Origin of the sequence: Sphingomonas paeninsulae, assembly GCF_003660165.1 — a bacterium.
Lineage (GTDB): Bacteria > Pseudomonadota > Alphaproteobacteria > Sphingomonadales > Sphingomonadaceae > Sphingomonas_O > Sphingomonas_O paeninsulae.
Genome location: NZ_CP032829.1, coordinates 632577 through 690247 on the forward strand (window position 1 = coordinate 632577; position 57671 = coordinate 690247).

At 58.3% G+C, this 57671-nt stretch carries 52 protein-coding genes, 1 tRNA gene and 2 pseudogenes (2 of these 55 cut by a window edge); 27 read left to right on the forward strand and 28 right to left on the reverse strand.

Annotated elements, in window-relative coordinates:
• From D3Y57_RS08450 to D3Y57_RS08465, 4 genes are all read left to right on the forward strand, one after another.
• Positions 1–1076, forward strand: partial view of a TonB-dependent receptor gene (locus tag D3Y57_RS08450; RefSeq protein WP_121152621.1) — the 3' portion only. Its footprint begins 1075 nt before the window's first position; only the last 1076 of its 2151 coding nucleotides appear in the window; the start codon falls outside the window, past its left edge; the stop codon is at positions 1074–1076.
• 247 nt (positions 1077–1323) lie between these two features.
• On the forward strand, positions 1324–2160 hold the full coding sequence (gene fghA, locus D3Y57_RS08455; protein WP_121152622.1) for an S-formylglutathione hydrolase: 837 nt from the start codon (positions 1324–1326) through the stop codon (positions 2158–2160).
• A gap of 10 nt (positions 2161–2170) precedes the next feature.
• The gene (locus D3Y57_RS08460; protein ID WP_239025993.1) at positions 2171–2785 is read left to right on the forward strand and encodes an NADPH-dependent FMN reductase; all 615 of its coding nucleotides are present in this window, start codon (positions 2171–2173) and stop codon (positions 2783–2785) included.
• Between the two features lie 106 nt (positions 2786–2891).
• Positions 2892–3695, forward strand: coding sequence for a lipase family alpha/beta hydrolase (locus D3Y57_RS08465; protein WP_239025994.1), 804 nt, complete (start codon positions 2892–2894; stop codon positions 3693–3695).
• 5 nt (positions 3696–3700) lie between these two features.
• On the opposite strand, the gene D3Y57_RS08470 is transcribed toward D3Y57_RS08465, so the two are convergent.
• Complete coding sequence (locus D3Y57_RS08470; protein ID WP_162987060.1) at positions 3701–4027, reverse strand: phasin family protein; 327 nt, start codon at positions 4025–4027, stop codon at positions 3701–3703.
• Positions 4028–4154: 127 nt separating this feature from the next.
• Between D3Y57_RS08470 and D3Y57_RS08475 the strand changes: the two genes are divergently transcribed.
• The 9 genes from D3Y57_RS08475 to rpsI all read left to right on the forward strand — a co-directional run bounded on the left by D3Y57_RS08475 (position 4155) and on the right by rpsI (position 10950).
• Positions 4155–4706, forward strand: coding sequence for a DUF4142 domain-containing protein (locus tag D3Y57_RS08475; protein WP_121152624.1), 552 nt, complete (start codon positions 4155–4157; stop codon positions 4704–4706).
• Positions 4707–4728: 22 nt separating this feature from the next.
• The gene (locus tag D3Y57_RS08480) at positions 4729–5355 is read left to right on the forward strand and encodes a hemerythrin domain-containing protein (protein WP_121155640.1); all 627 of its coding nucleotides are present in this window, start codon (positions 4729–4731) and stop codon (positions 5353–5355) included.
• Positions 5356–5407: 52 nt separating this feature from the next.
• A complete protein-coding gene (locus tag D3Y57_RS08485) occupies positions 5408–6448 on the forward strand; it encodes a COX15/CtaA family protein (protein WP_121152625.1) in 1041 nt (346 codons plus the stop codon).
• A gap of 102 nt (positions 6449–6550) precedes the next feature.
• On the forward strand, positions 6551–7660 hold the full coding sequence (locus tag D3Y57_RS08490) for a 7TM diverse intracellular signaling domain-containing protein (RefSeq protein WP_121152626.1): 1110 nt from the start codon (positions 6551–6553) through the stop codon (positions 7658–7660).
• Between the two features lie 2 nt (positions 7661–7662).
• Entirely contained in the window at positions 7663–8598 is a 936-nt protein-coding gene (locus D3Y57_RS08495; protein WP_121152627.1) for an IS1595 family transposase, read from the forward strand.
• A gap of 31 nt (positions 8599–8629) precedes the next feature.
• Entirely contained in the window at positions 8630–9325 is a 696-nt protein-coding gene (locus tag D3Y57_RS08500; protein ID WP_121152628.1) for a GGDEF domain-containing protein, read from the forward strand.
• A gap of 135 nt (positions 9326–9460) precedes the next feature.
• Positions 9461–9757, forward strand: coding sequence for a hypothetical protein (locus tag D3Y57_RS08505; protein WP_121152629.1), 297 nt, complete (start codon positions 9461–9463; stop codon positions 9755–9757).
• A 150-nt stretch (positions 9758–9907) separates the two neighbouring features.
• On the forward strand, positions 9908–10387 hold the full coding sequence (gene rplM, locus D3Y57_RS08510) for a 50S ribosomal protein L13 (RefSeq protein ID WP_121152630.1): 480 nt from the start codon (positions 9908–9910) through the stop codon (positions 10385–10387).
• Positions 10387–10950, forward strand: coding sequence for a 30S ribosomal protein S9 (rpsI, locus tag D3Y57_RS08515; protein WP_121152631.1), 564 nt, complete (start codon positions 10387–10389; stop codon positions 10948–10950). The genes rplM and rpsI overlap by 1 nt, the downstream gene beginning before the upstream one ends.
• A 73-nt stretch (positions 10951–11023) precedes the next feature.
• On the opposite strand, the gene D3Y57_RS08520 is transcribed toward rpsI, so the two are convergent.
• The 5 genes from D3Y57_RS08520 to D3Y57_RS08540 all read right to left on the reverse strand — a co-directional run bounded on the left by D3Y57_RS08520 (position 11024) and on the right by D3Y57_RS08540 (position 15619).
• Positions 11024–12592, reverse strand: coding sequence for an ArnT family glycosyltransferase (locus D3Y57_RS08520; RefSeq protein WP_121152632.1), 1569 nt, complete (start codon positions 12590–12592; stop codon positions 11024–11026).
• Positions 12585–13256 carry a class I SAM-dependent methyltransferase gene (locus D3Y57_RS08525; RefSeq protein ID WP_239025995.1) on the reverse strand — a complete coding sequence of 224 codons (672 nt, stop codon included), beginning with the start codon at positions 13254–13256 and terminating at the stop codon, positions 12585–12587. The genes D3Y57_RS08520 and D3Y57_RS08525 overlap by 8 nt, the downstream gene beginning before the upstream one ends.
• Positions 13253–14356 carry a glycosyltransferase family protein gene (locus tag D3Y57_RS08530; protein WP_239025996.1) on the reverse strand — a complete coding sequence of 368 codons (1104 nt, stop codon included), beginning with the start codon at positions 14354–14356 and terminating at the stop codon, positions 13253–13255. The genes D3Y57_RS08525 and D3Y57_RS08530 overlap by 4 nt, the downstream gene beginning before the upstream one ends.
• A 66-nt stretch (positions 14357–14422) precedes the next feature.
• Entirely contained in the window at positions 14423–14785 is a 363-nt protein-coding gene (locus D3Y57_RS08535) for a GtrA family protein (RefSeq protein ID WP_162987061.1), read from the reverse strand.
• 141 nt (positions 14786–14926) lie between these two features.
• Positions 14927–15619: a pentapeptide repeat-containing protein gene (locus tag D3Y57_RS08540; RefSeq protein ID WP_121152634.1), complete on the reverse strand. Its 693-nt coding sequence runs from the start codon at positions 15617–15619 to the stop codon at positions 14927–14929.
• Between the two features lie 82 nt (positions 15620–15701).
• On the opposite strand from D3Y57_RS08540, the gene D3Y57_RS08545 reads away from it, so the two are divergent.
• Positions 15702–15775, forward strand: a tRNA-Gly gene (locus D3Y57_RS08545).
• Positions 15776–15934: 159 nt separating this feature from the next.
• A complete protein-coding gene (locus tag D3Y57_RS08550; protein ID WP_205590106.1) occupies positions 15935–16102 on the forward strand; it encodes an Arm DNA-binding domain-containing protein in 168 nt (55 codons plus the stop codon).
• A gap of 150 nt (positions 16103–16252) precedes the next feature.
• Here the strand turns inward: D3Y57_RS08550 and D3Y57_RS08555 are convergent, their stop codons facing one another.
• From D3Y57_RS08555 to D3Y57_RS08595, 8 genes and pseudogenes are all read right to left on the reverse strand, one after another.
• The gene (locus D3Y57_RS08555; RefSeq protein WP_162987062.1) at positions 16253–18046 is read right to left on the reverse strand and encodes a pilus assembly protein TadG-related protein; all 1794 of its coding nucleotides are present in this window, start codon (positions 18044–18046) and stop codon (positions 16253–16255) included.
• Positions 18047–18144: 98 nt separating this feature from the next.
• Positions 18145–18819 (reverse strand): TadE/TadG family type IV pilus assembly protein, encoded by a 675-nt coding sequence (locus tag D3Y57_RS08560; protein WP_205590107.1) that lies wholly within the window; start codon positions 18817–18819, stop codon positions 18145–18147.
• The gene (locus D3Y57_RS08565; protein ID WP_162987064.1) at positions 18813–19394 is read right to left on the reverse strand and encodes a TadE/TadG family type IV pilus assembly protein; all 582 of its coding nucleotides are present in this window, start codon (positions 19392–19394) and stop codon (positions 18813–18815) included. Before D3Y57_RS08565 ends, D3Y57_RS08560 begins: the two co-directional genes overlap by 7 nt.
• A gap of 459 nt (positions 19395–19853) precedes the next feature.
• Complete coding sequence (locus D3Y57_RS08575; protein WP_162987065.1) at positions 19854–23405, reverse strand: autotransporter domain-containing protein; 3552 nt, start codon at positions 23403–23405, stop codon at positions 19854–19856.
• A gap of 762 nt (positions 23406–24167) precedes the next feature.
• Entirely contained in the window at positions 24168–25166 is a 999-nt protein-coding gene (locus D3Y57_RS08580; protein WP_121152639.1) for an urea transporter, read from the reverse strand.
• Between the two features lie 103 nt (positions 25167–25269).
• A complete protein-coding gene (locus D3Y57_RS08585) occupies positions 25270–26520 on the reverse strand; it encodes a hypothetical protein (RefSeq protein WP_121152640.1) in 1251 nt (416 codons plus the stop codon).
• Complete coding sequence (locus D3Y57_RS08590) at positions 26517–27236, reverse strand: CDGSH iron-sulfur domain-containing protein (protein WP_121152641.1); 720 nt, start codon at positions 27234–27236, stop codon at positions 26517–26519. The genes D3Y57_RS08585 and D3Y57_RS08590 overlap by 4 nt, the downstream gene beginning before the upstream one ends.
• A 51-nt stretch (positions 27237–27287) precedes the next feature.
• Positions 27288–29197: pseudogene (locus D3Y57_RS08595) on the reverse strand (thiamine pyrophosphate-dependent enzyme).
• Between the two features lie 303 nt (positions 29198–29500).
• Between D3Y57_RS08595 and otsB the strand changes: the two are divergent.
• The 3 genes and pseudogenes from otsB (at position 29501) to D3Y57_RS08610 (ending at position 33487) form a co-directional block, all read left to right on the forward strand.
• Positions 29501–30285: pseudogene (gene otsB, locus D3Y57_RS08600) on the forward strand (trehalose-phosphatase).
• Positions 30282–32078 carry a glycoside hydrolase family 15 protein gene (locus D3Y57_RS08605; protein ID WP_121152642.1) on the forward strand — a complete coding sequence of 599 codons (1797 nt, stop codon included), beginning with the start codon at positions 30282–30284 and terminating at the stop codon, positions 32076–32078. The pseudogene otsB and the gene D3Y57_RS08605 overlap by 4 nt, the downstream one beginning before the upstream one ends.
• A complete protein-coding gene (locus tag D3Y57_RS08610; protein WP_239025997.1) occupies positions 32075–33487 on the forward strand; it encodes an alpha,alpha-trehalose-phosphate synthase (UDP-forming) in 1413 nt (470 codons plus the stop codon). Before D3Y57_RS08605 ends, D3Y57_RS08610 begins: the two co-directional genes overlap by 4 nt.
• Before the next feature lie 172 nt (positions 33488–33659).
• On the opposite strand, the gene D3Y57_RS08615 is transcribed toward D3Y57_RS08610, so the two are convergent.
• The 5 genes from D3Y57_RS08615 to D3Y57_RS08640 all read right to left on the reverse strand — a co-directional run bounded on the left by D3Y57_RS08615 (position 33660) and on the right by D3Y57_RS08640 (position 39253).
• Complete coding sequence (locus D3Y57_RS08615) at positions 33660–34901, reverse strand: MFS transporter (RefSeq protein ID WP_121152644.1); 1242 nt, start codon at positions 34899–34901, stop codon at positions 33660–33662.
• Positions 34902–35227: 326 nt separating this feature from the next.
• Positions 35228–35791 (reverse strand): isochorismatase family protein, encoded by a 564-nt coding sequence (locus D3Y57_RS08625; protein WP_121152645.1) that lies wholly within the window; start codon positions 35789–35791, stop codon positions 35228–35230.
• 48 nt (positions 35792–35839) lie between these two features.
• Positions 35840–36265 carry a MarR family winged helix-turn-helix transcriptional regulator gene (locus D3Y57_RS08630; protein WP_239025998.1) on the reverse strand — a complete coding sequence of 142 codons (426 nt, stop codon included), beginning with the start codon at positions 36263–36265 and terminating at the stop codon, positions 35840–35842.
• A gap of 189 nt (positions 36266–36454) precedes the next feature.
• Positions 36455–37813: an FAD/NAD(P)-binding protein gene (locus D3Y57_RS08635; protein ID WP_121152647.1), complete on the reverse strand. Its 1359-nt coding sequence runs from the start codon at positions 37811–37813 to the stop codon at positions 36455–36457.
• A 213-nt stretch (positions 37814–38026) separates the two neighbouring features.
• The gene (locus D3Y57_RS08640) at positions 38027–39253 is read right to left on the reverse strand and encodes an MFS transporter (protein WP_121152648.1); all 1227 of its coding nucleotides are present in this window, start codon (positions 39251–39253) and stop codon (positions 38027–38029) included.
• Between the two features lie 99 nt (positions 39254–39352).
• Between D3Y57_RS08640 and D3Y57_RS08645 the strand changes: the two genes are divergently transcribed.
• Positions 39353–40138, forward strand: coding sequence for an AraC family transcriptional regulator (locus D3Y57_RS08645; RefSeq protein WP_121152649.1), 786 nt, complete (start codon positions 39353–39355; stop codon positions 40136–40138).
• A 38-nt stretch (positions 40139–40176) separates the two neighbouring features.
• On the opposite strand, the gene D3Y57_RS08650 is transcribed toward D3Y57_RS08645, so the two are convergent.
• The 3 genes from D3Y57_RS08650 to D3Y57_RS08660 all read right to left on the reverse strand — a co-directional run bounded on the left by D3Y57_RS08650 (position 40177) and on the right by D3Y57_RS08660 (position 42854).
• A complete protein-coding gene (locus tag D3Y57_RS08650) occupies positions 40177–40800 on the reverse strand; it encodes a YbhB/YbcL family Raf kinase inhibitor-like protein (protein WP_121152650.1) in 624 nt (207 codons plus the stop codon).
• Between the two features lie 120 nt (positions 40801–40920).
• A complete protein-coding gene (locus tag D3Y57_RS08655) occupies positions 40921–42090 on the reverse strand; it encodes a glycosyl transferase-like UDP-glucuronosyltransferase (protein ID WP_121152651.1) in 1170 nt (389 codons plus the stop codon).
• A gap of 8 nt (positions 42091–42098) precedes the next feature.
• Positions 42099–42854 carry a competence/damage-inducible protein A gene (locus D3Y57_RS08660; RefSeq protein WP_121155646.1) on the reverse strand — a complete coding sequence of 252 codons (756 nt, stop codon included), beginning with the start codon at positions 42852–42854 and terminating at the stop codon, positions 42099–42101.
• 91 nt (positions 42855–42945) lie between these two features.
• On the opposite strand from D3Y57_RS08660, the gene map reads away from it, so the two are divergent.
• The 5 genes from map (at position 42946) to D3Y57_RS08685 (ending at position 47935) form a co-directional block, all read left to right on the forward strand.
• Positions 42946–43770, forward strand: a complete 825-nt coding sequence (gene map / locus D3Y57_RS08665; RefSeq protein WP_121152652.1) for a type I methionyl aminopeptidase — start codon at positions 42946–42948, stop codon at positions 43768–43770.
• A 147-nt stretch (positions 43771–43917) separates the two neighbouring features.
• The gene (locus tag D3Y57_RS08670) at positions 43918–44256 is read left to right on the forward strand and encodes a P-II family nitrogen regulator (RefSeq protein WP_121152653.1); all 339 of its coding nucleotides are present in this window, start codon (positions 43918–43920) and stop codon (positions 44254–44256) included.
• Between the two features lie 32 nt (positions 44257–44288).
• Positions 44289–45701 carry a type I glutamate--ammonia ligase gene (gene glnA / locus D3Y57_RS08675; RefSeq protein ID WP_121152654.1) on the forward strand — a complete coding sequence of 471 codons (1413 nt, stop codon included), beginning with the start codon at positions 44289–44291 and terminating at the stop codon, positions 45699–45701.
• Between the two features lie 133 nt (positions 45702–45834).
• Complete coding sequence (locus D3Y57_RS08680) at positions 45835–47259, forward strand: aldehyde dehydrogenase family protein (protein ID WP_121152655.1); 1425 nt, start codon at positions 45835–45837, stop codon at positions 47257–47259.
• A 61-nt stretch (positions 47260–47320) separates the two neighbouring features.
• Complete coding sequence (locus D3Y57_RS08685) at positions 47321–47935, forward strand: flavodoxin family protein (protein WP_121155649.1); 615 nt, start codon at positions 47321–47323, stop codon at positions 47933–47935.
• Here D3Y57_RS08685 and D3Y57_RS08690 read toward each other — a convergent pair whose 3' ends face one another.
• The 3 genes from D3Y57_RS08690 to D3Y57_RS08700 all read right to left on the reverse strand — a co-directional run bounded on the left by D3Y57_RS08690 (position 47936) and on the right by D3Y57_RS08700 (position 54267).
• On the reverse strand, positions 47936–52057 hold the full coding sequence (locus D3Y57_RS08690; RefSeq protein WP_239025999.1) for a translocation/assembly module TamB domain-containing protein: 4122 nt from the start codon (positions 52055–52057) through the stop codon (positions 47936–47938).
• Positions 52054–53967, reverse strand: coding sequence for an autotransporter assembly complex protein TamA (locus tag D3Y57_RS08695; RefSeq protein ID WP_239026000.1), 1914 nt, complete (start codon positions 53965–53967; stop codon positions 52054–52056). The genes D3Y57_RS08690 and D3Y57_RS08695 overlap by 4 nt, the downstream gene beginning before the upstream one ends.
• A 90-nt stretch (positions 53968–54057) precedes the next feature.
• Positions 54058–54267 carry a hypothetical protein gene (locus D3Y57_RS08700; protein ID WP_121152657.1) on the reverse strand — a complete coding sequence of 70 codons (210 nt, stop codon included), beginning with the start codon at positions 54265–54267 and terminating at the stop codon, positions 54058–54060.
• A 131-nt stretch (positions 54268–54398) separates the two neighbouring features.
• Here D3Y57_RS08700 and D3Y57_RS20160 point away from each other — a divergent pair, with 131 nt between their 5' ends.
• Positions 54399–54569 (forward strand): hypothetical protein, encoded by a 171-nt coding sequence (locus D3Y57_RS20160; protein WP_162987066.1) that lies wholly within the window; start codon positions 54399–54401, stop codon positions 54567–54569.
• Here the strand turns inward: D3Y57_RS20160 and D3Y57_RS08705 are convergent, their stop codons facing one another.
• Positions 54570–55235, reverse strand: coding sequence for a S24 family peptidase (locus D3Y57_RS08705; protein WP_121152658.1), 666 nt, complete (start codon positions 55233–55235; stop codon positions 54570–54572).
• A gap of 88 nt (positions 55236–55323) precedes the next feature.
• On the opposite strand from D3Y57_RS08705, the gene D3Y57_RS20165 reads away from it, so the two are divergent.
• Complete coding sequence (locus tag D3Y57_RS20165) at positions 55324–55500, forward strand: hypothetical protein (RefSeq protein ID WP_162986982.1); 177 nt, start codon at positions 55324–55326, stop codon at positions 55498–55500.
• Positions 55497–55793, forward strand: coding sequence for a hypothetical protein (locus D3Y57_RS08710; RefSeq protein ID WP_121152659.1), 297 nt, complete (start codon positions 55497–55499; stop codon positions 55791–55793). The genes D3Y57_RS20165 and D3Y57_RS08710 overlap by 4 nt, the downstream gene beginning before the upstream one ends.
• Here D3Y57_RS08710 and D3Y57_RS08715 read toward each other — a convergent pair.
• Positions 55790–56590: a hypothetical protein gene (locus D3Y57_RS08715; RefSeq protein ID WP_121152660.1), complete on the reverse strand. Its 801-nt coding sequence runs from the start codon at positions 56588–56590 to the stop codon at positions 55790–55792. The genes D3Y57_RS08710 and D3Y57_RS08715 overlap by 4 nt on opposite strands.
• Positions 56591–56592: 2 nt before the next feature.
• A protein-coding gene (locus D3Y57_RS08720; RefSeq protein ID WP_121155653.1) for a TIGR04063 family PEP-CTERM/XrtA system glycosyltransferase crosses the window boundary here: on the reverse strand, positions 56593–57671 show its 3' portion. Its footprint extends 133 nt past the window's final position; the window shows 1079 of its 1212 coding nt (coding positions 134–1212); its start codon lies off the right edge, out of view; its stop codon occupies positions 56593–56595.

Genomic DNA, 57671 nt, shown 5'->3' on the forward strand with positions numbered 1-57671 from the left:
CGAAGGCGAGTGTGAATTCGCTGGTGTTCCCGACCATCACCACGCTCGATCCCGACGGTAACCCGGTGGTGACGCAGACGAGCAACCAGACGACCAGCATAACCGACAGCCAGAGCAAAACCGGGCAGCTTTATGGTCTCTATCTTCAGGACGAATGGTCGGTCAGCCCGACACTGACGCTGAATTTCGGCGCACGGTTCGACGTGGTCCACGCCTATACGCATGAGCAGCAGATCAGCCCGCGTGCGAATCTGGTTTATCAGCCGACTGGCCGCACCACTTTCCATATCGGCTATGCGCGCAATTTCACGCCGCCGCCGCAAGAGCTGGTCGGGACGACGACGGTCGCGCAATTCGCCAATACGACAAAGGAATCGGAAATCCCGTTCGGCGATCCGGTAAAGGCCGAGCGTGAGCATTATTTCGATGCGGGCGTGCAGCAGACCCTGCTGCCGGGCCTGACGGTCGGGCTGGACGCCTATTACAAGATCAAGCGCAACCTTCTGGACGAGGGACAGTTCGGATCGTCGCTGGTCCTGTCGCCGTTCAACTATGCCAGGGGATATGCCTGGGGTGTCGAATTGCGCGGCAATTATACGCAGGGGCCGCTGGCGCTGTATGCCAACGTCGCGCGTGGCAAGGAGAAGGGCAAGGATATCGTATCGAGCCAGTTCTTCTTTGCGCCCGAGGAATTGGCGTACATCGCCAATCACTACATCTACACCGATCATTCGCAGCAGTGGACGGCTTCGGGCGGGGGCAGCGTGACGATCAAAGACGGATTGGGAACGCTGGTTCCAACGGCTGACTTTCTTTACGGCGACGGCCTGCGCGCTGAAGATCCGGCAGGGATTGTTCCGAACGGTGGTAAACTGCCGTCATACTTCACCGCCAATTTCGGCATCGCGCAGAATTTCGATGGTCCGGGCGTGCTGAAAGGTCTTTCGATCCGGTTCGACATCACCAACGTCTTCGACAAAAGCTATCTGATCCGCGACGGATCGGGCGTCGGTGTGGGTGCGCCGCAATTCGGAGCACGGCGCGGGTTCTTCGGGGGCATTCGCAAGACCTTTTGATGTAGCCAATGGATGAGTTTTGGGGGTTAGACACGACGAAGGTGCTTGAGTAAGCACCGCCCATGTTTGGAACCGCAACCACAGTGCTTGGTTATCCCCGCGCAACGACCGCAATCATGTGGTCGGCGTTAGGAGACGAACATGGGCAAAGGTATTCTTCTGTGGCTGATCGGTATTCCGATTCCTGTAATTCTCGTGCTCTGGCTGATTTTCCGCTAGACATATCAACAGCTACGCCGGACGCGGCGTGACGCTGGAAACCGTTTCAAGCTGGCGAAGTCATGGCGGGACGCAGGGCGTCTATCGCCATGCTTCGTCGGAAACACACACCGACATGACATTTTCGGTCTTTGTGCCGGATCATCTGCCCGAAGGTAGATTGCCCATTGTCTGGTATCTGTCGGGCCTGACCTGCAATCACAGCAACGTCACCGAAAAGGGTGAATATCGGGCGGCCTGTGCTGAACTGGGGCTGATCTTTATTGCTCCCGACACGTCACCGCGCGGCGACAATGTGCCCGATGACGAAGCTTATGATTTCGGACAGGGTGCCGGGTTTTATGTCGATGCGACGCAAGATCCATGGTCGGCAAACTTTCGGATGCGCAGCTATATCGAGAAAGAACTGCCCGCGCTGATCGCGGCGAATTTTCCGGCGGATATGTCTCGGCAGGCGATCATGGGACATTCGATGGGCGGGCATGGCGCGCTGACGATTGCGCTGCGCAACCCCGACCGTTTCAAATCGGTGTCCGCATTCGCACCGATTTCCGCACCGTTGCATTGTCCCTGGGGAGAAAAAGCACTGGGCGGCTATCTGGGTCCGAACCGTGACGACTGGCGCGAATATGATGCGTGCGCGCTGATCGAGGATGGCGCGCGGGTGGCCGAAATTCTGGTCGATCAGGGCGGCGGCGACAATTTTTTGGAAACGCAATTGAAACCGCATCTGTTGTCGCGTGCGTGCGACGACGCCGGAATTGCCCTGACGCTCCGCATGGAGCCGGTTTACGACCATAGCTATTATTTCATATCGTCATTCATGGCCGACCATCTGCGCTGGCACGCCGCGCGCCTGATTTAAGGAATATCAATTGAGCAAGACACCGCCCCTCATCGTTGGCCTTGGCGGCACCATGACTGCGAACAGTTCGTCCGAACGCGTGCTTCGCCATGTATTGGACGAATGCAAGGCCGCGGGTGCGGAAACGATCCTGTTCGATGGCAATGCGCTGGACCTGCCGATGTATGGCTATGGGACGCCGCGCACCGAAAAGGCACAGGCTCTGATCGATGCCCTGCGACGGGCGGAGGGCGTCGTGATCGCGTCACCAGGCTATCACGGCACGGTATCGGGCCTGATCAAGAATGCGCTCGATTATATCGAGGACATGGCCAAGGATGATCGGCCCTATTTCGAGGGTCGCTCGGTCGGGCTAATCTCGGTAGCCGCCGGTTGGCAGGCGACGGGCACGACGCTGGCGACACTGCGCAGCATCGTCCACGCGCTGCGCGGATGGCCGACTCCGATGGCGGTTACGGTCAATTCGGTATTGCCGGTTTTTGCCGAGGACGGCACCGTCAGCGATGCTACATTGAAAACACAACTGGGCGTACTGGCGCGTCAGGTCGTAGATTTTGCACGGATGAAGGCGCTGGACGATCTGGGCCGCGCGGCCGCCGCCTCTGTGAACTCGGAACAGAATTAAGGACGCGATTAGGGTATGGGCGTCATTTAATCTAAAGGCGATTTCGTTCGGACAGCTTGGTGTTGGTTATCCATCGACCCCACGACTGAACCCGCCGGAGAAAAAGTTGACGCAGCATATTTCGATCGGGGTTGAGCAGGCCTATTTGCCGCCGCCCTCTGCCTTTCTGGTGCTGACCGAATTGCCACGCGCGCTTGCCGAACTGGGAGCATTGCCGCTTGCCTTTCCGCTGTTGATGAAGGCTGCGCGAGGCGACGGCCATCCGGTGCTGGTGCTGCCCGGTCTTTCCACGACCGATCGGTCAACGGGGCTGTTACGGCGCTATCTGTCTGCGCTCGGCTATGATGTTTATGCTTGGGAGCTTGGCCGCAATCTGGGGCCGCGGGCGATCGGGCATCAGGGTGAAAAACTGATTGCCCGGCTGGAGGAAATCCATGCGGCTACCGGACAAAAGATAACGCTGGTGGGCCATAGCCTTGGTGGGATCATTGCCCGGCAATTGTCGCGGCGTCGGCCCGATATGGTGCGACAGATCGTGACGCTGGGGTCACCCTTTGCCGGCGACCCGCGATCGACAAACGTCTGGAAAATTTACGAATATCTGTCGGGACAGCGCGTTTCGGACCCCGACACAAAGGCGCAATTGCTCGAAAGTCACGATGCGCCGCCGGTCCCATCGACCGCGATCTATACAAAGGGAGATGGCATCGTCGCGTGGCAAAGTTGCCGCGAGCCCGAAACGCCGACGACCGATAATATCGAAATTCCGGGGAGCCATTGCGGGCTATGCGTCAATCCGATCGCACTATACGCGGTTGCAGACCGGCTTGCGCAGCCGTTGGGCCAGTGGAAGCGATTTGGCCGCAGCGGACTGCGCGCATTATTCTATCGGTCGGGGCAATTTCACTAAACGCGTCAGTCTTTTTTCGGTTGAAACATCGTCATGGCATCCTTGCCGAACTGAGCGATCATCTCACCGACTTCCTTGATCTGCGTTTGCGAACGGGCGGCGGCCTCTTTCATGAAATCGCCCTGAATCTTCGCGAGTTCCTGAACCGATTTCACACTGGCGGCTGACCGTAGCGCGACGAACGCAGCGCGGGTGTTTTCCTCGGCCTGATCAATCACCTTGCTGTTGAGAGCGGCGGCATTCGCGCTCACCTTGCCCGCTGCATCCTTCATCGACTGGCCGGCCTTTTTCATCGCATCGCCAGATTTCTCAGCGAACTTTTCTTGTGCCATTGCGCCATCTCCTTTTCGAATTCCGACATCTGGCACCTGTTTTCGATCCTGCACAAGTTCGATCTCCCAAAATGGGAACTGGCGCGGCGTAACCACGTTAACTCCTCACACTCGACGGAGAGAAACTATGCGCACTGCACTTTTGATAACGGCTGCGGCACTCGCGCTGACCGCCTGTGGACATAAAGCGGACAATGCGGCCGCACCTGATGCCAATGTCGCGATGGCAGACAATATCGCTATCCCGGCAACCGCGCCCGTTGCGACGTCCGATTTCGTCAAGAATGCGGCATTGGGCGATATGTACGAGATTGCGTCGAGCAAGCTGGCGGCAACGATGGCTTCGTCTGCCGATGTAAAGAAATTCGCTGCGGCGATGATTACGGCGCACACGGCGACGACCGCTGGCCTGAAGGCGGCGATTGCCAAGGATGGCGTCAAGGATAAGCCACCGGCCGCGCTCGATGCCGACCATCAGGCTTTGATCGACGCATTGAAAGCCACGAAGGGTGCGGATTTCGATGCGCTTTACAAAACCCAGCAGACCGATGCCCACAACAACGCGCTCGCGCTGATGAAGGGCTATGCAACCACCGGCGACCAAGCCGCGTTGAAGACCTTTGCCAGCGAAACCGCTCCCAAAGTCAAAACGCATCTCGATATGCTTGGCAAAATGTAACTGAGTACCAAGGAGACTAATGATGGCTACACAGACAACCGAACGGGCCAAGGCCGCGCCAAAGCCCCGCACTACGCGGACACGGGCTAACGGCTCCAAATCCGATGGTGGCTCGACTGGCGCGCTGATTGGCGCTGCCGCTGCTGGCGTCGCGCTGGGCGTGGCGGCGATGATCGGGCGCAAGGTTGCGGTACAAGCGCCCACGGTGTTGGCAGGCGACTGGGACGATGCGCTGGCCGCCGAACATGCCGCAACGCTGAAGATCTTCGACGCGATCGAGGCGACCACGCGGGACAATACAACGAAGCGCGCGATCCTGCTCGCTCAGTTGAAGCACGCGCTCGCCAAGCACGCGTTGCAGGAAGAGAATGCGGTTTACCCGGCGTTGCGCGACGCTGGCGAGGTCGAGGCTGCGGATCACCTGAATAAGGATCACGGCTATGTGAAGCAGTATCTTTACGAGCTGACCAATTGCCCCCGCGACAGCGAGCGCTTCCTGGAAATCGTGCGCAAATTCCGCGTCGATCTGGAAAAGCATGTCGCCGAGGAAGAGAACACGCTGTTCCCGTCCCTGAAAGCCAAACTGTCCGAGGAGGCTAACAGGGCGCTGACGAAAGCAATGAACAAGGAAGGCTTCAAGCTCGCCTAAAAGGTGAGATTGGCCGTTCACACGGACCATCGGCGAGCGTAAGCGCTTGCCGATGGTCCGTTTCGATTCAAACCCACTCCGCCCCAATGCAATTGCCAACTGGCTGCTGACGGTCGCCGCTCTCGTATTCCTGATGGTTGTCGTGGGAGGCATTACCCGCCTGACGGAATCGGGGCTTTCGATCACAGAATGGAAGCCGGTTTCGGGTACTCTCCCCCCGCTGAGCCATGCGGCGTGGAGCGCGGCTTTCGATGCCTACAAACAAATCCCGCAATACGCTGCGCATAACGCGGACATGACGCTGAGCGGGTTCAAGACGATATTTTTCTGGGAATATTCGCACCGGCTGCTCGGGCGATTGCTCGGTTTTGCATTTGCGGTGCCGCTGATCTGGTTTGCGGCAAAACGCGCTATTCCCAAAGGCTATGGCTGGCGGCTTGTTGCATTGCTGGCTCTCGGCGGGTTTCAGGGCGCAATCGGCTGGTGGATGGTGGCGTCGGGACTGACCGAACGCACCGAAGTCAGCCATTTCCGGCTGGCCGTGCACCTGATCGCGGCGCTGACGATCATGAGCGGGCTGATCTGGACCGCGCTCGACCTGCGCGCGCTGAGCCGTGACCCTGCGGCGCGTCCGGCGCGATTGACCCGATTGGCCGTCGTGGCGCTGGTCGTGGTTACGATCCAGATCATGTTCGGCGCTTTCACATCCGGTCTGCGTGCGGGGGCCGTATCGAGCACATGGCCGCTGATGAACGATCATTTTTTTCCAGAGGGCGTGGCCTGGCTGAAACCAGCATGGGAAACCCTTGCCTATGACCCGTATCTGATTCACTTCACGCATCGCTGGTGGGCATGGATCGTGGTGGCAACGCTGGTTATATTGGCGCGCAACGTGAAGAAAGCCGGGGTGCGCCCGGCATCGGTTGCGATCCACGCGAGTTTTGGCACGCAAATCCTGCTCGGCATCGCGACGGTGGTCAGCGGCATCGCCCTGCCCCTTGCCGCGCTGCATCAGGCGGTTGGTGCACTGGTTGTCGCAGCGACGATCTGGGGAGCGCACATCATCGGTTCGCGGAAGACGCTCGGCCGGTAAGAAAGTTACCTCGTCGATAAGTTACAAGTTGCTTACGCAGTTTGTGTAAATAGCACGCCGCTGAAACCTTATCGAAAGCACTGTGCGCATACATAAGACTCAATGGCACAGAATGTTTTCTTATATGACAGGGTGCTGGAAGCATGGTTGCGAGGCGCGATCTGCGTGCTTTTCGCATTCGTGATCGTCATTGCGCCGGCGCACGCAAGTCAAGCAGCCCGCAATAATTCGCTTCCCGGTCATGTCATACTTCCCGAGCCATGCATCGCACTTACAGCCCAGCGCGTCGATCCACTGGCAATGTTGAACAATAGGCGTGCATTCGATTGCACAACCGATCAGATCGGCATTTCGGGTCCGGTGACCTGGGGCTTGTTTCGAAACCTCTCGGTCGTCACCGACCCTGCGAACCCATGGGAATTACGCCACACGGTTTCGCAGGCGAATGATGAGACATTGTTCGTTCATTACACCGATGGCCGAGTGGTTCGGGTCGCCGATGATCGCATGGCTGCGCGACGAACATTCGCTCCCAATCAGTTCGGATTTGTCCTGCCGAACGGTCCGGGGGTAATCGATACGATACTCGTGCGCGTCGAAGGGCTGCAAAATCAACGCGGTATTGCGCCCCGTCCCGAACTCATCACGGTTCATGCAGCACTCATCAGCGACAGCAAATATCTGGCGATCTATTGCGTACTTGCAGGCGTTGTTTTCGCCCTGCTCGTTTTCAATTTTTCGCTGTTCATGGTTCTGCGTGCGCAGTTTATCCTGATATATTGCGTGACGGCCGTGCTGACACTGATGGTCGGCGCGTCATGGTCGGGAGCGGTATTTGCGCTCCTTCCGGGATTGAACCCGACCACTCAGATATCGCTCTCCCTATTGTGCGCATCGGCGATGATGATTTCGATCACCTTTTTCATGCTGGGATTCATCGAACGCAAGGTGACCTCCGGCCCCATTGCGGCATTCACGGTCATCGCGGGACTGATCGGGCTGATGTCCTCGATCGTTCGGATCATCGACCTCCCCTTTGCATGGAAAATCATGGACGCCATCACCTATGGTTCGATGGTCGCCGTTTTGATCGGTATCACGCTAACCGCCGCGCTTGGCTGGGCGCGGGGGAGCAGATACGCACGTAATTATTGGCTCTGTTCGCGTTTTGTACGCATTGGTGATAGGAAGGCTGAAAGGCTGGAGATGTGACGATGGATCGCAAGGCATTTCAGATTTGGCTGTCGGAAATCGATGAATTGACGGAGCCCCAGAAGCTGGACGTCGCAGACGTATTGGCGGGCCGGGAGATAGGCGGCGCGGCGCGCGCTGCGATTGAGAGTTCTGTTGGGGAAGAGCGTACCTGCCCGCATTGCGCGACGCCCGGTGCGGTGAGCCGCGGCACGGCGCGAGGATTGAGGCGGTATCGGTGTAATGCTTGCGGCAAGAGCTTCAACGCATTGACGACAACGCCGTTGTCGGGTCTGTGGTACAGGGAACGTTGGCTGGATTTCGGCCGGGCTATGGCAGACGGCGACACAGTGCGGTCTGCTGCCGTGCGCTGTGGCATCGCCGTTAGCACGGCGTTTCGCTGGCGGCATCGCTGGCTGAAGGCTTGTCTGAGCGGAGCCGGAAAACTCGCCGGTATCGTCGAAGCCGATGAAACCTTCGTTCTATCCAGCCGTAAGGGCGAGCGAAACCTTGACCGCAAACCGCGCAAGCGGGGCGGAAAGGCCAGCAAACGCGGGCTGTCGCACGAGCAGGTGCCGATCCTGGTTGCTGTAGACCGCACCGGCGTGACCGTCAGCGCTGTCTTGCCATCCGTCTCGGCGGCCAACCTGCAAGCAGCCCTCGAACCGGTGCTGAGCAAGGACGTCTTGCTGGTGACCGACTGTTGCACCAGCTATCCGCCCTGCGCTGTCGCTCTTGGCGTCAGCCACCAGGCACTGAACCAAAGTGCCGGCGAGCGTGTCCGGGGCGACCTGCATATTCAGACAGCCAACAGCCGACATGAGCGGCTCAAGACGTTCCTCCGACCCCGAAGAGGCGTCGCCACCAAGTACCTCGCGAATTATCTCAACTGGTTTCACCTCGCCGGGCTCCGGAAGGCGACGCCACGCGCATGCCTCAACGCGGCCATGGCATGCTGAAGCATACAAAACGCGAACAGAGCCTAATTATTTGATCGCATGGTCGATACCCTTCCTGCTCGCCACGCTCCGCTCGTTCTGGGCGCTCGGCTTTATCGAACGGGGTGCCTTGCTCATCGAAATCAGCCCGCTGGTGGTGATGGCACTGGAAGCGTTGATGTCGGCAATCGCCGTTGGGTGGCGCATCGGCAGCGTGCGTGGCGAGCGCGACGATGCCTGGGCGTTACAGGAGCAATTCCGCCAGATTGCCGAGGTCGATGCACTGACGGGGCTGCTGACCCGGCGAGCGTTTCTTCGTCGGGTCGAGGAACGCGCCGACCGAATGAAACCTATAAAGCTGATCCTGATCGATATCGACCAGTTCAAACTGGTCAACGATCGTTACGGTCATCTGGTCGGGGACGACGTGCTGATGCTGGTGGCCGATGTCCTTCGCCAAATAACGCCAGCGGACGGACTGATCGGGAGGTTTGGTGGTGAAGAATTCGCCGTCCTGATCGAGGCCGTGCCCGTCGATGCGGTGGCCGACCGCCTTTGCAAAGCCGTCGCGGCAGCAGCGACGGCGACCGACGTATCGGTTACGATCAGCGCCGGCGTAGCCGAAGCGCGCGTGGATGACGAGGTGGAGTGGCGGTTGTTATATTACGCCGCAGACCAGGCACTTTATCGCTCGAAGAACGGCGGCAGGAATCGCGTGAGCCACGCACCACGCCCTATTGCGGCTTAAGCGGCGATTATTCCGTGGTGCACAAATCGCAATCACTGTTGCAATAACAGCGTTTGTAACGGTGCAGGCCCAGATTATGCTGCATCGCAGAACATAAGAGGCCTGATCGGCAGACCCTAACCAAAGGAATCTGCCATGACGAAGATTTATCGCACACTCGCCGGTCTCGCATTCGTTTCTGCCGCTGCACCTGCACTTGCAAGTCCAACCCAGACCCTGACACGCGACGGCGTTACTTATGTTTACTCGGTCGAGGAAACTGCAAAGGGCACCGTAATCAAGGGCCGTGAGCAAGGTGGCCGCCCATTTCTGCTCCGCGTCGCAAGCGGCCGTGTTCGCGGTTATTCGAACGATCACACTGTCTCGTTCCCGCTGAGTTCGGTGGTCCGCGCCGACTCACCGGCAACTTTGACCGAGATCAGCAGCCGCTAAAAACGTCCAGCATTTGTCAGCGGGTACTATGATACCTGTTGGCAAATGCGCGGTTTTGCTTGACTTTATACCATCCCAGCGGCATTTGACCGCCATCGACGCCGCTCCGCATCCGGGGCGGCGCGTTTGTTTTACAAGAGGTCCGGGGCCATGAAGGCACTGATGAAGACCACGAAAGCGGTAAAGCCGTTCGACGTGGAAAAGAAATGGCATCTAATCGATGCCGATGGTCTGGTTGTTGGCCGGGTCGCGACGATCGTTGCGAACATCCTGCGCGGCAAGCACAAGCCAACCTACACACCGCACGTCGACTGCGGTGACAATGTCATCATCATCAATGCCGAGAAGGTTCGCTTCACCGGCAAGAAGATGACCGACAAAATCTATTATCGCCACACGGGTCACCCCGGCGGTATCAAGGAAACGACGCCAGCCAAGATCCTCGAGGGCAAGTTCCCCGAGCGCGTTCTGGAAAAGGCCGTCGAGCGCATGATTCCGCGTGGCCCACTCGGTCGCGACCAGATGCGCGCTCTGCGTATCTTCAAGGGTGCCGAGCATCCACACACGGCTCAGGACCCGCAGATTCTCGACATCGGTTCGATGAACCGCAAGAACAAGGTTGGCGCATAATGTCTGATAACCGTCAATCGCTGGCCGATCTGGCCGCCCTTACCGGTGCCCCCGTCCCCGTCGCTCCTGAAGCAGCAGCGCCTGCTCCGGCTTCGGAAACCACCGACTATATGGCTCCTGCCATCAACGAGCCTGTTCGTGAAGCCATGCCGCTTCGCGACCAGATCATCGATGCTCAGGGTCGTGCCTATGCGACCGGCCGTCGTAAGGACGCCGTTGCACGCGTCTGGATCAAGCCCGGCAGCGGCAAGATCACGGTCAATGGCCGCGATCAGGAAATCTATTTCGCACGTCCAACGCTGCGTCTCGTCATCAGCCAGGCATTCGAAGTTTCGGATCGCGTCGGCAGCTATGACGTAATCGCAACGGTCAAGGGTGGCGGACTTTCGGGACAGGCCGGCGCTGTAAAGCACGGCATCTCGCAGGCACTGACCAAGTACGAACCAATCCTTCGTGCGCCAGTGAAGGCAGCCGGGTTCCTGACCCGCGATAGCCGTACCGTCGAGCGTAAGAAATACGGTAAGGCCAAGGCGCGTAAGAGCTTCCAGTTCTCGAAGCGCTAAGCTTTATATTTCAAAGGCTATGAACCGGCCTCCCGCTCAAACGAGCGGGGGCCGTTTTCGTATGTGGGATGCTTTAAGGCTGAGGTTTATCAGCAGGAAAATGCACAGTCAGGTCGGCGATAATACGGATTTTCGGATAAACCGCCGCAATCGCCTCAGCGACTTTCGGGTTGTAGCGGCTGTCGTATAGAGGATCGCCGCGATCTTTGTTGGTGATGAAGAAAGCGAAATCGCGATGACGAATTTTGGCAATAAACGGGCGTTCGTCCCAGACACCGTCGCTCGCCAGTTCGGCAAAGATAGCGGGTTCAAATAGGACGGATTTGCCCGACCGGAGCAACATTACCATGTCATCTGAGATGACTGGCTTGTCAGCGGTTCGAACCATGGCCGATAACCGGCGAAGTTCGACTATTCGGGCAGGTTCCATGTACCAGGTGCCCTCTGGCACGTCCGGCAATAGATAGGCTTGCACCGCAACGGCCAGCGGAAGCAAAACCGCCTGCCTGATCGGAACAGCAGTTTTAATGCCACCGAACGCAAGTAGACCTGCATCACGCATGGCCAGTCCGACAAAAACCGAAAGGACATACATCCATTCGATGAAATAGTTATAACTTGCACCCGACTTGGCAATTGTTAGCAAAACCAGCGATGCAAAGATAAAATACCCGAAAAGCATAAGATATTGAGCATCGGAAGTATTCCCGGCGAACTGATCCCTAACAGCGAAGAAACCTTTGCAATCACGATAGTCAGGGAGGCGACGCCGCATGCGATGCAGAAAACCCAGAGCTGCAACGCCGAAATATAAACCATGCTGACCAAAGGCTGGAAATATCTGGAGCAGGCGGCTCACTTCGATCCGGTTGATGTTGTACAAAACGATATGACGCAGAAACCCACCATTCGTTTGCCACACCAGGAAAGCGAGCGCGCCAAACCCTGCAACCGCACCGGTGGCAATCCCGGCAAGAGCCGTCCTCGGCCGAAGAAACAGCAAGGTTGCGAACACCGCGATGGGGGCCGCCACATTGGTTTGTTTTGTATAAACAGCAACGACGAAACACAGAGCCGCCAGATGGACAAGCTTTGGCCGGGTCAGCGCACACAAGCCAAAATAAAGCCCAGCAAAGCTGAACAGAAACCCGACCATATCGACACGCATAAACAACGACCAGTTTAACACGGGCACCATGCTCAACACGCTCAAACCACCGATCAATCCGCAAAACCATGATCCGCGGCCGCCGCCGTCGGACTGAGTTATACGAGCGATGATCAGGGCAATGACTGCCCCTGCTCCCAACGTAGATCCGGCAGACAGCAATCGCCCCGTGAAAAGGGGGTCGGAGCCTGACAGGTTGCTCAACCCAGCTGTGAGCAGGTGGTAAACCGGCGGATAGTGAAACACGAGACCGGGAAACCTGGCGATCTGGCCGTACCCATGCCCTGCCACGATGTCGCGCATCTGTTGCCAGACGATGCCCTCACCATAGTCGAGTTCGAACGGAAAAGTAACAGCCCGGTAAACGGCAATGATATAATAAACGAGACCGACGACGAGAGGGAGCACGGCGGCGATCAACGCAATCCGCGCGATCCAGAGATTGCGCGGATTGGCCGCTGAAACTTCATTCATGAATGGCAGAACCTGACTGTGGACGCGCGCGGATAAGCATCTGCTTCCCCATCGGCTTAAATGGCAGCGCCAGGTAAAGCCCTATTAAAAAGGGCCACACGGGCAAACGCGATTTAACGGTGAGAGGAAGGAAACGCGGCCTTACCTCGATCACATCATATCCGTTTGCGCGCAGGAAGTCGGCTAGGCTGATGTGCGAATAGACAGAAATATGCGTGTAATCGTCGAAATATTCGCGATACGCGTAGCGATAATTGGGCTGCAAAATGGTGAGCGTGCCACTGGGCGAAAGCTTTCGGCGAAGCGAAGCAAGAACCTGCGCAAAGTCAGACTGGGTGACGTGTTCGAACAAATTACTGGCAAATGCGTAATCGACACTGCCGTCATCAACCCCGTCGAGCGCTGTGACGCTCGATACGATCGGCTCCACGCCTTTATCGAGGTGCGCTGCCGATCCATTCCAGACGTCGAGACCAATGCGACGGCGCGCAGTGACATTGTTGATGAACTCGCCATAACCGCAGCCGAGATCGAGAACACAGTCGGTTGGTGCAATCCGTTTGCGGAAGTAATAACGCCAGAGGCTCTGCCACAACACATCACGACGTGGATCATGACTCAGTCTCGATTCATGATAACCGGGGGCCATCGCTGAACTGGTCACGAGGCGAGCCGCTTCCAACCGAATACGATGCCCCGTATCATTCGCAGCCCCACCGAAAAACCACGCATATTATTGACATTACCACCTTTGCTGACACCCACCCTCTGGTGAAAGGTCACCGGGCATTCGATGAGGACATGCCCTTCGGCAAGTGCGGTATCGAGAAAATGGGCGTTAAATTCGAGATTAACCGCTGGATCGAGCGCCGGGAGCAGTTCAAGCAAGGCATCGCGGCGACACAGCTTATAAGTTGTACCGACGTCCGTAATCGTACTGCGACCGAGATGCTTGGCTTCCAGCAGTTTACCGACAAAAATATTGCCATAGTACATGAACGAACTGAGCTGTGTGGCGAAATGCCGGAGTGGCTCGACTGTCCGCGTCCCGTTCACAAAATCACCATGCGGCGCGTAGGCGAGCAGTTTTTCGATATCGAAAGCACGAAATGTGCGATCGCCTTCGCATAACACGATCAGGTCAACATCGTCGTAAAGCGATGCCTCGGTCAGGCACCGGAATACGCAACGTCCATATCCCGGCGAAAGTTCATTGAACGTGATCGCGCCTGCAGCCGCAGCGCGTTCAAAAGTGGCGTCGTGGCTATTATTGCTGACCACGATGACGCGATTTACCAGTGGGTGCTCGACGAAGTCGCGCACCGCCTCTGTAATGCTGTCTTCATCATTGTAGGCGGTCAGCGCAACCGTGACGTTACGCCGTGCCAGAGGCTGATATCGCACAGGAACGTCTGGCTTTTTGTGACTGAAATAGATCAGCAAATCGAACATCGCGAACGCGATCCCGAATGCAATCGGAACTCCGCTGTACCAGACAATCCATTCGTTTACCGGCACCAGTGTCGCATTCATGCCCAACAAAAGGCGCGGCAAAGCGAGTAGCACGCCCATCAGAACGCCAATCAGATACATGCCGAGCCCGAAGCAAAACAACAGCATGCCATAGAGCAGAAACGGAATATGACGGCCCGGGGATCGACGTTCAACCATCACCGTGTCGGCCAGTTCTCTTGCGATGATCGCCTGTTGCGAAGCACCCGATGGGGCGGCATCGCTTGAGGGGAATTGGAAATTCTCACGCATCGACGCTGCCCTTGCTGTTAGGTTAGCGGTACGCGAAGAGGGTTAACGCATTGTTTATCGGCCTCGTCAACCAAAGGTCCAAAATCGGTTGGCAAGAAACATGAAAGCGGGCGTAACAATTGCGATTGGGAGAATTGGCAGCGCCACATCCCCTCCAAGGCGACCCACGATCATCCAGACCCAGAAACTGTTGAGCCCAAAGCCAGCGAGGTTGACCGCCACAAACCGACCGTATGCAACATGCCGCTTGGCGCGATCGCCCTGCCCGCGAAAAGTCCAGCGGGAGTGCAGCGCCCAGCCGCAGATCAGCGCGCATAAAAACCCGATCATGTTAGCGACGAGCGGGGGTGTCCTCAACGGAGCGGCCAGCATCCAATACACGACCGAATATAAAACCGTTAGAATGCCGCCGCTGACGATATAGCGCACGGCCTGAACCCTGATTTCTGTATTGGGAATGAGACGCGCTCCACAGCTAATGACCAATGCTGCTCCTTGCCATCAGCCCCCCAAGAGCCGAAACAAAATCGGCTGGGTCATCAAATCCACAAAACTCCCGATCGACAGAGCCTAAAGAACGTTCAGCCCAAGTTCGCCCAGAAGTTGCCCCGCCTGTTCCCGTGAAATTGTAGCGCCCCGGAACAACGCGGCATCGACCAGACGCAGGCCACCAATGTCGGCCCCGCGGAGATCGGCCCCCTCGAACCGGCATCCGACCATATGAGCGTCACGCAGAGAGCACCCCTCGAACGTCGTCGCACGGAAATCGCATTTGCGAAGATCGGCCTGGCTGAAGTCGAGTTTACGCAACGTTTGTTTGCGAAACGAATAACCGGGAAGTTTGGTGTCGATCAGCAGCGTCTCATCGAAAGTCACGTTCATGGCGCGCGCCTCCGACAAATCGGCCCCTGTCAGCTTGCAGCTTTTGAACGATGTCGAAACGATGGTCGACCGACGCAGGACCGCATTGTTCAAATCGCAGGACGTGAATATTGCTTCCGAAAGATCGGCGCCGACGAAACATGCGAATGGCCCCCGACAGGACTGCCATTGCGAACCCTCCAGATTCGTCCCCGACAGATCGGCGCGGCGCAGGTTGCATCGTTCGAACGTCCAGCCGGACAGGTCGAGCTTGGCAAGATTGGCCTCTTCGAGATCACAATCGACAAGGTGCATCGGCTTTCCGGCTTTAGCCAGTCGCTCAACATCCGCCCGCGTCATAGTTTGCCCGGTTAGCGGACCGTTGGAAAACAGATCATCCATCATAGCGCTGTGTATCTGCAACTCACCGATAATCCAACGTTGACCGCACAACGGTGAAGTGGCACGTGGCAAACAACACCTTGCGGGTGTAGCTCAATGGCAGAGCAGAAGCTTCCCATGCTTACGACGAGGGTTCGATTCCCTTCACCCGCTCCAAACTCCTGTTTGCCAATGGGTGCCGACAGTTGAAAAATCCTGAAATCTGTTGGTTTTAGAGCATTCGCTGGTTGTCGGTGAATGCCTCTGATTGCGTGCAGTTGGAATTTTGGGGCAGATTCGGGGCCTTTTTGAAGCCCTTCGCTACGAGACCGCCAAATGGCGCTCACCGACACTGCAATCCGCACCGCCAAGCCCAAGGACAAGCCTTATAAGGTCGGCGGTTTTCAGGGACTATACCTTTTGGCCAATTTCGGAGGGCGCAAGCTCTGGCACCCCAAATACCGAATGCACGGGGTCGAGCGAAAGCTCGCGCTCGCGACCTAGCCCGCAATCACGCTTACCGAAGCGCGTGCGGAACGCGATCCGGCCCAACTGCTGCAAGGCTCGCTGTTTTCGCCGAAGGTCTGCCACTTTTCCGCGATCAGTTCCCGCAATGTGAACAGCACTTCGTTTAGCACAATTAACTTCCCGTTATTATTGGACCAGTCGAGCAGATTGGAGGGCCGTGGAGAATAGCTGCTGGAGGGCAGTTGTAATGTCGTCATTGGCTGTCACGGTCTGCACCAGCGGCGCCCCGTTATTGCCGGGTGATGCGCAACTCTGCAGCGCGGTGAGGACCTGATCGGAACTCCCAGCGTTGCCTGGCGGATAGGGGAAGGGCGGCGGCGGCAGGAACGGAGCCACGTACGGTTGCGAAAAGTTCATATCGCCAACAAGCGACTCCGGCAGGTACTGCGTGTAAAGGATGGCGATCTTGATCCCCTTTGCCTTTATGGCGGTACATAGGGTCAGGTCGCTAGCCTGCAACGGGCCGAAATAGCGGCCGCTGCCGTTCGGTTGATCAAGCATGCCGTCTGTGATGATGAAAAGTATCTTTTGCGGCACCGCTCCGGGGGCACCCGATCCTGCAGTAGGGATGGTAGTTTTCATTACCGTGAGCATATTGGTTATTTCGGTAGACCGGTCGTTGTTGTTGGTGCCGTTGGTGGGCTGTGAATTCTTCCACCAATAGTCGTCTGCCGGGAACAAGGCGGCTGCCGAAAAGCCGCTACTGTACGAAGCCACGTTCGTCAGACTGTTCAGCGTCTTGACGGGCGAAGTTCCGTTAGGTCGCGTCCAGTCGAAAGAAAACATCTGCGCCTGATAAGTGACATGGTATTGGGCGGCCTGGCTGGAAGCGAAAGGGATCAACTGCGATGCAGCCGAAACGACTTCGTCTTTGCGCAGAACAATGCTCGATGGGCTACGGAAGATCTGCCCATAGTTATGCGTGAGCCAATAGCCGTCGGCCCAGTATCCAGTATCATATACCGTTGTGTTCGAAGTGACGGTTCCCGCAGAAGTCGTAGTATTATTCACCGTCGTCCCGTTGCTTTTATACGTTGTCGATACAATAGTCGGTGTCGCGGTCACCACCTTGTTGATATTAACCGGACCAGTGTCAAGATCATTCGTAATCGTATATTTCGTAGTTGTCACAGTCGTCGTAGTCTTAACAACGCGATTGCTTCCGCTTCCTGTATCCGACGACGAAACTGACGTTGATGAGGTTTCCATCGTGTTGCCGGAACTGTCGTAAAGCACGTTGGCGGGGGTGACGGGCGCCTTCGCCCAGCGGTAGAAAACATTCTGCTTCGCAGATCCCGAAGTATAGTATCCAGTCGACAACAAAATATGGCGGCCCGGCGGGTCTTTGATAAATATACTGTCGCTGTGGGGTACCTGAGCATGACAGGCGAACGCGCAACCGCTTGGTAGATTGGTATCGGTTGTGTTTTTGGTGGCCGCGATGATCTTGGTGACTCCATCCGAAGTCGCAGGCAGCAGCATCGAGGGCGAATTGTCCATTGCCAGGTAGAAATCGACGTTAGGCGGCTGCGCGGCGCTTGCGGTAGACGTTCCGCTCACGGTCAGGGTATTTGCACCCAGTATCCCGCCAAACACGTTGATCGACTGGACCGTATAGGTGACAGTAGCCTTGCGCAGGTAGCCCAGAGCGCCGTTGGTACCGGGAGTGCCGTCTATAACTGTGGGAGTCATCTGCAGATTTTGGTAACCAGTCACCATGGCGGCCTGCGCATTGAACATGTTCGTTGCGGCAGAGGTCGAGGCGCCGTTCGACTGAAGGATCATCGCGGGTGCGACAGCCGCCAGCGCGGCAGCGTCGGCAGCGGCGTTCAAATGAGTCTGGAGACTCATGGCGCGAGAATAGTCGACGCCAAAACCGACTAGAAAGGTCAGCGGAATGACCGAAAACCCCATGATCATCAGAACCCCGCCTCTCTGATCAGCTTTCAGACGAGCAATGAAACCGAACAGTGCGGCTGAAGATCTGAATGAGAGGAATTTTTTCATCATATAAGCACCTAGTAAAGGCGAGGAACCATGTAGATGGTGTGGGTCAAAACTGTGGTCCCGATCGGCATATAGCTGAACACTGGCGTGAAGTTGTAGTTGATATTGCCCGTATACAGCCAGCCGCCGGCCGTGCCGACCTGAGTCTTCGTGCTATTGCCCGGAGCGAGGTTTCCGCACACATTCGAGCCGTCCGGCGAAGTCGGCACCATCGGCGAGGTGATCATGTTGCTGGGAATGGCGATGACGCTGTTGGCCGATTGCGCCGCATTCGTGGGGAGCGTGCCTGCTATGTGAGTCGAGGTCGTCGGAGTAATGGTGCTGCCATCGGCACTCTGCGTCTGGGCCTGGGTCCAGACGACATAGGCATGCGTGGCGTCGCAGACTCTGAGCAGCGAAACCTGCTCTGTCGCGTTATTAAGCTTGTAGGGCGACAGGACGATCGCACTGGCGCTGAGATACGACGCCGCGTTGGTGCTTTGCGGGCTGTTGTAGACGATCGCGGGAGACGTGGTTCGAGTGACGAGGTCGACCAGCGAACGCGTCGCGATGGTAACCTTGCGATTGCAGGCGATCATATCGGACACGCAAACTCCGCCCGTGTACAAGAGCAGAAGCACCGGCAGGCAGATCGCGAATTCCACGAGTACCGATCCGCGAGTGCTACGGGCGAAATGCTTCAGCATGAGGTCTGCGACCCGCTGCATGAATAAGCCTCTGTCGTGAACACGGATGTTGCCACAATCATGCGATTATTATTGGGTTGATTAGTTAAGTTCAGACCCAGCGGCCCCGTTCCTGTTGGCCACAAATAGATCAGTTGCAGGACGATGATGCGGTTGCTACCCGCGCCGCTCGACTGATTATTGTAGCCGGTGCCGGTTGAGGTCAGTACGCCATTGCTGTCATAGGTAAATGTCGGCGAAGCGGTGCTGCTTACGTTATAGCTGGTTGCGGTATTTACGTTCACCGTGAGCCGCGAGCACGAAAGCATCGACGGCAACAGCGGGGAAACACTGACAGCCTGGCCGCTGGCGTTGGTGCCAGCATAGCCGTTGCATATGGCATCCTTGAAGTCGCTCGCGGTCATGCCGACGTGCCCATTGGTCAGCGTTGTCGTTTGAGCCGAGCCAGTCAGCAGCAGTCGCCCTGCGCCCTGCGCCGCAGTTTCCAGCATCTGTTGTGCCAGGTAAATGAACATCGTGTACAAAATCGCCAGCAGAAGCGCGATGAAGGCCGGTCCTACTATAGCGAACTCCAAAGCGGCCACGCCTTCATGGTTTTTCCGCAGGTTCGCGCCAAATCGGCGCCCCCCCTCAGTGCAGAAATGATACTACGCAAAGTTTCCACCCCGAGCCCACCTTGGATCCATTCTCCACGATCAGTGTTCAGATTTCGTAAACAGCCATTAGCGGCGGGCGGCAACCGCCTTGGCGACCCCGGTGCTTAGCAACAGCAACGCCTGCCAGCACCCGTTCGCGGGTTAGCGCCGTTCATAGTGAGCGAGCGCGCCGAAGATTGAGAATCACAGCTCACCGCGCGGTGTCGTCGTATCCATATGGTCCGTGAGCGCAAATTGACCGTCGGGCGATCGTCAGATGGCGACACTCCAAGTATCCAACGTACAGGCGCATATTCGCCACGTTGAAATGGAAAGGGCTGCCGCGCATCGCGGCGCGGCAGCCCTTCTTTTTCACGATCGGTTGCCCGACCTCTCCGGTTAGAAGCTGTAAGAGAAGCCCAGCGTCAGACCGTGATCGCTCCAACGATCGGCGATGTTCCCGACATAGGAGATGCCGAGCGAGCCGCCAGGCAGGATGTTGGCCTGCGCGCCGGCTTCCAGACCCAGCGCATTACGCGTGGCGGGAAGACCCTCGATGGAGAAGGTTTTGCCAGTGGTGAGAGTGTTGCGTCCTTCGGCAACTACGTCACCAAACCCGTGCAGCCAGGCGGCCGAGACACGTGGCGTAATTACAGCCCGATCCGAGACCGGTAGCAGCGCGCCCAGCCGCAGGCCGAGCGTGGTGTACGTCACATCGCGGGTATTACCGCTCACGCCAAGTGCGCTGAGTGCACCGCCCTGCTCTGCGAAGCCGTCGGTCTTCAGATGAACATGGTTCACCCCGGCGAACGGCTCGACCAGCGCCTTGCCCAGCGAAGCGGCATAGCTCAGCTCTGCAAACGCCGAGGCGCTCTTGCCATCATAGCTGCCGGAGACATCTTCGGAAACGCCAGGGAACACCACCTTGCGCGCGCCCTTTACGTCCAACCAGCCATAAGAGCCGCCGACCCGCGTGCGCAGGTTGCCCCACCCTCCGCCGACATAGGCAGCAAGTGCCGATCCGGTGACTGTCGCATGGCTGTCACGGCCATTCACCTGCACCTTGTCCTCGTTGTGACTGAACGCCAGGCCGATCCGCCAGTCGCCGAGCAGCGTGTCGATGCCCGTGATGAAGCCGAAGCTGCTCTGCGTAGCGCGCGCAGCATTGCCGTCGCCCTTCGCAGTGTTCGAGCTTCCCATCGCCTGTCCCCAAATCCCGGTGCGCCCGCCGCGCGTCTGCTGGGAAGCACTACCCGCGTTCGAGAGCGCATGGGTAATGATGTCCGCCTGCTCCATACGGCCTACAACCATTTCCCCAAGGCGTCGGGTACGGTCCACCATAAACGTGCCCGTGGTCGCCCACAACTCGCCGGAAAGCGCATCGAACGCCTGCGCCGCACCGGTCGTGTCTGTCTGCCCGGCAATGACTCGATAAAGGCCAGTATTCCGACCACTTGCGTCCAGCGCAAGGGCAACTGCCTGCTGATTAGAGGTGGCAGCCGCACTTGCGAAGCTGCGGTCATTACGTACCAGCGTCAGCGTTACATCATTGGCACCGTAGCTTAGGTAGGGTGCAAGGAACGGCAGGTCGACATTCATGCCTGTGAACTTCCCGCTCACCCCGCCGGCGGCAGTCAGGATCACGTAGTCGCTGGTCCAGCGATAAGTACCAGCGGCCGCCAATACTGAGACAGTGCCGCCCGCGATGGTGGCTGTACCGCTCACATTGACTTGGTCGCTGTTGCCAGCGGCATCCACTTCCACCTTGTAGACCGAGCCGGCCTGGAACTGCAGATTGCCTGCCACGTTGAGCGTGCCGATGGAGTTGCCGGGTGCCAGTGTGCCGCCATTGGACACGATCACCGAGCCTACCGTACCGTTACCGCCAAGCGTGCCGCCGTTGTTCACCGTGATATTGCCCGGCAGCGCACCATTAACCGCCAGTCGACCGTCATTGACATTTACCTGTCCGGTAAAGCTGTTTGTCCCGGTCAGGTTCAACGTTCCCGAGCCCGTCTTGATGAAGTTACCCGTGCCAGTGATGTCGCCAGCGAAGACGCTATCTTCGCCCTGCACCACAGTCAGCGCGCCCATGCCCAGCAAAAGCGAACCGCCCGTGCCGCTCAGACCGGCGACTTCCTGATCCCGGCCACCGAGATCGAACGCTCCGTTGTTTACGACAAGATCGGATTCCTTATCGAGTTGCGCGGTCAGACGAACAACGCCACCTTCGACCACAGTGGAACCGGTGTAGCCGAACTCGCCCGAGAGCAGCAGCGTACCATTGCCCTGCTTAACGAGGCGACCGTCGCCGGAAAGCGCACCCGCATAGTCATAGTCGCCGATCTGGTTGAAGATCAGCGTGCCATTGTTCACGACATCGGCAAGCAGATGGCCATCCTTTATGCCATTGCCCGTCAGCAACGTACCTGCCGTGTCGATCAGAACGTTGCCGCCGAGCGCGCCGGTGAGCAACAGCGTGCCGCCCGAGATGGTTGCATTGCCCGCAAAGGTGCTGCTGTCACCGGAGAAGGTGGTTGTTCCATCTCCCGTCTTCACCACCGAACCGGTGCCACTGAGCACGCCTTTGTAAGTGGTCGCCGTGGGACGTGCGAACACCAGCGTGGCCGCCGCTCCGATAGCAGCATTGCTGCTCAGCGTACCCTGAAACACCGCCGTACCCTGCTGTACGTTGAGCTGGCCGCCGCTCATGGAGCCGGTAAAGGTCGTTGTGTTGGCTCCAGTTTTGGTAACCGTGCCCTGACCGCTGATCTGCCCGGCATAACTCACGTCGTCCGAGCGGTTGAAGACAACAGCGCCGAAGTTGGTGAGATTTGCCGTGATCGAACCACTCGTCCCGCCGGCACCGATGTTAACGGTTGCGCCATTGCTGATGCCAAGGCCGTTCTGGAAGTCGCTCGCTCCCGTCAGAGTCAGAGCGCCACTTGCCACTCCCAGACCGCCCGTACCGGTAATCCGGCCAGCAAAGGTCTGTGAAGCGTTTTGCACGTTCAGCCCGGCATTGCCGACAATCACCGTGCCGCTGCCTCCCAGATCCTTGATCTGTGCCGAACTCGCCGCCGTGACATCGAACGTGCCGTTGACGGTCACGCCGCTGGACTGGTTAATGCGCCCCTGTCCACTCAGAGCCAGCGTCGCGCCGGATTCAATGCTGGTCGCGCCGGTGAACGTGTTCATGCCGCTCAGCGTGATGACGCCGCCCGCAACGTTCAGATTGCCGCTGCCGCTGATCACCCGGTTATGAAGTAGTGCGTCGGAACGGTCGAAGGCCAATGTTCCGTTGTTTACGATATTGCTGTTAAGCGAACCGCTGGTCCCGCCATTGCCGATCTGCAACACGCCACCGGCGTTGACCTGGGTGCTCGCAGCGCCGGTCGTCCCTGCAATAACAGCTTTGCCGCCGTCAACTGTGAAGCTGCCCGAAAACAGGCTGCTGTCTCCACTGAACACCGTCGTCCCAGACAATATGTTAACCGCGCCAATGCCAGAAAGGGGCGCGTCGAGAATATAATCGGTGTCGGTATGATTAAGGACAAGCTGACCCGCCCCATTACTGAATTTGATACCGTTAATGGCATCGATATAGCCAGCGGCTACCGCGTTTTCTCCGGTCGCAGCGCCGATATTCAGCGTGCCATTACCAATAATGACATTGTTTACAGTCAATTGGCCACCGTTTCTGATGGTCAATTTCGCTGGAACCGGTGAGCCAAGAATAAGCGTGTTGGCTGCGACTTCATTGTCATCGATCACAGGATCGTACCCTGCCGATACCACAAATACGGACGTGTCCAACGGCGAAGGCGCGACGCCCCCAGACCAGTTTGCGCCGTTGGTCCAGTCTTCGCTTATAGCGCCTCGCCACTCGGGGTCACCCGGAGCAGCGCTCGCCTGACCGCCAGACGTAAGTGCCAGAAAGGCGACCCCCAAGCTTAGCGCCATCTTCCGATGAGTGGCACTCATTTTAACATTTACGTCAGTTTTGCGAATATTCATTCTTTATTCCCCGTTTACTGTAAATAAGTTGAGAAGCGCATCACGGCCAAAGCCGTGCGGCCATCCAATAGGAGAGGAAGGTCAAGTGCCGAATTTCATGGCGGACCACATCAAATACCCTCGAAAGGACACAAGCGGCGGCATTAGCCCTTTATCTCGTCACGAGTTCTTCCAAGCCATCAAATGATTCCCTCCGCTCCCTCGCAGCTTCCCAATTTTTTGTCTTTTGCACATTAGACCACACAGTTAAAGCCTGTTGACCCCACGATCTTCTCCATGCTGGATTAAATCGTTCCTGCAGAAATTATTTCTGAATTGATAAGTTTCTTTTCTAGACTTGATGATGACGCCTCGCACAATCGCACATCCGAAACCGGTTTGGCCTTGTTGCTTGCGGGCAAAGAAGTTTAAGTCCGTTATTCATCATATAATAGAGATGGCGCTTGTAGAGATGGCGCAAGCATTCGTTTATGACTTACCGTTCCCAGATCAGCCCCTCCCTACTCCGACGACACCGTTAACTCTGGCCGCAGTGCTTCCGGTCGGCTTCATGCTTGACGCTAATCGCAGGTAATCGCCCCTCGCCCCGGTTGGCGAAAAACCAAAACCAAATAGTTCAACGCATGCGGACCGCAGTTTTACATTGGAGGATATCGTACACCTGACGGTGGCGGCTTCGCTATTATCGGACTTTGGCTAATCTATCGCCGACACAAGCCGAAGCCGGGGAAAGACCGGGCTGGCGAACAGGAAAAGCCATGTGACGAGTACGAAGGGGAGTGTCAGCGCGGGTATGCCGAGGGGTTCCAGTGCAGCGGAAACCGCGGCAAACACAAAGGCAGTCGCGATCGTGGCGAGCAGCGCATAAACGATCGACACTTTGTCTCGCACGAAGAACACGCTGCCAAATGCAATCGCGACGAGCACGCTGTTGAATCCGAACGCGCCGGAGCGGATTGCCGGTTCGGCGGCCCCCATTCCCCATGCGACGAGGAGTCCGGTCAGGGAACCTGCCAGCGCGGTCGCACAGGCCATCCTTGAACTGATGATGAGACCAACCGCAAAGAGAATGCCGGTGATTACGCTCCCCTGAAAAAAGACCTGAGCGATACCATTGAAGAGTCCTTCGATCATCGTCGATGTCGTCACTACACCCTCAATCGCCACCGCTTTGGGAAGACCCGCCGTCGGCAAAAGATGCGTGGACTGGAGCCGGCCGAAGCGCGCGGTAGCTAAAAAGAAGCATAAGGAAGTGAAGACAAACGGGGCCGTAAGTGCAGGAACCTTCCAGACGTCCAAAAGGGTGAGCATGGCGGCCATGACAATCGTCGAGCAGGCAGCAGCAAAAATGACGCAGCCCCAGGTCAGGGCGTCGGGTTGCAGGAAGTAAAGCAAGGCGATGGCGACAAGCGCACCATTGAAGCCAAACAGCCCCGCCCGCACAAGCGCACGATCGACGCCCAGCAGCATGGCAGTCGCTGTGCTCACGATGGTTCCGAGCAGAACGGCGAACCCAAAGAGCGGCGAATTATAGAAAATCCCGATCAGAAAGAGCAGTCCGGCATAGCTGTTGTTCTGCAACATCACTTGCCCGACACCACGCAGCATGCTGTCGAAGAAGCGCGGCAGGTCATGCAGAGAGTTTTCGGCATCGACGACAAGACCGGTCGAAGAAAGGCGCACGGCCGTTGTCATAAACTCCCCCTGCGGCGATGTGTCGCCTTAAGTCCTGACACGCAGGAATGGGCGTGAAGTCCGATGGCTACAACCACTGGTTGCGGGAAATGCCCGGCTTCGTTCAGATATTGTCGAACCCGCCCCCCGCCGCGACGAATCCACCACTGACCCGGAATGTTTCCACAGAGCCATGCTGCTCGATCGGCGCTACACCGGGGCCGTTGGTCCTGATGCCGCCACTGATCTCAATCTCGCGCGCCGAGCCGCCGGGCTTGATGCTGAAGCCAATGGCGGAAAGCGTGATTACGACCCCCTTGACCAGCGACGGACCGGTGCCACCAAACGTCTCGATCCCGCGCCGTACAACCAACTTGCCGATAGGCTGGCTGATCTGGATGCCGACCGAGCCGTCCCCGTGAGTCGTGACGCGATCAAATTCCGCAAGGTCAACCGTCCCTGTATAGACGTTGAAACCGCGCGCACCCTGACCGAAGGTTTCTATCGGCGCATTGACCCTCAATTCCCGCACGATCCCGAAATTCACAAAGCCGATGCCACTTGGGCCGTGAGAGGTGATCTTCGCTTCGGCGGTCCAGCGATCGACGACGCCCCAATTGTCGAGCACCATGTCGTTGACGCCATAGGTCACGACAGGCCCGCGATTACGCACAACGTCAACATGGGCACCATAGACAGTGAAGACGCCGCCGGTGATCTGGTCCGCCGTACCGGGGACGATCCCGCCGTCGCTGTAAACGGCTTCGGTCTCCAGACGCCGCACGTTGAGTCGGCCACCTGTGTCGCCCGCACCGCTCACGAAAATACCGCTGCCCCGGACCGGCGCGCCATCACGCCCAGCCGAAAGGCCGGTAAGGTCCGCGCTGATAATCACGGTCTCGTCGGATTGCATGTTCCAGAGGGTAAAGGCGCCATGGAGGACATAGACACCATAGCCATGCGGCCGCTCCATCTCGCTTCGCGCATCAGCCGCAATGATATCGAGGCCGTGCACATCGACATGACCGCCGCGCACCTTGTCCCGCGCAAGAATCTGGACGCGACCGGTGGTCGTCACACCGCGCAGCTCGATCCGGCCCAGACTGTCCACGCTTGTGTCGTTAAAGATTGCACGCTTGTCGATAGCGGCATCGAGGCGGAGGTTGTGGACGCGATTGTCGGACGAAAGCTGAAGGCCGTCGCTTCCCGCCGCAAATCCGATCCTCGCGCTTTGTCCCTCTCCGTGCAGGGACTGACCGGGAGACAGGCGAATGGATGGCGCATCGTCCAGAGCGCCCTGAACGACGATGCGCCGAATGCCGACATCCTTGCTTGCTGCAATCAACGCTTCGACCGATGTGACGATTTCGGTCATGCCGTGGGGGACTCCGTTACAGGGTAATCAGCTTTGAATTTGATCGCAGCGTGGGTGCCGTCACAGAAGGGCTTGTTCCTTGATTCCCCGCAGCGACACAGGGTCACGCGGTTGCGTACCTCATAGGTAAAGCCGTCCGAGGCGATCACGGCGATGCCGCCCTGCAAGGCGAGCGGCCCACTACACTCCTCGGCGGGGTCTTCGACCATGCCGATCGAAACTGGCAGAGAGGGCTCTACAACTGTCCCGCTTACCTTGTCCCAGGCCACCAATCGACCAGCTGGACAATTGCCCACTTGCTGCAGAAACATCGCCTTCGCCTCAGGATCGTCGCTATGCGCAACCTGGTTCCAGACTTGCCCGTGCGGATCGCAGAAACGCCCGAAAGCGCAGAGCTTTTCGGCATCCATCAGGGCCAGCACCGGGCCATCGAACACCTTCGCCTGTTCCAGATAGGATGCGCGGCTGGCAGTTTCCGTGCCATCGAAATCAATCCCGGTATGGGTGCCATCGCAAAAAGGTTTACGCGCCGACTGGCCGCATCGGCACAGCGCATATTTCGCCGGTGTCGGCAAAGCGTCGCCGCGTGTCCACGTCTCGGACTCACCTTCGGCGTCGGTGAGGATCGTCAGAGTGGCGAGCGGTACGCCGCCGGTGACCATATAGGGGCCGCCGGGCGTTACCGTCACCAGTGCGTCGGTTCGGGACATAGTCATTATAGGCTCTCCTTCTTCCGCGCCTGTGACCGGTCGTCGGGCACGGCACGTTTATCGCAGGAAGTTTGACTCAATCATGTCCACGACATCATGGGCATGGCCACCCAGCACCGCCTTTGCCCCATAAAGCATCGTCCCCATCACCATGCCGGGTTCGATATGGGGCGGCATCACAAGTTCGGTGCGGTTGACTCGCACGTCGAGCAATGCCGGCCCGGGATGTGCGAGAAGTTCGACCAGCGCCTGCTCCAGATCCTCGTTGCGGGTGATCGTCTGCCCACGAAAACCGATGACCTCGGCCAGCTTGCCGAAATCAGGATTGAGCAGATCGGTATAGGCATTGAGCAGCCCTTCGACCTTCATCTCGATTTCGACAAAGCCAAGGGTGCCGTTGTTGAACACCACGATCTTGAGCGGGATTTTCTCCTGAATCGCGGTCAGCAGATCCCCGAGCAACATGCTGAGCCCCCGTCACCGCATAATGCAATCACCTGTCGATCGGGGAACGCTTTTTTGATGCCCAGCGCCTGCGGCATGGCGTTTGCCATCGTCCCGTGGAGCAGGCTGGTGAGGGTGCGGCGACGTCCGTTGGTGCGGACATGCCGCAGCAGCCAGACCATAGCGCTACCACCATCCGCGGTGAAAATCGCATCGTCGGCTGCGTGGGTATCTAGCAGGGCCGCCACCTGTTGCGGATGGATCAGCCCATCGCGCCCCGGTTGCGCCTGTTTGTCGAGGTCAGCCCTCGCCTCGCTGTGGAGTTTGAGGCAGTCATCCAGAAAACCGCGCGTCGCCACGGGCTGCAAACGTTGCTGAAGCGCGTCGAGCGTAGCGGCAATGTCTCCGACCACGCCGATCTCGACCGGATGCCGCCGACCAAGATGAGTCGAATCGATATCAACCTGGATAATCCGGGCATTTTTCGGATAGAATTGCCGCCACGCGAAGTCACAGCCGAGCAACACCAGCGTTTCGCACTCCATGATCGCATGGAACCCGGCCTTCGATCCGAATACGCCGGTCATGCCGACATTGAAGGGATTATCCGCTTCCAGAAAATCCTTGGCGCGCGACGTGTGCACCATCGGCGCGTTCAGCGTCTCGCAAAAGCGCACGACCTGAGTGTTTGCCGTCTCGCAGCCTGCCCCGGCATAGACGGCGACACGGCCACCCTTGTTGAGCAATGCCGCGATACTGTCGAGTTCGACATCGGACGGACGAGTGACAGGTGTGGGAATATGAACGCTGTAGGCGGGGCCGTCCTCCACCTCGATTGCGGAGATATCGCCGGGCACCACAAGCACCGCGACCCCGCGCCGGGTGAGTGCCGCCTGTGCCGCTAGCGTAGCCATACGACGCGCCTCGGCCGGATTGATGATCGACTCGCAGAAAACGCTGCAATGAGCATAGATCGCGCGCAAATCGACCTCCTGCGGAAAATCGATACCCAGTTCACTGGTCGCCACTTGGCTCGCGATCAGCACTACTGGCGCGCGGTTGCGGTGCGATTCATAGATGCCGTTGATGAAATGGAGGCTGCCCGGCCCGCAACTGCCTGCGCATGCCGTCAGGTCGCCGGTCATATAGGCCTCGGCCCCAGCGGCGAAGGCACCTGCTTCTTCATGGCGGACATGCACCCAGTCCATCGGACTACGGCGAATAGCATCGGTGACATGGTTGAGCGTATCGCCAACAACGCCGTAACAGCGTTTGACGCCCGCCTTATGCAGCACGTCGATGATGATATCCGCGACTTTTTGTTTGGTCATGCGGCGGTCCTCGGGATTAGCGACAACAATGTGCCTCGTTCCCCCCGACGAAAGCGAGCAGGACGAAGATGCCCATGTTTTCTGTCGTGACGCAAGCGGTATGCGATCAGCATACCCCCTCAATTTTTGGCGATTTTTGCCCCGACTGTGGCAAGGGACAGCGTGCTTTCGAACGTTCGATGAACCGGACATTTGCGAAATACCGTTCGCTATACCCCTGTAATGCCACAGCCCGGCCAACAAAGGGTTTCATCTCCGGCTCAACATGGTCAGCCCCCTGTGTCCCATCAGGAGAAGTTACCATGAAGATCAAGATACCCATCTTGGCCATCGCCAGTACGTTGGGACTCTCGCCAGCCGATTATGCGCAAACTGCTGAACCGGCACGGTGATGCGATTTACGTTAGTGCACTGTTTTTGAACGCGGAACACCGCAGAGCGAGAATTAAACCGGCTTCCATGCCCCCGGCCACCGTATCAGAACGTTATAGTATTATGGATAATCCCGACGCATCGGCACCAGATCGAGCTTCAGGACGCGTCCTCCTGACGCCGCCGGGCCACGCGCTGCTCGTTGATGCCAGCTTGTTTCTCGATTTCGATGGCACTTTGGTCGACTTGGCACCTCGTCCCGACGATATAGTAGTCGATACGCGCCTTAAGGCACTCCTTTCCCGTCTTGCCGTCGTGCTGCACGGCAGGCTGGCTATCATCAGTGGTCGACCAATATGCCAGCTTCGTCAGTTAATTGGCAGGATTCCGCTGTCATTAAGCGGCAGTCATGGCGCTGAAATACTCTGGCCCGACGGCACTGTTTCCGGATCGACGCCGCCCGACAGCCTCGACAAAATAGCGCAGGAAATGAGCCATCTACAGGAAGTTTATTCGGGCATCGTCATCGAGCGCAAGCCATATGGAGTTGCTCTACACTATCGCGGCGCCCCCAAGCGGAAGCGCTGTGCCGCGATTTGGCGATTGCTCTCTCGCGCTTAAATGGCCTTGTTTTGCAGGCGGGGAAAATGGTTTTCGAACTTCGTGCCCCCGGCGCTGACAAAGGCAGTGCGCTCCGGCTGCTATTCAACAATCATGCCATGGCTGGCACAAAACCTATCTTCATTGGGGACGACGACACCGATGAAGCTGCTTTCATCGCCGCAGCGGAATTGGGCGGCGCGGGTATCCTTGTGGGGCCTGAGCGCCCCACAGCGGCGCACTTCAGGCTCGAAGATGTAGCGGCGACGATCGAATGGCTCGAAACAATATGCGGAAAAGCGTTATGAAAACTTCGCTCGACCTCTGGCCAATTGGAAATTGCCAGGTCAGTGCACTGATCGACACGACCGGACGGTTTATATGGGGCTGCGTCCCGCGCGTCGATGGCGACCCGATATTTTCAGCTTTGCTGGGCGGCGACGCGCAAACCGCAGAAGACTGCGCAGGGTTTTGGGCCATCGACCTGGAAGACAGCATCTCTGTCGAGCAGCATTATATCCGCAACACGCCAATCCTCGTAAGCCGGCACACCGACGGTTCGGGCAATGCGATCGATGTTATTGATTTCTGCCCCCGTTTCAGCCGCCTCGCCCGCGTTTACCGGCCCGTCGCTTTCGCGCGGATCGTTCGCCCCGTCAGCGGAAACCCGCGCATCCGGGTACGGCTTCGTCCCACGCGGGACTGGGGTAAAGGTAGCGTGCCAACGACAAGCGGCTCGAACCATATCCGCTACCTGCTGGATGAACTAACGGTACGGATGACAACTAATGCGCCCGCAGGAATGATTGAGGGAGAGCGCATATTCCGCGTGGAAAAGACACTGCATTTCTTTCTGGGGCCCGATGAACCTTTCAGTGGCAGCATCGCGGTAACAATTGAACAGATGTTGGCCGATACGACGGCGGAATGGCAACAGTGGACACGCGGGCTTGCAACGCCTCCCGAATGGCAGGATGTCGTCATTCGATCGGCGATCACCCTGAAATTATGTCAGCATGAAGAGAGTGGCGCGATTGTCGCCGCTTTGACCACATCCATCCCCGAACATGCCGGTTCAGAGCGGAACTGGGACTATCGCTACTGCTGGATACGCGATGGTTATTACACGGTTCAGGCGCTCAACCGTCTTGGTGCACTCGACGTGCTGGAAGCTTATCTCAGCTATCTGCGCAATATCGTCGACGGCGCGAAGGGCGGCCATATTCAGCCGCTGTACGGCGTACTTGGCGAAACCGTGCTGGAGGAGAGGTTTGCCCCCGATCTCGCTGGCTATCGCAACATCGGTCCGGTTCGCGTTGGCAATCAGGCCTATGAACAAATTCAGCACGATGCCTATGGCCAGATCATTCTCTCGAACACCCAGGCATTCTTCGACCAGCGCCTATATCGACTGGCGGGTGTGGAGGATTTTCGGTCGCTTGAGCGTGTAGGCGAGCGCGCTTGGCAATTCTATGACAAGCCCGACGCCGGGTTGTGGGAATTGCGAACCCGGCAAAGCGTTCACACTTATTCAGCTGCGATGTGCTGGGCAGCGTGCGACCGTCTGGCCGGAGCGGCAGACATATTGAAACTCGACGACCGGCGCGATTTTTGGGCGGCACGTGCGCAAACGATACGGACAACGATCGAAACGTCTGCGTGGCGGGATGACACGCAACGCTTATCGGCGACTTTTTCAGGCGACGAACTCGATGCCAGTCTGATCCAGTTGCTCGACTTGCAGTTTCTGTCTCCCGAAGACCCTCGCTTTCGGAGTACGCTTGCCGCCGTCGAGATAGGCTTGCGTCGTGGATCGACAATGTTGCGCTATGCCACCGAGGATGATTTCGGACTGCCGGAGACTGCCTTCAATGTCTGTACGTTCTGGCTAATCGAAGCGCTCCATGTCACCGGTCGGAGCGCCGATGCTCGTGCGCTTTTTGAGGAAATGTTGTCGCGACGCACGACGGCGGGACTCTTGTCCGAAGACATCGATCCAACATCAGGCGAGCTTTGGGGTAATTATCCGCAGACTTATTCGCTCGTCGGCATGATTAACTGCGCGGTCCTGCTGAGCCGTCCATGGAGTTCAATACGTTGAGTCGACTGATCGTTATCTCGAATCGCGTCCAGCCTCCCGGTGCCGCGTCGTCCGGTGCTCAGGGTGGGCTTTCGGTCGCACTGGCGGCCGCGCTTCGCGAATATACCGGCTTCTGGTTCGGCTGGTCGGGGGAATCCACCGAACAATTTACCGGCCATATCAACTTCGAGCGCGACGACGGCGTGACGACTGCCACCATCGACCTCGAGGATCAGGATATCGAGGAATATTACAACGGCTATGCCAACAGGACACTCTGGCCGCTCTTTCATGATCGCGTCGATCTGGCAGAATATGAACGCGGCTTTGCCGGTGGCTACCAGCGCGTCAACGAACGGTTCGCGGAAACGCTAAGGCCATTGGTCGAACCCGATGATGCAATCTGGGTTCAGGATTATCATCTGTTTCCGCTCGGCTCGGAACTGCGCAAGCTTGGTTGTGAAAATCGCATTGGGCTGTTCCTGCACATTCCCTGGCCTGCGCGACGGGTACTCTCCAGCCTGCCGATGGCCGAAGAACTGGTCTCGACATTGTTTGCTTATGACGTGATCGGTTTCCACACCGACGAATGGCGAGACTCGTTCACTGAATATGTGACTCAACAACTGGGCGCAGTTCTGAACGATGAGGGCGACATCAGTCTCGGTGGGCGCACCATTCGCGCCATCACCTGCCCTATCGGAATCGATACCAAAGAATTTGTAGCGATGTCGCAGAGCGAAACTGCAAAATTATCATATCGTCAAATGCGCGAAAGCGCCAACAACCGCGAGATGATCGTCGGGGTTGATCGCCTCGACTATTCCAAGGGACTGGAAGAACGATTCCTCGGCTACGAACGGTTTCTCGTCGAACATCCCGAGGAGCGTAAGGAAGTCTTTCTGCTTCAGATTGCACCACCGAGCCGGGAAACGGTGGAAACCTATCAGAACATTCGCACCGCGCTCGAAGGGCTGTCGGGGCGCATCAATGGGGCCTATGCTGACATAGATTGGGTTCCCATCCGCTACGTCAATCAAGGTTACCGACGCGATGTTCTGGCAGGAATCTATCGCGCTGCCAAAATCGGTCTCGTGACCCCATTGCGTGATGGGATGAACCTCGTTGCCAAAGAATATGTTGCGGCACAGGACCCTGAGGACCCCGGCGTGCTAATCCTTTCGCGCTTCGCGGGGGCAGCCATCCAGTTGAAGGATGCAGTGCTGATCAACCCCTATAGTGCCGAAGAAATGGCAGACGCGATTGCCTCGGCGCTCCGTATGGACAAACCCGAACGGATACGTCGCTGGCGCTTGCTAATGGACTCGGTGGAGAAAGAAGATGTGGTCTGGTGGAGGCAGACTTTTGTCGATGCGCTGATGACCGACGATCGCTCCGATGATTCGGTCGATATTGCGGTCGTCGAATAGTCTTCCTTATGCTCTCGCACGATGCCCTGACAAATGAACAGAAACGAGGTTACTCCCGGCTATTTTATTGCCTGCGCCCCATTTCAACCGTTGAACTGGTCGAAGGAGCTTTTCCTTTTGAAACTCTTACGGAGCCACGGTTAAGTTGGCCGCAGCGAAATCCCTTCATCCGTCATGCCGTGGTCCGCAATGGCGCGTGACTCTGGACATTTCTCGTAAGCGCGTAAACGGCGACGATTGCTGCCGCAAAGCCAGACGCGGCACCGATACCCAGTGCCCAGCGCGGACCAAGATTATCGGCGACCCAACCGACGATTGGCGCGCCAATGGGCGTGCCTCCTAGTGCAACACCGACACGAAGTGCCATCACGCGTCCCCGCATGGCAGGCACCGTCGAAAGTTGCATAAGGCTGTTGGTTGAGTTGGTGAACGTCAACGCCGCAACGCCGATTACGACGAGAGCAGCCGCGAACATCCAATAGCTGGGAGCAAAGGCGGCCAGTGTACAACCGACCCCGAAAACAATGGCCCCGACCAGCAGCGATCGGAACCGTGGCGTGGCGCGACCGGCTGCTAATAGCGCCCCAGAGACCGTTCCGATCGCCATGATCGACGATAGCAGGCCATAGCCTTTGGCATCTGCGTGAAATACTCCGACGGCCATTGTCGATATGAAGATTGGGAAATTCAGACCGAAGGTGCCAATCAAGAACAGCATGACCAGGATCGCCTTGAGATCAGGTCGCGACCACACATAGCGGAAGCCCTCGGTGAAGCTGCCCTTTGTGCGTACCGCCCTCGGATTGGGGTGAAGTTCTGAGACGCGAAGCAGCGCAAGCGAAATCAGCACCGCGATAAACGAGGCACCGTTGATCAGAAAGGCCCAACCTGTGCCAACCCCTGCGATCACGAGGCCCGCCACCGCAGGACCGATCATCCGCGCGGCATTGAACGATGTCGAATTAAGGGCAACCGCGTTGGATAGCCCTGTCTCACCTACCAGTTCAGCGACGAAAGTCTGGCGAACCGGCGCATCGAAGGCCGCCGCACTGCCAAGCAGGAGGGCAAAGACATAGACGTGCCAGAGTTGCACATGACCGCTGATGGTAAGCAAGCCGAGAGCCAGGGCGAGAACGCCCATGGCCGCTTGTGTGGCGATAAGGACTTTACGCTGATTGAAGTGATCTGCGACAAACCCTGTCCAGGGAAGCAGGAGAAGCTGCGGCCCGAACTGAAGCGCCATGACGAACCCGACTGCCGAGGCGCTGTGGTGAGTCAGTTGCGTCAGTACCAGCCAGTCCTGCGCGGTACGCTGTACCCATGTCCCGACATTGGAGACGAAGGCTCCTCCGACCCAGACCCTGTAATTGAAACTCCGCAGCGATCGGAAAATGCCATGGGCGGGCGCGCTCATGAACGCCCCGGCAACCTGCCGCCATGGAAACGGCCAAAATGACGCGCCCCCTGGAGGCCAAGGAAAAGGCCCCCAGCCCGAGCGCGGCGGCATACCCCATATTTCGCAAGTCGAAATTTCCGACCTGACAGACAAGCAGATAACCGATCACCAGATTTGCAAAGCCCCAGAGCACATTCACGCTGGAAGACGACAAGCCTTTGCCCGGCGGCTTTGCGAATGGAGACTGAAATGCCCTCCCCGTCATGCCACTTACCAAATGCGGGACCGCGTTCGCAATGGTGGCACCGCCGAAGAAGTAAGACAAATAAGGAAGCCACTGCATCTCAGCTATTCCTTGTCTCGAGCAGTTTGATGATCTCATGACTTGTCCCGGTCTCCCCCAGTCGGGGGAAAACATTGCCAATGCTATAGTCATGCGCTTCGGCGCGCGCGTCGGTCATCGCGTCCACTGCCAGCGTGACATTGAAACCCTGCTCATAAGCCTGACGCGCAGTGGCCTCGACGCCGGTTCCCGTGGCGACACCCGTCACCACAACTTGCGTGACTCCAAGAGTTTTCAGCTGGCCTTCCAGATTCGTACTTGCAAACGCGCCCCATGTTCGTTTGGTCACGAGGATGTCGCCCGGTTGCTGGCCTAGTTCAGGAAGAATATCGGTAAATCCATCCCCAAACACTTCGATATTGGGCCTTGGTCGTTCCGTTCGCCCCGGAGCGCCCCCTGCCACATTGACCAGCACGACCGGCAAGCCATGGGTACGGAATGCATCGATCAATTCCCGAGTACGTTCCACGACCGGCCCGATGGGATGCGCGAAGGGAGACTTCACAATACCTTTTTGCAGATCGACAACGATCAGGGCAGTCTCGGGATCGAGCATTGTCAGCATGGGACTTCCTGTCGGTTTTGATAGGTTAGCCAGGGCGGGTTTAGTGCTTCACTCATCGACGACACGGCCGAGCAGCGCCACCGCAGCCGTGGCATCATATCGTTCCTGTACGGAAAGCCGCGCTTGAAGAGTCCGGGCCAGCCAATCCTGACGCGCCGCGCGGCCTTCCCGAATCCATTCCCGGCAATGATCCGTTAACGACAGGACGATGCGTCGTCCGTCCGTCGGGTCCGGCACGCCCTTCACATGGCCCGCCCCTTCCAGCACAGCGATGACCGCGCCCATCGATTGAGGTCGTATCCCCTCTGCTCGCGCAAGGCTCGACGTCGTAGCGGGACCATCCTTTTCAAGGCGAAGGAGCACGGACGTTTGCGATGGCGTCAGATCACCAACATCCGCCTGTTCACGCAGCCGCCGCTTCACCTTGCTGATCAATGCCCGCAGATCCTGTGCCAGCGTCACGGCATCCGCCATTGGTTGATTTTTCGAATGTCCGTCCATGAAGACAGCATACTATATAAGAAGCTAAACTACAAAGCCTTCCTTCCTATTGTCGATTTTCGAACTTTATGAAATCCACAAAAGCGCGGAGCGGCGTCAGGAAGTAGAAAACGGCGCGCGCGATGGTGGACACTGGACGATGAGATTGGACGGCATTCCAGATTAAAGGCCTTCACCGCCCACCCATTGCGCGTTGGACAGGCGTCGCGCGAGCGTCCAGGTCTGCACACGGATATCGGGAACCGCAACAATCTCCCAAAACGCTCCACGCGTCATCGGCCCGAGCGCAAACAGCCAATCGTTTACCGTCCCATCCTGACCGATCGTCTGTGCATAGCTGTCAACGTCGATGCCGAGGTTCGCCGCGTCAGGCCGGATCAGCCCCCGGCTGCGAAGACGGGCAAGCAGCGGATCGGTGGTGCGCCCAAGATCGCCCTGCGGACCGGTGCAATTCACGACACGCGCCACGCGCATCGTCTGTTTCACTGTGGCACCGCGGGGCCGCCAGTTTATTTCGATACCGTCGGGATACTGCATAAATGCAATCGTTTTACCGGCCAGAACTCTCAGTCGCCCTTCCGACTGCATTCGGGCAAGACGGTCAGCGACAACTGGTGCCAGCCGATGGCGATGCACATCCCACCACGGTCGCAAATGACGCAGAAAACGCTCACGCTCTCCTTTACTGGCGTTCGCCCACATCGATTGCGTAAACGGCCGGAGTTCATCCACCGCGTTGCGCCAACCGATATCGACAGAACGGTTGCGCAGTGCGCGCACCAGCGCCGAGGCGCGAGTTTCCGGGCGAGCGGCCAACTTCTTCCATGACAGAGTCAACGGCGCATGGGCACGCGGCAGCAGTCCCCGCCGAGACAATGCAAGAATGCGCCCCTCAAAACCGCTCTCGTCCAGCAACAGTGCAACGTCGACCATCGTAAGGCCAGTCCCGATCACCACCACTTGATCATCGACGCCAAGGCCGGTTGCAACGCCGGGAGCCCAGGGATCGCTCTTGTAACGAGATGCCGACATCAGTTCGGGATTCAGGCCCGGTGGATCGTGCGGAGGCAAATTCCCCACGGCCAACACGACTGCGTCGGAGTCGATGCTTTCACCGTTCGCAAGCGTCAGGCGTGAACCACCATCCGCACGCGCGACGGCGTCGATCACATCTCCCTGTACGATCCGGATACGGCCGGTCGCTTTGCGAACCGCGTCATCGAGCAATTCGCGCAAATAGTGCCCATATTCGACACGTGGGACAAATATATTGCCCGGATTGTCGATGCCGCGACTGTTGAGCCAACGCGAGAAATGGTCAGGATCGTCGGGAAAGGCACTCATATTTGACGCGCGCACGTTCAGCACATGCGCCGGATGCGCCGCACCATAGGCCAGGCCTTCGCCCACACGGGCATTACGTTCGATCAACGTTGCCACGGGGCCATCGTGCCGCAGCAGGTTTATCGCCTGAAGTGTCCCGGAAAAGCCGCCGCCGATTATCGAAACATGCTTGATCATACTGATTCGATATCGCTGTTTTTGAGCCGCAGAGTGAAAACTATCCAATTGGACGTAGCAGATGTCGGCGACGCCTTAGAACCGACTTTCGCTATCACCCACATGAACGGCAGCTATCTCAAAATGCCCGTTCCAAAGCGGCCAATCCGGAAACGTCCGTGAAGCCGTTAATGGTTAGGCCATTTGATCAACGCTTGTATCCTGTCCCTGCCATCAGGACTCATTCACTTTAAGGTTTTCGGCCTTGGAGTTTGGAAGGAAGATCGCAAGCAAGCCGATCGCTGGCAGGAAGGCGCATAGAGCATAGACCGTCTCGATGCCCGATTGATCCGCGACCTCACCAAGAACGGCAGCGCCTATGCCTCCCATGCCGAAGGAGAAACCGAAGAAGAGGCCAGAAATCATGCCGATCTTTCCGGGTACCAGCTCCTGTGCGAAAACAACGATCACCGGAAACGCCGATGCCAGAATCAGACCGATGACCACAGTCAGGGGACCGGTCCAGAACAAGCTGGCGTGCGGCAGAAGCAGCGTAAAGGGCAACGCACCCAGGATTGAGAACCAGATCACGTATTTCCGCCCGAACCGATCGCCAAGCGGTCCTCCGGCAATCGTACCGACAGCAACGGCGCCTAGGAAGGTGAACAGGTGCAATTGTGCCACTTCGACCGTAACGCCGAACCGGTGTATCAGGTAGAAAGTATAGTAACTGGTCAGACTTGCCAGATAGACATATTTCGAAAAAATCAGTGTCAGCAGGATTGCAATGCCGCCCAGCACCTTACCGCGCGGCAAGGGCGCGGCCGCCTGTCGAGCGGCGTTGCTTTGGGACAGGCGCGCCATACCATGATGACGACACCATTGGCCGACATTCCACAGGATCGCACAGGACAACAACGCAAACATCGCAAAGAAGGCAAGGCTGGATTGCCCCCAGCGAACAACAACGATCGCTGCCGCGAGCGGCCCCAGTGCAGATCCAGCATTGCCACCCACCTGGAACATCGATTGAGCAAGACCATGTCGGCGACCGGCCGCCATGCGCGCAACGCGCGAGGATTCGGGATGGAATACCGATGATCCCATACCAAGCAGCGAAGCACCGACCAGCAATAAACCATAGCTGTGAGCCGCAGACAGGACCATAAGTCCGGCCAGCGAAAACAACGTGCCGCCTGGAAGGGCCAATGGCGTCGGTCGTTTGTCGGAATAGAATCCGATCAGTGGCTGCAGGATCGATGCTGTCATTTGATAGACGAGCGTCACCATACCGATCTGGCTGAACGACAGATCGAGTTCGGTCTTCAGATTGGGATAGATGGCAGGCAGAAGCGACTGCATCATATCATTGAGCAAGTGACAAAAGCTGATCGCAACGATGACGCTGAATACGGTTGTATCGGCGCCCTTAGGGGGAGATGCGACTCGGGTAGCGTTCATCGGCTTGTTCCAGGATTGATGGCGAACTTGCCCTACCCTCTCCCAAAGTGACCCGCATTCGTATACGGGTCATTTGCTTTTGCGACTGGGACACATTTCATGCCTTGGAACGATCCGGCCCTTGTCGAAGATATCGCCAGACCGATCGTAGGCATTGGCAATGAATATCCTGCGGCATTCGAACTGGATTGGCACCAGCATCGGCGAGGCCAGCTTTTGTATGCGGCGCGCGGCGTAGTGGTGGTCAGTACGCTTCAGGGCGCATGGGTTGCGCCACCGGAGCGCGCCATATGGACACCGGGCGGCTGCAGTCATTCAGTTAGAATGATCGGCGCAGTCAGCACCCGCAGCGTTCTTATCGAACCCGACGCGCGTGGTTCGCTCGGCAATCATAACAAAGTCATTCAGGTTTCGCCGTTACTCCGCAGCCTGCTGGAAGCGGCGTGCGACATTCCTCCGGAATATGATGTCGATGGCCGGGATGGCATAGTGATGACATTGCTTTTGGAGGAAATGGTCCGCGCACCGATCGTGCCACTTGCCGTGCCCTTTCCCAAGACGGTTGAGATGGCGCGCAAATGCCAGGTGTTCCTCGAAAGCCCAACACCGCACGATACGATCGACCTGTGGAGTGCCCATCTAGGCATGGGGCGGCGCGCCTTTACCCGCATATTCCGAAAGGAAACGGGATTGAGCTTTGGGGCATGGAAACAACAGGCATGCATTCTCGTCGCTTTGCCGAGGTTGGCCGAAGGCGTTTCGGTAACGACGATTGCTTTCGATCTGGGTTACGAAAGCGCCGCCGCCTTCACGACGATGTTCAAGCGGCTTATCGGTGTCGCGCCCAGCCATTACAGACCGGGCGGTTTGGTCCGAATAAAATAAAGTTCGCCACGCATCACTCTGCGCCGATTACGCGGGATTCAGGCAGTCGTCGGCGTTGTAGCGGTGAAACCGATCACGGCGTCATCACCGCGCGAATAGGTGCCAACCAGAATGCCAGCGGCCAGCACATTGCCCTTGATCGCGTTGACGAAACCAGAACGACCGGGATTTGAGCCGATATCCGCAGTCTTTGACAGCGCGAACAGCTGGAAAACATAATCGTGGCTGCCGTGGCCGGTAGGCGGATCGGGCGGAAGCCAACCCTCTGCAAGATAACTATTCCGGCCGACATCGCTGCCGTCGAGACTGCGCTTGCCGTCGGCAATGATCGCACCCTCGGCCAAACGGTTTTCATCGACGGGCAGGTTCCAGACAATGGCGTGGACGAGCGGACTGGTCGCGGGAGCATCAGGATCTTCGACGATCAGGGCAACACTCGTCGTCCCTTCGGGGGCGGAACCCCACACCAGTGGTGGCGATACGCCCTCCCCGTCGGCAGTGAAGCGGATGGGCAGACGCGCGCCACTGGCAAAAGCGGGGCTGGAGATGTCGAGGCGAACGCCGGTAGTGTAGATGCCATCCTGAGCTATAACGAGTTTCGAATGACCGGCGCGCACATTCTTGAGCATTTCGCCGATCCACTGGGGGACGTGTTCGAGCATCGGGATTCTCCTGCGTCGTTAAAGCTGAGACTTAGCATCTTTGGTCGAACGGTGCGCGCGGATTGCGGTTCCCCGATCGAGTGACTTCAGGCGGCCGGATTAGCTTGCCCCTATTTCAGTTCAGGAAATAGCAGAGGCCAGGGTCAGTAACCGATCCCCGAAATCCGGCTGCATCCGCGCGGCAAAATCCGGCGCTGCCTTTCTGACACGTAATGCGAGGGCTTCGTTGTCATAGGCCGTATTGATTGCGGCAGCGCAGGCATCGGCATCGATATAATGAAGTTGAACGCCTGTCCCGAGACCCGATGCCGAAAGCGCGCCAGCGTGAAGCTGTTTTTCCAGATCATAATAAGTGACCAGATGGGGTAGCCCGGCGAGCAGGGCGGAACAGAGAAAGCCGTGGCCGCCGTGTGAAACCACCAGTCGCGAACGGCGGGCAATTTCCCGCCACGTCACGGCGCTGGTTTCCACGATGAACCCTGCGCGGCGCAATTTTCCGACAAAGGTCGAGTCAGCATCGGGGATATAGATGCGCACGCGTTTACCGCTTTTGCGCAAAGCGTCCCACAACACGCTTTGGCCCATAGTTGCCGAAAAGGCATAGACGAATATCTCATCGCCGCTGCCGCTTCCATCGAACGACGCCGGGGCAATTCCGGGCGCGCACCACGGAGTCTGCCGAAACGCGCGATAGGGGTCGATCTCTTGGAAAGTTTCGACAAAATAGTGATCGGCAGAAAACAGAGCGGGCAGCGTCCGCAACGGGTCGCGACCGATCGAGCGCAGGTCCGCATCGATGATATCCAGCGCCATCGCTTCGTCAAAACCCGGTGCCCCTGCCAGCCGCGGCATCTCATCGAGATAGGCGGGAGGCTGAACGAAGCCGGTGCCCGATGAAACCGTGATTGCGCGACCGTGTGCCGCACAGAGCAACGCCGGTGCGAAATCGCCCACGACGATGTCAGGCTTCCAGGCCGATAATATGGCATCCCATCCCGACATAATCGCCGAAAGCGTGCCCGGCTTTTCGAGACCCAGCCGACAAAGTATGTCGATCATCGTCGAGGCGTGTCCCCAAACGGGAACGGCGGCACTGGCAAGCAGGCGCGGCCAGACCGGTGACTGAAAGATCGGGATGGTTACGTCACGCGATAGTCCCAGAGAATCGACCTGCTGGAGACCAAGGGCCACGTCATGACCAAGCGCGCGCAATTTGGCCGCAGCCGGTGCGGTCCTGACGACATGCCCGCGATTGGCACCCAGTTCCCAACCGATCAGGATACGCGCCATAGGCGACGCTAAATCCCGCCATCCACTGTAGGATGACCGATCGCGGCAAGTTGCGTGACCAGATCATGCGCGCAGGCGTCGATCGCGGCAGTCTCGGTCGACCGGATCACGAAGTTCGCGCCGGTCTTGCCATCGCGGAAGAATGGATAACTGCCGATCTGGCACTCTTCATGCGCTTTTTCAGTGGCGCGGAGGAGTTCGGCAACTTCGCTTTCGGCGATCCAGCAACCGACGGTGTGCGACAGCAGCGGCTTTCCGCCTTCGAGTTTACCCGACAACGCATCAAGCATCATCGCGGTGATGTGCGGCACACCCGCCATGATGAAGACATTACCGTGGCAGATACCCGGCGCTCCCGACATCCGGTTTTCGATCAGCGACGCGCCCTCTGGAACGCGCGCCATACGCAGACGCATCGGGGTCGCACCACCACGCGTCTCGTAATAGCCCTCGAGCACGGCGACCGCCTTTGGGTGGAAAACCACGGGTACGCCGAGCGCCTTTGCAATGGCATCGACAGTGATGTCATCGTGCGTCGGACCAATCCCACCCGTCGTAAACAGATAGTCGTTGCGGGCGCGAAGCTGATTTACCGCTTCGACAATGGCGTCCTCGACATCAGGAACAACGCGAACTTCGCCCAGCCTGATCCCCTGAAGGTTCAGCCACAGCGCGATTTGCGAGATATTCTTGTCCTGCGTGCGGCCTGAAAGGATTTCGTCGCCGATCACCACAAGCGCGGCGGTCCAGATGCGGTCGGCCAATTTGCCGGTCATTTGTGCGGTCGTCATATCCGATGCGTTAGCCCGAAGCGCCGCTCTCGCAAAGTCCGCAGCGAACGATTATGTGAGGGGAATGACCGAATATGTAAACATAGCCTCCGACGTCCGCAGCGCCCGTACAGGAGCCATCAAACTGCATGACGAAGCCGGATTTGCTGGAATGCGCGCTGCCGGACGGCTCGGTGCCGATGCGCTCGATGCGCTGGTTCCGCACGTCGTTCCCGGCGTTACCACAGGCGAGCTGGACGATATTGTGCGGGAAATCACGCTTCGCGGCGGCGGTGTGCCCGCAACGCTGGGTTATCGCGGTTTTACGCATAGCTGCTGCACGTCGATCAACCATGTCGTCTGTCACGGCATTCCGGGAAGCAAAGTTCTGCGAGACGGCGATATCGTCAACATCGACGTGACGCCGCTGCTCGATCGATGGCACGGCGATACCAGCCGGATGTTTCTGGTCGGTGACGTCCCGATCAAGGCGCGGCGGCTTGTCGACGTGACCTATGAATGCCTCATGCTGGGGATAGAGCAGGCCAAACCCGGCAATACGATGGGCGATGTCGCCCATGCGATCCAAACGTTCGCCGAAAAGCATCGCTACGGTATCGTCCGCGATTTCTGCGGTCACGGAGTCGGACGCCTGTTTCACGATGCCCCCGAAGTCGTCCACGCCGGACGACCCGGCACCGGCCCCGAACTACGGCCCGGAATGTTCTTCACGATCGAACCGATGATCAATATCGGCCGCCATGATGTAAAGATGCTTGATGATGGCTGGACGGCCGTGACTCGGGACAAGACACTGTCGGCGCAATTCGAACATTCGGTGGGAATCACCGAGTCGGGCTGCGAAATCTTCACGAAGAGTCCCAAGGGCCTCGATCGACCACCCTATTAAGTCGAAAAATCTGCCTTTAATTTGGGCAGCACGCTCGACTCTGCACAACGACAATGCAACTCAGGGATCGCTTGCAAAAGCTGCACGGGTAAATGTTGCGTTGCGGCGATTGGCACGTTTATTGTTTGTCCAGCGCTGGGGAAGACCATGAAAAAAATCGAAGCGATCATCAAACCGTTCAAACTCGATGAAGTGAAGGAAGCCCTTCACGACGTTGGCGTTAGCGGCATTACCGTCACCGAGGCCAAAGGCTTTGGACGGCAAAAAGGCCATACGGAGCTGTATCGCGGCGCTGAATACGTCGTGGACTTCCTGCCGAAGGTTAAGCTGGAAGTGGTCGTGGACGACGACATGGCAGCGCGCGTGGTCGAGGCGATTGCCGCGGCCGCACAAACGGGCCGTATTGGCGATGGCAAGATTTTCGTGATGCCCGTCGAAAGCGTCCTTCGCATCCGCACCGGCGAAACCGACAGCGACGCAATTTAATTCAACCGTTTACCGAGCAAAGGGCAATCTAAATGGCGAATACTCCGCAGACCATCCTCGACATGATTAAGGAGCAGGAAATCGAATGGGTCGATGTCCGCTTCACCGATACAAAGGGGGCCTGGCACCATCTGACGATGGTTTCGTCGGTGATCGGCGAGAATGAGCTGACTGACGGCCTGATGTTCGACGGTTCGTCGATCGAAGGCTGGAAGGAAATCAACGAGTCCGACATGATCCTGAAGCCGGATCTGGACGCGGTTTATATCGATCCATTCTCAGCGACACCGATGCTGATTCTGGTCTGCGACATTGTCGAGCCAGAGGACGGTTCGCTCTATGCCCGCGATCCACGTTCGACGGCCAAGCGCGCCGAAACTTTCCTCGCTTCGACCGGCCTTGGCGACACGGTTTATATCGGACCTGAGCCTGAATTCTTCATGTTCGACAGCGTCGAATTCGATAACACCTATGCATCGAGCTATTACAAGCTCGACGATGTCGAACTGCCAACCAACACCGGCACAACGTATGAAGGCGGCAACATGGGCCATCGCCCCCGTGCCAAGGGTGGGTATTTCCCCGTTGGTCCGGTCGATGTGACGACCGACATCCGTGCGGAAATGACGTCGACGATGATCGAAATGGGCCTGCCCATGGACAAGCATCACCACGAAGTCGCGGGCAGCCAGCATGAGCTTGGTCTGACCTTCGGCAAGCTGGTCGAAACCTGCGATCGCATCCAGATTTACAAATACGTCGTGAAGATGGTCGCCCAGGCGTATGGCAAGACGGCCACATTCATGCCGAAGCCGATCAAGGCCGATAACGGTTCGGGAATGCACACGCACATCTCGATCTGGAACAAGGGCAAGAACACGTTTGCGGGCAATGGCTATGCCGGTCTGTCCGACACTTGCCTGTATTTCATCGGTGGTGTGGTCAAGCACGCCAAGGCGCTGAACGCATTCACCAACCCGACCACCAACAGCTACAAGCGTCTGGTGCCGGGTTATGAAGCACCTGTGTTGCTCGCTTATTCGGCGCGTAACCGTTCGGCCGCATGCCGCATCCCTTATGGTGCGGGCGAAAAGGCCAAGCGCGTTGAGTTCCGTTTCCCCGACCCACTCGCCAACCCTTATCTCGCCACCGCGGCGTTGCTGATGGCGGGCATCGACGGCATCCAGAACAAGATCCATCCGGGCGAGCCGATGGACAAGAACCTGTACGACCTGCCGCCCGTCGAATTGGCAGCAGTGCCAACCGTCTGCGGTTCGTTGCGTGAAGCACTGGACAGCCTGATCGCCGATCACGACTTCCTGTTGAAGGGCGGCGTGTTCACCAAGGATCAGATCGATGCCTATATCGAACTGAAATGGCCCGAAGTTGCGCGCTGGGAAATGTCCCCTTCGCCGGTCGAGTTCGACATGTACTATTCGGCCTGATCCGAAACCTTTTCGTTCAGGCGCGGCCCGGAGAGCAATCTCCGGGCCTTTCTTTTTGAGCCGCGCAGCCCCAACTAAGGCTTGGCAAATTGCAATCGGCCCGCTTCGAGCCGGACATTAGGAGAGCGAACGCGTGGAAAGCTATCTCAAGCATTTTATCGACGGCAAATGGGTCGAGAGCATTGGCGGCACCCGGCACGAGGTAATCAGCCCATCGACCGAAGAGCCTTGCACTGAAATCATGATCGGATCGCAAGCCGATGTTGACGCAGCCGTGGCAGCGGCGCGCAAGGCGTTCGTGACATTCTCGCAAACCTCGGTTCAGGAGCGGCTGGCGTTGCTGGGCCGTATTTCTGCCGAATTCAAAAAACGCGTCGCCGACCTTGGCAAATCGATGGCAACCGAGATGGGCGCACCGCTATCGTTTGCGAGTACCGCGCAGGCTTATTCGGGCATCGCACATTTCGGTCACACGGCAAAGGCGCTGGCGGAGTTCCAGTTTTCAGAGACAGTCGGCACGACTCATGTGGTTCACGAACCGATCGGTGTGGTCGGCATGATCACGCCATGGAACTGGCCACTGAATCAGATTGCATTGAAAGTCGCCCCGGCGATCGCGGCAGGCAACACGATGGTCTTGAAACCGTCGGAGGAATGCCCCGGCAATGCGGCAATCTTTGCCGAGATCCTCGAGGCTGCGGGTGTACCGGCGGGCGTATTTAATCTGGTGCAGGGCAATGGACCGATCACAGGAGCGGCGATCTCCGCTCACCCCGATATCGACATGGTCAGTTTCACAGGGTCGACCCGCGCCGGAATCCTGATTGCCAAATCCGCCGCCGATACGGTAAAACGCGTCCATACCGAACTGGGTGGCAAGGCTGCCAATCTCGTGTTGCAAGGGGCCGATCTTGCAACGGTGCTGCCGCCAACTGTTGCGGGTGTCGTCGCCAATTCGGGTCAAAGCTGCATCGCACCGACGCGTATTCTTGTGCACAAGAATCAGGAAAGCGAAGCTGTCGGGTTCATCAAGGGCATCCTTGAGGGAACGGCGGTCGGTGACCCGCTGCAAGAGGGTGCACATATCGGGCCGGTCGTAAACAAGGCGCAATATGATAAAATCCAGGGGCTGATCCAGTCTGCCATCGACGAAGGGGCTAAGCTGGAAACCGGCGGAACCGGTCTGCCCCCGGAACTCAATCGCGGTTATTATGTCCGCCCAACTTTGTTCAGCGGCGTCACCGCCGACATGCGGATTGCCAATGAAGAGATTTTCGGGCCTGTCGCAACAGTGATGACTTACTCTACCGACGCCGAAGCCATCGAGATCGTCAATGCGACACCATACGGGCTTTCGGCAACAATCTCTGGCGACCCGGCGGCAGCGGCGAAAGTCGCCCCGAAATTGCGCGCGGGTATCGTTACGATCAACAGTTGGGCACCCGATGGGCAAACCCCATTTGGTGGTTACAAACAATCAGGCAACGGGCGCGAGGGCGGTGTTTATGGCCTGCGCGAGTTCATGGAAATTAAGTCGATCATCGGCGCGCCTGCATAAATCGGCCGGAACATAATGCTTTACGCTTCGTCCTTTGGGATCATATCCAAAGGACGAAGCCATGGCTCTCTCTGCAATCGCTCTCAACTGCTCCCTCAAAGCAAAAGGAGACAGTTCGACCGATGCGATGATCAGGGTGCTGGCCGAAGCGTTCGGAAAGCACGATGCCAAACTTACCGAAACTATCCGTATATCCGCCGAGAACGTCAAAACCGGTGTTTCATCCGATGAAGGCGACGGCGATGCGTGGCCCGCGATCCGACAGAAAATCCTTGCCGCCGATATCCTGATTTTCGGGACGCCGATCTGGATGGGCCAGATGGGCAGCGTTGCGAAACGCGTACTCGAACGAATGGACGCTTTTCTAAGCGAAACCGATGAGGCCGGCCGTCAACCAAGTTTCGGAAAAGTTGCAGTCGCGGCAATCGTCGGGAACGAGGATGGCGCCCATATCTCGAGCGCACAGATATTCCAGTCGCTGAACGATACCGGCTGGACGATCCCCGCCGCTGCTGTGTGCTATTGGGTGGGCGAAGCGATGGGCGATATCGACTTCAAGGATTTGTCCAAGACGCCTGACAAGGTGTTGGAGACCGCCGCGATGACGGCCGCGAATGCCGCGCACCTTGCAAAGTTATTAAAGGGGAAAACATATCCGGGCATGCCGGACAACTAATCAATAATCCTTCGACACGCGGACGGCGGCACTGGTTCGACCGATCGTCGAGATCGACGACAACAGCGACAGCCAGCGCGTAATCTGAAATTCGACGCGGCTCGCGGAATAGCCCTGCCCGTCGCTAATCACTTCGACATAAGTGCGGCGGGTAATGTATTTGCCCGCCGCCAGCGCGGTTTTTGAACCCGTCGTCGCATCGGCAGGCAGGATGCGCAGGCGGTCTAGCCCGATTGCCTGACGCAGCGCGTTAATCGGGTTCAGCCCGCCCCCCGAATTGCGCAACGACGCGACGGCCGCTGCCAGTTGCAATGCTTCGGGCGCGGAGAGGTTGGTTATCGAAGTCCCGAACAACAACCGCGATAACAGTTCATCCTGTGGCAAGGCAGGGATACTGGTAAATGTAATGTCGGGTTTTTGCCCCGTCCCGGTGACGCGCACCGTTGCGTTCAGCGACTGGGCGTTCGATGTTGCCTCTATGTCGATAACCGGATCGATTGGCGTGGTTCCAGTAAATCTGATCGTCCCCTTGTCGAGGTCGAAACGCTTGCCCGCAAACTCATAGCCACCGCGGAGAAGGTCGGCACGACCCAATATGCGCGGCTCATCCAGCGTGCCACCTATATCCAGATTTGCGCGCCATTCGCTGTCGAGACCCAGTCCCGTAACGGAAAGCCGGTTTGCAGCCTTCGCCTTGACCGCCAGCGACCACGAAATGGGTGGACTTTGAACAGCCAGATCGCTCGCGGGGCGATTCAGTTCCCTAACATTCAGCCGCGGAATGGTAGCGGCAGCACTGGCCTGGCCTAGTCGAAAGGAGCTGTGGTTCAGTTCCAGCGTTCCGGCAATGCTACCCGAACCACCATCGGACTTAATCGAGAGCGGACCGGTGACCGTCGCTGAAATATCATCGCGCCTGATGATGTCGGCCTGTTGCGCATTCCCAACGATATCGATGCCAAAGCCGTTAGCCGCCGACAGGTCGAAGGTCGCGCGCCCGGTCAACGTTCCCTTTCCTGCGGTCGCCGAAAAGCTCTGGATAACGAGTTTCGATCCGCCGAACACGCCGCTGGCTTTCATGCCCGTCAACACGGTCCCGCTCAGTGGGCTTTCAAGGCGCAGATTTTCGGTTTTGATCGATCCCCTGATCTGCGGATCGCCCAATCGCCCGCCGATATCGGCACCGACAGCGATCGGGCCAGAGATATCGAAGCTCTCGATCCCGGTCAGACGCCACAACGTGTCGGCTGGTCCATTGTAGCGGAGTTGCGCGAACAGAGGAGCGTTGGTCAGGCGCTCGATCAGCGTACCAGAAGTGGGGAGCGGCGCGATCCGGGCCTGCGCCTGCCCGATGGTCGTACCGCCGCTGGCCGCGACCGCGCGCATGACTGCTCCACGCGCATCCAGCGCAGCGATGACACCGACGTCGATCGGCCGGGAGGACAGCACCAGCCCCGAACGGGTTAGTCCACGGATGCGCAAATCGGCGCGGCCTGTCGGTGCAGCCCCAGTTGCAGTTTGAGCAAAATTGACATGACCACTGGCAATGCCGCCGAGAGCCAGTCGCGGATACAATATATCGAGGACCGTCAGCGGCATTCGCACCACATCGGCATCGACGGCGATCCCACTGTCGCCGAACCGTCCGCCGACCTTTGCCGACCCGCCGGCAAAGCTCAGCGCGGTCGGAGCGAGCGCCCATCCGCTGCCGTCGCGCATGACGATGCCAGGTGCATCCAGCTTGATCGGCTTACCGTCGATCGTTCCCTGCAGCGCGACGGCGAGCCGGTTCGGCGCGACTTGCGTGACCGTCTGAATATCGAATGCACGCCCGCGCGATCCGGCGAGCGAGGCTTTCACCTCACCCACACCATCCAGCAGGTGAACATTGGCGGCAAGGCGCGCGAGGCCGATGCCGCCATAACGAAGCCCCTGCCCCTGTATCGTCGCATCGACATCCGTACCTTTTGGATCGAGCAGCAGGACAGCATCTACCTGTCCACGACGGGCGGCGATCAAGGGTGGACCATTCAGCGTTGCATCGCGAGCCGTGAGGTGCGCTTCGATACGCTGAACACCGCCTTGAGGAGCAAACGCGAGCCTTCCCGAAATACCGCTGCCCGATAAGGCAAGTTGTCCATCGAGGCTGCCCGACACAGGCCGAAGCTGACCTTTGGCGACGAGCCCCGACGCCACGATCTGGCCGAACTGAATAACCGCCTGCCCGCCAGAAGGCAGCAAAATCGCGCCATTACCAGCGAACGGACCGATTAATGAACCACCGGCGGCCTGCCACTGGAACCCCTCAGCCGTTGGGTCTAGGTGCGCACGAACATCGCGCAGACCGAGTGAATCCATCGGTCGGGCAAGCTGCAGGTCGAGCGTCGGCCGGTCGATCCGGCCGTCGAGGATCATTTTCAACGGGCCATATTGCCGCTGCACGCCACTCCCTTCAAAATGGAAAGAGCCGTCCTTGCGACGATAACCATTGCCGGTCAGTCGCAACGCGGGTGCAGTCAGTTTCAGGTTGATGAAGTGAACCAGACCATCGACGTCGCGCTCCAGCCCCGTATCAATATAGGGCAGCCCGCCAGCCAGCCCGGCAAGAAAATTGTTATCGAAACGCCGCACCCACGCCTGCCCGCGACCGATGACTCGCGTCCCGCGACCATTCGCGCCGGGCACGATCTTCAACTCGCTTTTGACATCCACGATGCCGAGGCCGGGGATCAGGTAGCGACCGAGCTGCCCGGCAAGTCCGATGTCATACTTGCCCGTCGCCAGATCGACGAGCAGCGAAACCTTGCCATTGAGCTTGTCAGATTTCAGGATGAGACCATCGCCGCTGATTATCTTCGACGTCACTCGTAACAAACCCTGCACGCTGATATTGCCGAGGATACCACCCGCCACATCGCCGACGCCGGTCACGCGCCGTGCGGTCAATTTCAGAGGAACGATAACCGGTGTTGGCGACAATCGCCCCCGACCGGTCGCGCGCACCGTCTCGAACCCCGTCGTGTCGAATGCCGCCCGATCAGCAGTCAGCAAATAGTCAAACGTCGCAGTTGCAAAGGTGCCATCGAGCAGCATTTTCAGCTTTACGTTCTGGCCGGTCATGTTCGGAAACAGCGCCGCCGGCCGCAGCAGGCGCATGTCGATCCGCATCCCGTCGAACGCGCTGTTGGCAAGGTCAACGATGCCGTTCGCGCTCAGCGCGAGCGAGGGTGAGCCCAGCGCCAGATGCGTATCGAGCCGACGATTGACGAGCATGGCATTACCCTTCACGCGCACTGATGGCGCGCTGAGCGACATCAGCTTACCGTGCGCAACCAGCGAGGGCACAATCCGTCCATCGAGGTCATAACGGCCCTTGCCCGCGGTGAGGTCGAGCGAAGCGATGCGCGCACCCGAGGCGTCTCCCGTCAGGCTACCGTGCCAGTCGGTCCAGCTTCCATCTCCGCCCAGACGAATCTTCACGGGACGCTGCGTGCCGATAATTGCGCCGAATACGCCGCCCGAAGGCGCGTTCAGTGCTGCACCGATATCGAACTTGTTGCGATCGGGTTCGGCATCGAGGCGAAACGCCAGCCTGTCTCCCGCTGCACGCGCATCCAAAGCGATCATGGCGCGCCCGTCACGAATATCGGCCCGCCCCGTCACTGACCCGGTCCGCGGCGTGCCCGAAACTTTATCGCCAATCGTCAAACGTGTGATTTCGAGTTTGCCGATCCGAATATCGAAACTGGGCAGGATTAGCCCTTTTTTGCCTGTGGGCTTCAAATTCGGCAAACGGTGCAGCGTTGCCGCTGGCGCAATCAGGCTGGCGATATCCAATCGGTTGGATGCATAAGCAAAGGGCGACCAGTCGAGCGCAACGTCACCGCTTTCGAAAAAGACGCCTCCGCTGTCCGACACACGCAGATCACGGATATGAACCTGACCATAGATCGACCCGTCGATACGACCGACCTTGAAGCGCAACCCCGAAGCCGGCGCTATTTCCGCAATACGATCTGCGATAAAACGGTGCCCGATGCTGGTGTCGGCAAGCCAGAACGCTGCGGCAATCAGCAGCAGAAAACCCAGCAGCGCGCCGCCTATCCATTTCAGCAGCTTCAAAACGCCTGCCCCAGCGAGACGTAAACGGCGACCGGCGTTTCCCCGGGGCGACGCGCGAGCGGTGTGCCAACGTCGATGCGGATCGGACCAAAGCTGGAATAATAGCGCAACCCAAGACCCGCACCGAGGCGCAGTCCGGTGAATTTGGGATAGGCTGTCGAATAAATATTACCGCCATCGAGGAACGGCACGATCCCGAAGTTGCCGCCGAATGCCTTTGGTCGGACACGCGCTTCGATCGAAAACTCCGCCAGACTGCGCCCCCCGATCGGCTGGTCGAGCACATTGCGGGGGCCGATTTCCTGATAGCCGAAACCGCGTACCGAACCGCCGCCGCCCGAATAGAACAGCCGCGACGGGGCAATGTCCTCACGCGACGCGCCCGCGATCCCACCGACACGCACCCTGCCCGCGATGACAAGCCGTTTTCCGAACGGCTGATAGTAACTGCTGTCGATCTGCGCTCGCGCGTAAGCAAAGGTTCCACCCTGAAATGACACTTCCGGCGACAGTCGCGCCGACAGTCGGAAACCCCGCGTCGGGTTCAGCAAATCGTCCGAGCCATCATAGGCGAGCGTGCCGGGCAGCGCGCCGATAAAGAACGTACGGCGCTGGGCAATACCAACCGTCGCGACAAAATCGCGTTCACTCGAAGCGATCAGTTCAGCCCCGAAACTATAAGTCCATTTCTTTTGCCAGATGATGTTCGTCTGACGCTCGAGATTGGCGCCCAGTTCGACAGTGTTCGCATCATATGCGGCGAGGTTCGTATGGCTAATCAAAAAGCGGCTATTCATAACAACGTCGCGCTCGGTGAAATTACCCATTCGCAACGTCGTGCCGAGGGATTGTTCTTTCGTGCCCGCTACACCACGAAACGTCACAGCACCTTCGGGATGGATCAAATCGCGATTTTGCCAACTGGTCTCGACGCGGAACCCTTCGCCGGTGCCATAGCCAACTTCGCCCGCGATCGTGCGCTTCGGTGCCGGTTCCATCGTTGCCTTAATATCAACGGCGTCGACACCGACCGCAACAGGTTCGAGCGTGACCGAAGAAACCAGCCCGGTCGCGATCAGTCCGCGGCGAAGATCGTCGACCATCGCCTGGTCATAAGTTTCACCGGGCCGGAACCGCGCGATCGTCTGAACATGTTTTGCCCCGAACGGTGACTTTTTACCTGCAACCCTGATGCCGCCGAATTTGCGCAAACTGCCCGGATCAACCACGAGGGCGAGCGTGGCGGCGAGGGTTTCATGATCGACCACGACTTCGGAACCGGCGACCTTGGCGAAAGGAAAACCCTCTCGTCCAAGTTTCTCGCGCAGGGCAAGTTCACCGGCGACGACCGTATCGGCATCAACCGGGGTATCGACCTTTACCCCGAATGCCTTACGCAATTTGTCCGCCTTGCCAGCGGTGGGGGCCAGTCCGGTAACCTCAACATCGGTAAATCGGTAAAGCGGTCCCGGATCGACAGTCAATTTAACCGTCAGTCGTCCCCCCGCAGGAGCGACCGACGTACTAACGTCGGCGTCGTAATAACCAGCCGCACGCAACAGGCTCGATAACAGTTCGGCATCGTCGCGGGCGCGTCGGTCGATCTGGGCGACGTTGGCTGGTTTGGATGCTCCCGATTCCAGAACCGACAGCGCATCGAATCGGCTTTCGACCTCGCCGCCGATGCCCTTTAACCCCTCGACTTCGACGGCGTAACGCTGATCGTCGCCAACCTCTGTCGTCTGGGCCGCGCTAATTGGAGCGTCACCTTCGACCGGGTCGCGGGAATTCAGATCGGGCCAGGGAATGCCAATATCGGGCAGCGGTGCCATCGGCGAATTCGGGTCGAGAGCAGGTGCCTCTTGTGCAGACGCAGGGCATCCGATCGCGGCAAGGAGGGTCGTAGCCACGAAAAACGCTGAGCGCTGCGGCATCCGAACACCAAACATTCGAAGCAAACTAACGGCTTAAACGAGCCGCCGCCATCGCTTTTGTGTGTGTTAGTGAACTGTGCCCACTGCATCGGGTCCGGCAAGCACCGCGATCAACCGTTCGATCTGCCTCCAGCGACAGAATCCCACGACATTCCCGCGGTCGCGACTGGACTCCGCACGCGATGCCGCCTCGAATCCCGCATCGTCGCCAAACGCCAAAATCAGCGCGTCGGCATCGACGACGGTTTGGCGATCGGCAACATAAGGTATCGACATCTGGATTCCTGAATTTGTGTGAGCGGCAGCTATAATGGCAGGGTTCTGCCAAATCGCGCATCAGGGTGGTGAACGAAAGATTGACCAATACCCCTCTGGCGACCGGAGCATTGCCGTGCCAAGGGAGCGATATGGCCGAACGTCCCCAAAATACCCGCAGTGGCGGAATCTTCATTGCGATCGGCGCGTTCGCAGGCGTCTTCATCGGGCGTTCCTATGGGCAGCCAACGATCGGGTTCATTAGCGGGCTGACAATCGGTGGCGTGCTGGCGCTGCTGCTCTGGCTGAAAGACCGGCGTTGATTATCTGAGTTTGCGACCGACCCAGACCACGCGGCCGATGAGTTCGATCTTGCTCAGGTCGCAGTCCGGCCAGCTTGGATAGGCAGCATTGTCGCTCTTGATCGTCACGCTGCGCGAAACCGGGTTGATCGCGAGCCGCTTCACATTCAGCGCATCGTCGATCCGCAGGACATAGATACCATCGCGCAAACGGTCTGGGCCATCGGACCGGTCGACCAGAATGTCATCGCCATCGGCCAGCGTCGGCACCATCGAATCGCCCTCGACCTGAATGACCGAAACCGATGCGGGATTGGCGGTGACCGACCGAAGCCACTTCGCATCGAAACCGATCTGGCCCGACACGCTATCCGAATCATGGAGCGACCCCGGACCAGCCGAGGCGTGCGCCGCGATTTTCGGGATGGCGATTAACCCGGACACTCCCCGTTTTATTGCGGTTGCCGCCGTAACCTCTGGTACCGAAGGGCCGCCGAGTGCTGACTCGGGTACGCCGAAATAACGCGAGAGTGTACGGCGGTCGTTTTCGTCGAGCTTTTTCGGAACGCCCCTGCGGATGTATTGCTGAATATAGGCGGCGTTGCGACCGATCAGCCGCGACAGTGCCACATAATCCTCTCCGCGTTCACGGATCAGCCGTTCAAGTGTTTCGCGCGCATCAACCATCAAATCGACATAGCGATAGGAAAACTCCTAGACAAGTAGGAAATTGCCGATGAAATAGGAAATTACCTATTCACGGAGTCGGGGAACGATGATGTATTTGCTACGCAGGATTGAGGTTCATTTGCGCCAGACGGGAATGGCCCCCACGCGCTTTGGACGCGAGGCGGTTCGCGACCCTCGACTGATCCATGACATGAAGCGTGGCCGCGAGCCGGGCAACGCCATCACCGCACGCATTCTCGCCTTTATCGAGTCGCGCAAATGAGCCGTGACGTCAGCAATCGCCTCATTCGCGCCTTGTCGGTCTATTTCGGGCCGCTTTCTGCTGTCGATCACCGCACGTCGAAATGGTCGAGCGCAACCTTTACAGGCACGCGCCACATGATCTGGTTCGATATTGGCCCGTGCGACAAGCTAGGCACGCTGATCCAGAATTTGCCCGAAGCCGACCTCCCGATGCCCGGCCATTTTGTCGCGGATATCGAACTGGCTGAACGCAATGATCTGCCTGAGAGTGTGCGGTTGGGACTACGCGCACTGACGATCGCGGAGGCTTAAAGTGAAGCGAATTTCTTCAACGCACCGAGCGCCTGGCGGAAGCCGTCATGGTCAGCCCCGGACTGGGGCTGGTCATTGTCGGAAACGATCCAGTCTTTCGAAAGCGCCAGAGGGGACGGCGCGGACGCTGGAGAATCCGGGCCAGGGTCGTTCGCGGCGCGACGGGCAAGGCCGGCTTCGAGGCGGCGGATCAGCGACTGGATCGAGTCGTCATTGTCCGGCGTATCCGAAGGGGGCAGGTCGAATTCAACGGCGCTCAACGGTTTTTCGAGTTCCGGTTCGGGAGTCAGTGTGCTGTGATCGACCGCTGAAAGCGGCTCGGGCAAAGGCTCCGGCTCGGTCCGAAGAATCGGTGCCACTTCCGGTTCGATTGACTGCAGCGCCGGAGCGATTGCTTCGTCCGACATCAACGGCGCACCCAGTTCGGTTGGCGCAAAAATCGGCCGGCGCCGTCCTTCGACCTTCACGGGCTCATCCTCTTCCGAATAGCCCTCATCGTGCCACGACGGTGCCGGCTTGCTAGAAGAAGGCTTCAGCGCCTTTTCGATGAGCTCGAGGACAAGCCACAACCCACCGCCGACGACAATGAAACCAAGCGCCATCGCCAGCACACGCGCGGTCAGCCCCAGCGGCGGCGCAGCGAACGACAGAATGGATGGCAGACCGCTTTCCACAACGGCTTTGTCGAACATCCACGCGGGCATGGCCGCGACGAGGATTGCCGCAACCGCGCCGAACATGACCCCGACCACTGGGGCCAGAGGGGTGCGGCTTACGCGTCGTGCTAGTGTCACCATGATCAACGATCCTGTTGCGGCCGGCGAGCAGCCAGCTTTTGATAAACAGGTTCGTAACGAGAAATGTTTGACGACCAGTTACGTTCGCGTTCAACAAACTTGCGCGCCGTTGCCCGACGTTCCTTCCAATGGCCCCGATCTTCGAAAATTGCGGCCAGCGCACGCGCTATCGCGGCCGGATCGTCGGGCGCGAACAGGGTTCCGGTAACGCCATCCTCGATCAGTTCGCGGTGGCCGCCAACATTCGAGGCCGCAACAAGCTTACCCTGCGCCATCGCCTCAAGAGGCTTTAATGGCGTAACAAGGTCTGTCAGCCGCATTTTCTTACGCGGATAGGCCAGCACGTCGATCAGGCTGTAATAACGCTCAACCTCCTCGTGCGGCACGCGTCCGACGAAATGGATGCGTTCGGAGACGGGTGAAGCCGCCGCCTGAGCGTGCAGGGAAGTCTCCATCGGACCGCCACCGACCAACAGTAAATGTGCCTTTGGACGCGCACCAACCAGCGCAGGCATCGCGGCGATCAGGTCGTCCAGCCCCTCATAATCATAATAGCTGCCAATGAATCCGACCACATCGGCACCGTCCAGCCCGAGTCGCCGGATCAATGCCGGGTCGGGTTTCACCGGTTTTCCGAACATCCCGAGATCGACGCCATTGGGCGACACCATGATCTTTTCGGGAGTAATACCGCGCGAAACCAGATCATCGCGCAGCCCCTCGCAGATAACCGCAACCGCGTCGGCACGCCGGACGGCCAGCGTTTCGAGCGCCTTGATCGCGCGATAGCGGAGCGACCCTTCCCGCCCCGTTCCGTTACCGACGGCGGCATCCTCCCAAAAGGCGCGGATTTCGTAGAGCAGCGGCAAACCACGACGTTTCGCCACACGAAGCGCCGCCAGCGCATCGAGAACGGGGGAATGTGCGTGCAGAATGTCGGGGCGAAATGCCTCTACTACGCTGTCGATGCGAGTCGCGAACGCCGATATCTCGGCAATTTCACGAAGCCCCTTTTTTGTATTGGTCAGCGGCGACGTGCGGTCGAATGTTAATCCATCGAATACACCGGCGGGCGCATCGT

Bases quoted from the DNA above. Each gene is read 5' to 3' on its own strand.
- D3Y57_RS08555 (WP_162987062.1), bottom strand. From the start codon at position 18,046: ATGATCATGGGGTTTTCGGTCATTCCGCTGACCTTTCTAGTCGGTTTT.
- D3Y57_RS08640 (WP_121152648.1), bottom strand. From the start codon at position 39,253: ATGAACGCTACCCGAGTCGCATCTCCCCCTAAGGGCGCCGATACAACC.
- D3Y57_RS08710 (WP_121152659.1), top strand. From the start codon at position 55,497: ATGAGCCGTGACGTCAGCAATCGCCTCATTCGCGCCTTGTCGGTCTAT.
- D3Y57_RS08495 (WP_121152627.1), top strand. From the start codon at position 7,663: ATGGATCGCAAGGCATTTCAGATTTGGCTGTCGGAAATCGATGAATTG.
- D3Y57_RS08705 (WP_121152658.1), bottom strand. From the start codon at position 55,235: ATGGTTGATGCGCGCGAAACACTTGAACGGCTGATCCGTGAACGCGGA.
- D3Y57_RS08550 (WP_205590106.1), top strand. From the start codon at position 15,935: ATGGCGCTCACCGACACTGCAATCCGCACCGCCAAGCCCAAGGACAAG.
- D3Y57_RS08685 (WP_121155649.1), top strand. From the start codon at position 47,321: ATGGCTCTCTCTGCAATCGCTCTCAACTGCTCCCTCAAAGCAAAAGGA.
- D3Y57_RS08580 (WP_121152639.1), bottom strand. From the start codon at position 25,166: ATGACAACGGCCGTGCGCCTTTCTTCGACCGGTCTTGTCGTCGATGCC.
- D3Y57_RS20160 (WP_162987066.1), top strand. From the start codon at position 54,399: ATGGCCGAACGTCCCCAAAATACCCGCAGTGGCGGAATCTTCATTGCG.
- D3Y57_RS08615 (WP_121152644.1), bottom strand. From the start codon at position 34,901: ATGAGCGCGCCCGCCCATGGCATTTTCCGATCGCTGCGGAGTTTCAAT.
- D3Y57_RS08670 (WP_121152653.1), top strand. From the start codon at position 43,918: ATGAAAAAAATCGAAGCGATCATCAAACCGTTCAAACTCGATGAAGTG.
- map (WP_121152652.1), top strand. From the start codon at position 42,946: ATGACCGAATATGTAAACATAGCCTCCGACGTCCGCAGCGCCCGTACA.
- D3Y57_RS08480 (WP_121155640.1), top strand. From the start codon at position 4,729: ATGGCTACACAGACAACCGAACGGGCCAAGGCCGCGCCAAAGCCCCGC.
- D3Y57_RS08530 (WP_239025996.1), bottom strand. From the start codon at position 14,356: ATGCGTGAGAATTTCCAATTCCCCTCAAGCGATGCCGCCCCATCGGGT.
- glnA (WP_121152654.1), top strand. From the start codon at position 44,289: ATGGCGAATACTCCGCAGACCATCCTCGACATGATTAAGGAGCAGGAA.
- D3Y57_RS08470 (WP_162987060.1), bottom strand. From the start codon at position 4,027: ATGGCACAAGAAAAGTTCGCTGAGAAATCTGGCGATGCGATGAAAAAG.
- D3Y57_RS08520 (WP_121152632.1), bottom strand. From the start codon at position 12,592: ATGAATGAAGTTTCAGCGGCCAATCCGCGCAATCTCTGGATCGCGCGG.
- D3Y57_RS08585 (WP_121152640.1), bottom strand. From the start codon at position 26,520: ATGACCGAAATCGTCACATCGGTCGAAGCGTTGATTGCAGCAAGCAAG.
- D3Y57_RS08655 (WP_121152651.1), bottom strand. From the start codon at position 42,090: ATGGCGCGTATCCTGATCGGTTGGGAACTGGGTGCCAATCGCGGGCAT.
- rplM (WP_121152630.1), top strand. From the start codon at position 9,908: ATGAAGGCACTGATGAAGACCACGAAAGCGGTAAAGCCGTTCGACGTG.
- D3Y57_RS20165 (WP_162986982.1), top strand. From the start codon at position 55,324: ATGATGTATTTGCTACGCAGGATTGAGGTTCATTTGCGCCAGACGGGA.
- D3Y57_RS08505 (WP_121152629.1), top strand. From the start codon at position 9,461: ATGACGAAGATTTATCGCACACTCGCCGGTCTCGCATTCGTTTCTGCC.
- D3Y57_RS08590 (WP_121152641.1), bottom strand. From the start codon at position 27,236: ATGACTATGTCCCGAACCGACGCACTGGTGACGGTAACGCCCGGCGGC.
- D3Y57_RS08635 (WP_121152647.1), bottom strand. From the start codon at position 37,813: ATGATCAAGCATGTTTCGATAATCGGCGGCGGCTTTTCCGGGACACTT.
- D3Y57_RS08560 (WP_205590107.1), bottom strand. From the start codon at position 18,819: ATGCTGAAGCATTTCGCCCGTAGCACTCGCGGATCGGTACTCGTGGAA.
- D3Y57_RS08700 (WP_121152657.1), bottom strand. From the start codon at position 54,267: ATGTCGATACCTTATGTTGCCGATCGCCAAACCGTCGTCGATGCCGAC.
- rpsI (WP_121152631.1), top strand. From the start codon at position 10,387: ATGTCTGATAACCGTCAATCGCTGGCCGATCTGGCCGCCCTTACCGGT.
- D3Y57_RS08715 (WP_121152660.1), bottom strand. From the start codon at position 56,590: ATGGTGACACTAGCACGACGCGTAAGCCGCACCCCTCTGGCCCCAGTG.
- D3Y57_RS08625 (WP_121152645.1), bottom strand. From the start codon at position 35,791: ATGCTGACAATGCTCGATCCCGAGACTGCCCTGATCGTTGTCGATCTG.
- D3Y57_RS08645 (WP_121152649.1), top strand. From the start codon at position 39,353: ATGCCTTGGAACGATCCGGCCCTTGTCGAAGATATCGCCAGACCGATC.
- D3Y57_RS08485 (WP_121152625.1), top strand. From the start codon at position 5,408: ATGGTCCGTTTCGATTCAAACCCACTCCGCCCCAATGCAATTGCCAAC.
- D3Y57_RS08605 (WP_121152642.1), top strand. From the start codon at position 30,282: ATGAAAACTTCGCTCGACCTCTGGCCAATTGGAAATTGCCAGGTCAGT.
- D3Y57_RS08630 (WP_239025998.1), bottom strand. From the start codon at position 36,265: ATGGCGGATGCCGTGACGCTGGCACAGGATCTGCGGGCATTGATCAGC.
- D3Y57_RS08490 (WP_121152626.1), top strand. From the start codon at position 6,551: ATGGCACAGAATGTTTTCTTATATGACAGGGTGCTGGAAGCATGGTTG.
- D3Y57_RS08540 (WP_121152634.1), bottom strand. From the start codon at position 15,619: ATGGATGATCTGTTTTCCAACGGTCCGCTAACCGGGCAAACTATGACG.
- D3Y57_RS08475 (WP_121152624.1), top strand. From the start codon at position 4,155: ATGCGCACTGCACTTTTGATAACGGCTGCGGCACTCGCGCTGACCGCC.
- D3Y57_RS08650 (WP_121152650.1), bottom strand. From the start codon at position 40,800: ATGCTCGAACACGTCCCCCAGTGGATCGGCGAAATGCTCAAGAATGTG.